53 protein-coding genes and 3 pseudogenes (1 of these 56 cut by a window edge) are annotated in these 57415 nt (G+C 49.6%); 21 read left to right on the forward strand and 35 right to left on the reverse strand.

Annotated features, from left to right (window positions below; all coding sequences use genetic code 11):
- Window positions 1-68: 68 nt before the first annotated feature.
- The 24 genes from NSCA4_RS0104515 to NSCA4_RS0104640 all read right to left on the reverse strand — a co-directional run bounded on the left by NSCA4_RS0104515 (window position 69) and on the right by NSCA4_RS0104640 (window position 24324).
- Window positions 69-494, reverse strand: coding sequence for a type II toxin-antitoxin system VapC family toxin (locus NSCA4_RS0104515; protein WP_016687027.1), 426 nt, complete (start codon window positions 492-494; stop codon window positions 69-71).
- Window positions 494-769, reverse strand: a complete 276-nt coding sequence (locus NSCA4_RS16340) for a FitA-like ribbon-helix-helix domain-containing protein (protein WP_438284943.1) — start codon at window positions 767-769, stop codon at window positions 494-496. The genes NSCA4_RS0104515 and NSCA4_RS16340 overlap by 1 nt, the downstream gene beginning before the upstream one ends.
- 142 nt (window positions 770-911) lie before the next feature.
- The gene (locus NSCA4_RS0104525) at window positions 912-2147 is read right to left on the reverse strand and encodes a relaxase family protein (protein ID WP_016687029.1); all 1236 of its coding nucleotides are present in this window, start codon (window positions 2145-2147) and stop codon (window positions 912-914) included.
- 11 nt (window positions 2148-2158) lie between these two features.
- On the reverse strand, window positions 2159-2671 hold the full coding sequence (locus NSCA4_RS0104530; protein ID WP_029609517.1) for a ribbon-helix-helix domain-containing protein: 513 nt from the start codon (window positions 2669-2671) through the stop codon (window positions 2159-2161).
- 61 nt (window positions 2672-2732) lie between these two features.
- Entirely contained in the window at window positions 2733-4229 is a 1497-nt protein-coding gene (locus NSCA4_RS14550) for a hypothetical protein (RefSeq protein WP_141565457.1), read from the reverse strand.
- Between the two features lie 71 nt (window positions 4230-4300).
- Window positions 4301-7096: an LPD7 domain-containing protein gene (locus NSCA4_RS0104540; protein ID WP_016687032.1), complete on the reverse strand. Its 2796-nt coding sequence runs from the start codon at window positions 7094-7096 to the stop codon at window positions 4301-4303.
- An 85-nt stretch (window positions 7097-7181) separates the two neighbouring features.
- On the reverse strand, window positions 7182-9233 hold the full coding sequence (locus NSCA4_RS0104545) for a type IV secretory system conjugative DNA transfer family protein (protein WP_029609519.1): 2052 nt from the start codon (window positions 9231-9233) through the stop codon (window positions 7182-7184).
- A 77-nt stretch (window positions 9234-9310) separates the two neighbouring features.
- Window positions 9311-9715, reverse strand: coding sequence for a single-stranded DNA-binding protein (locus NSCA4_RS0104550; protein WP_016687034.1), 405 nt, complete (start codon window positions 9713-9715; stop codon window positions 9311-9313).
- Between the two features lie 73 nt (window positions 9716-9788).
- Window positions 9789-10163 carry a hypothetical protein gene (locus NSCA4_RS0104555; RefSeq protein WP_029609521.1) on the reverse strand — a complete coding sequence of 125 codons (375 nt, stop codon included), beginning with the start codon at window positions 10161-10163 and terminating at the stop codon, window positions 9789-9791.
- A gap of 3 nt (window positions 10164-10166) precedes the next feature.
- A complete protein-coding gene (locus NSCA4_RS0104560; protein WP_176621471.1) occupies window positions 10167-10946 on the reverse strand; it encodes a hypothetical protein in 780 nt (259 codons plus the stop codon).
- A gap of 183 nt (window positions 10947-11129) precedes the next feature.
- Window positions 11130-12227 (reverse strand): ATPase, T2SS/T4P/T4SS family, encoded by a 1098-nt coding sequence (locus tag NSCA4_RS0104565; protein ID WP_016687037.1) that lies wholly within the window; start codon window positions 12225-12227, stop codon window positions 11130-11132.
- 94 nt (window positions 12228-12321) lie between these two features.
- Window positions 12322-13551: a type IV secretion system protein VirB10 gene (virB10, locus tag NSCA4_RS0104570; RefSeq protein WP_016687038.1), complete on the reverse strand. Its 1230-nt coding sequence runs from the start codon at window positions 13549-13551 to the stop codon at window positions 12322-12324.
- Complete coding sequence (locus NSCA4_RS0104575; protein ID WP_016687039.1) at window positions 13548-14387, reverse strand: TrbG/VirB9 family P-type conjugative transfer protein; 840 nt, start codon at window positions 14385-14387, stop codon at window positions 13548-13550. The genes virB10 and NSCA4_RS0104575 overlap by 4 nt, the downstream gene beginning before the upstream one ends.
- Window positions 14384-15124 (reverse strand): VirB8 family type IV secretion system protein, encoded by a 741-nt coding sequence (locus tag NSCA4_RS0104580; RefSeq protein ID WP_016687040.1) that lies wholly within the window; start codon window positions 15122-15124, stop codon window positions 14384-14386. The genes NSCA4_RS0104575 and NSCA4_RS0104580 overlap by 4 nt, the downstream gene beginning before the upstream one ends.
- 199 nt (window positions 15125-15323) lie before the next feature.
- The gene (locus NSCA4_RS0104590; RefSeq protein WP_036538095.1) at window positions 15324-15485 is read right to left on the reverse strand and encodes a hypothetical protein; all 162 of its coding nucleotides are present in this window, start codon (window positions 15483-15485) and stop codon (window positions 15324-15326) included.
- A gap of 18 nt (window positions 15486-15503) precedes the next feature.
- The gene (locus NSCA4_RS0104595) at window positions 15504-15965 is read right to left on the reverse strand and encodes a hypothetical protein (protein WP_016687042.1); all 462 of its coding nucleotides are present in this window, start codon (window positions 15963-15965) and stop codon (window positions 15504-15506) included.
- Window positions 15966-15988: 23 nt separating this feature from the next.
- Window positions 15989-16969, reverse strand: coding sequence for a TrbL/VirB6 family protein (locus NSCA4_RS0104600; RefSeq protein ID WP_016687043.1), 981 nt, complete (start codon window positions 16967-16969; stop codon window positions 15989-15991).
- 59 nt (window positions 16970-17028) lie between these two features.
- Complete coding sequence (locus tag NSCA4_RS0104605; protein ID WP_016687044.1) at window positions 17029-17235, reverse strand: hypothetical protein; 207 nt, start codon at window positions 17233-17235, stop codon at window positions 17029-17031.
- Window positions 17236-17255: 20 nt separating this feature from the next.
- Window positions 17256-17915, reverse strand: coding sequence for a TrbJ/VirB5 family protein (locus NSCA4_RS0104610; RefSeq protein ID WP_016687045.1), 660 nt, complete (start codon window positions 17913-17915; stop codon window positions 17256-17258).
- Between the two features lie 159 nt (window positions 17916-18074).
- Window positions 18075-20453 (reverse strand): VirB4 family type IV secretion/conjugal transfer ATPase, encoded by a 2379-nt coding sequence (locus NSCA4_RS0104615; RefSeq protein ID WP_029609525.1) that lies wholly within the window; start codon window positions 20451-20453, stop codon window positions 18075-18077.
- Window positions 20365-20796 carry a VirB3 family type IV secretion system protein gene (locus NSCA4_RS0104620; protein WP_016687047.1) on the reverse strand — a complete coding sequence of 144 codons (432 nt, stop codon included), beginning with the start codon at window positions 20794-20796 and terminating at the stop codon, window positions 20365-20367. The genes NSCA4_RS0104615 and NSCA4_RS0104620 overlap by 89 nt, the downstream gene beginning before the upstream one ends.
- 20 nt (window positions 20797-20816) lie before the next feature.
- Entirely contained in the window at window positions 20817-21134 is a 318-nt protein-coding gene (locus NSCA4_RS0104625; protein WP_003759653.1) for a hypothetical protein, read from the reverse strand.
- Between the two features lie 66 nt (window positions 21135-21200).
- Window positions 21201-21881, reverse strand: a complete 681-nt coding sequence (locus NSCA4_RS0104630; RefSeq protein ID WP_029609527.1) for a lytic transglycosylase domain-containing protein — start codon at window positions 21879-21881, stop codon at window positions 21201-21203.
- A gap of 1315 nt (window positions 21882-23196) precedes the next feature.
- On the reverse strand, window positions 23197-24324 hold the full coding sequence (locus tag NSCA4_RS0104640; protein ID WP_003742946.1) for a PilT/PilU family type 4a pilus ATPase: 1128 nt from the start codon (window positions 24322-24324) through the stop codon (window positions 23197-23199).
- 187 nt (window positions 24325-24511) lie between these two features.
- Between NSCA4_RS0104640 and NSCA4_RS0104645 the strand changes: the two genes are divergently transcribed.
- The 10 genes from NSCA4_RS0104645 (at window position 24512) to NSCA4_RS0104690 (ending at window position 35972) form a co-directional block, all read left to right on the forward strand.
- Window positions 24512-25213 carry a 5'-methylthioadenosine/adenosylhomocysteine nucleosidase gene (locus tag NSCA4_RS0104645; protein WP_016687050.1) on the forward strand — a complete coding sequence of 234 codons (702 nt, stop codon included), beginning with the start codon at window positions 24512-24514 and terminating at the stop codon, window positions 25211-25213.
- A gap of 141 nt (window positions 25214-25354) precedes the next feature.
- Complete coding sequence (lepA, locus tag NSCA4_RS0104650) at window positions 25355-27148, forward strand: translation elongation factor 4 (RefSeq protein ID WP_029609528.1); 1794 nt, start codon at window positions 25355-25357, stop codon at window positions 27146-27148.
- Window positions 27148-28167 carry a signal peptidase I gene (gene lepB, locus NSCA4_RS0104655; protein WP_016687052.1) on the forward strand — a complete coding sequence of 340 codons (1020 nt, stop codon included), beginning with the start codon at window positions 27148-27150 and terminating at the stop codon, window positions 28165-28167. The genes lepA and lepB overlap by 1 nt, the downstream gene beginning before the upstream one ends.
- Before the next feature lie 313 nt (window positions 28168-28480).
- Window positions 28481-29365, forward strand: coding sequence for a DMT family transporter (locus NSCA4_RS0104660; RefSeq protein WP_016687053.1), 885 nt, complete (start codon window positions 28481-28483; stop codon window positions 29363-29365).
- Between the two features lie 323 nt (window positions 29366-29688).
- Window positions 29689-30666 (forward strand): ABC transporter substrate-binding protein, encoded by a 978-nt coding sequence (locus NSCA4_RS0104665; RefSeq protein WP_016687054.1) that lies wholly within the window; start codon window positions 29689-29691, stop codon window positions 30664-30666.
- 418 nt (window positions 30667-31084) lie between these two features.
- The gene (locus NSCA4_RS0104670; RefSeq protein WP_016687055.1) at window positions 31085-32002 is read left to right on the forward strand and encodes a hypothetical protein; all 918 of its coding nucleotides are present in this window, start codon (window positions 31085-31087) and stop codon (window positions 32000-32002) included.
- Window positions 32003-32176: 174 nt separating this feature from the next.
- Complete coding sequence (locus NSCA4_RS0104675; protein ID WP_016687056.1) at window positions 32177-32974, forward strand: ABC transporter permease; 798 nt, start codon at window positions 32177-32179, stop codon at window positions 32972-32974.
- Window positions 32974-33666 (forward strand): ATP-binding cassette domain-containing protein, encoded by a 693-nt coding sequence (locus NSCA4_RS0104680; RefSeq protein WP_016687057.1) that lies wholly within the window; start codon window positions 32974-32976, stop codon window positions 33664-33666. The genes NSCA4_RS0104675 and NSCA4_RS0104680 overlap by 1 nt, the downstream gene beginning before the upstream one ends.
- A 298-nt stretch (window positions 33667-33964) precedes the next feature.
- The gene (locus tag NSCA4_RS0104685; protein WP_004519352.1) at window positions 33965-34579 is read left to right on the forward strand and encodes a CadD family cadmium resistance transporter; all 615 of its coding nucleotides are present in this window, start codon (window positions 33965-33967) and stop codon (window positions 34577-34579) included.
- Between the two features lie 295 nt (window positions 34580-34874).
- Window positions 34875-35972 carry an NnrS family protein gene (locus NSCA4_RS0104690; RefSeq protein ID WP_016687058.1) on the forward strand — a complete coding sequence of 366 codons (1098 nt, stop codon included), beginning with the start codon at window positions 34875-34877 and terminating at the stop codon, window positions 35970-35972.
- A 113-nt stretch (window positions 35973-36085) separates the two neighbouring features.
- Here the strand turns inward: NSCA4_RS0104690 and yciA are convergent, their stop codons facing one another.
- The 4 genes from yciA to rluD all read right to left on the reverse strand — a co-directional run bounded on the left by yciA (window position 36086) and on the right by rluD (window position 39231).
- The gene (yciA, locus tag NSCA4_RS0104695) at window positions 36086-36523 is read right to left on the reverse strand and encodes an acyl-CoA thioester hydrolase YciA (RefSeq protein ID WP_003742967.1); all 438 of its coding nucleotides are present in this window, start codon (window positions 36521-36523) and stop codon (window positions 36086-36088) included.
- A gap of 104 nt (window positions 36524-36627) precedes the next feature.
- The gene (pgeF, locus tag NSCA4_RS0104700; RefSeq protein ID WP_016687059.1) at window positions 36628-37401 is read right to left on the reverse strand and encodes a peptidoglycan editing factor PgeF; all 774 of its coding nucleotides are present in this window, start codon (window positions 37399-37401) and stop codon (window positions 36628-36630) included.
- A gap of 122 nt (window positions 37402-37523) precedes the next feature.
- Complete coding sequence (locus NSCA4_RS0104710) at window positions 37524-38105, reverse strand: hypothetical protein (protein ID WP_016687061.1); 582 nt, start codon at window positions 38103-38105, stop codon at window positions 37524-37526.
- 1 nt (window position 38106) lies between these two features.
- Complete coding sequence (rluD, locus tag NSCA4_RS0104715; protein WP_016687062.1) at window positions 38107-39231, reverse strand: 23S rRNA pseudouridine(1911/1915/1917) synthase RluD; 1125 nt, start codon at window positions 39229-39231, stop codon at window positions 38107-38109.
- On the opposite strand from rluD, the gene NSCA4_RS0104720 reads away from it, so the two are divergent.
- Window positions 39230-40036 (forward strand): outer membrane protein assembly factor BamD, encoded by an 807-nt coding sequence (locus NSCA4_RS0104720; protein WP_003742974.1) that lies wholly within the window; start codon window positions 39230-39232, stop codon window positions 40034-40036. The two genes, rluD and NSCA4_RS0104720, sit on opposite strands and share 2 nt — an antisense overlap.
- A gap of 112 nt (window positions 40037-40148) precedes the next feature.
- Here the strand turns inward: NSCA4_RS0104720 and ilvA are convergent.
- Window positions 40149-41674: pseudogene (gene ilvA / locus NSCA4_RS12820) on the reverse strand (threonine ammonia-lyase, biosynthetic).
- Between the two features lie 215 nt (window positions 41675-41889).
- Between ilvA and NSCA4_RS0104730 the strand changes: the two are divergent.
- Together NSCA4_RS0104730 and NSCA4_RS0104735 are read left to right on the forward strand one after the other, a co-directional pair.
- Entirely contained in the window at window positions 41890-43137 is a 1248-nt protein-coding gene (locus tag NSCA4_RS0104730) for a D-alanyl-D-alanine carboxypeptidase family protein (RefSeq protein WP_016687063.1), read from the forward strand.
- A gap of 90 nt (window positions 43138-43227) precedes the next feature.
- Window positions 43228-43890 carry a YecA family protein gene (locus NSCA4_RS0104735; protein WP_016687064.1) on the forward strand — a complete coding sequence of 221 codons (663 nt, stop codon included), beginning with the start codon at window positions 43228-43230 and terminating at the stop codon, window positions 43888-43890.
- Between the two features lie 71 nt (window positions 43891-43961).
- Here NSCA4_RS0104735 and NSCA4_RS0104740 read toward each other — a convergent pair whose 3' ends face one another.
- From NSCA4_RS0104740 to NSCA4_RS0104755, 4 genes are all read right to left on the reverse strand, one after another.
- A complete protein-coding gene (locus tag NSCA4_RS0104740) occupies window positions 43962-44450 on the reverse strand; it encodes a DUF456 domain-containing protein (RefSeq protein ID WP_016687065.1) in 489 nt (162 codons plus the stop codon).
- A 313-nt stretch (window positions 44451-44763) separates the two neighbouring features.
- Window positions 44764-45723: a tRNA 2-thiocytidine(32) synthetase TtcA gene (ttcA, locus tag NSCA4_RS0104745; protein WP_016687066.1), complete on the reverse strand. Its 960-nt coding sequence runs from the start codon at window positions 45721-45723 to the stop codon at window positions 44764-44766.
- Between the two features lie 145 nt (window positions 45724-45868).
- Window positions 45869-48034, reverse strand: coding sequence for a heavy metal translocating P-type ATPase (locus tag NSCA4_RS0104750; protein ID WP_016687067.1), 2166 nt, complete (start codon window positions 48032-48034; stop codon window positions 45869-45871).
- A 99-nt stretch (window positions 48035-48133) separates the two neighbouring features.
- On the reverse strand, window positions 48134-48343 hold the full coding sequence (locus NSCA4_RS0104755; protein WP_003674677.1) for a heavy-metal-associated domain-containing protein: 210 nt from the start codon (window positions 48341-48343) through the stop codon (window positions 48134-48136).
- Window positions 48344-48490: 147 nt separating this feature from the next.
- Here NSCA4_RS0104755 and cueR point away from each other — a divergent pair, with 147 nt between their 5' ends.
- The 6 genes and pseudogenes from cueR (at window position 48491) to NSCA4_RS0104800 (ending at window position 53854) form a co-directional block, all read left to right on the forward strand.
- Complete coding sequence (gene cueR, locus NSCA4_RS0104760) at window positions 48491-48883, forward strand: Cu(I)-responsive transcriptional regulator (RefSeq protein WP_016687068.1); 393 nt, start codon at window positions 48491-48493, stop codon at window positions 48881-48883.
- A gap of 140 nt (window positions 48884-49023) precedes the next feature.
- Window positions 49024-49353 carry an OsmC family protein gene (locus NSCA4_RS0104765; protein ID WP_016687069.1) on the forward strand — a complete coding sequence of 110 codons (330 nt, stop codon included), beginning with the start codon at window positions 49024-49026 and terminating at the stop codon, window positions 49351-49353.
- A 92-nt stretch (window positions 49354-49445) separates the two neighbouring features.
- The gene (locus NSCA4_RS0104770; protein WP_016687070.1) at window positions 49446-49781 is read left to right on the forward strand and encodes a thioredoxin family protein; all 336 of its coding nucleotides are present in this window, start codon (window positions 49446-49448) and stop codon (window positions 49779-49781) included.
- A gap of 266 nt (window positions 49782-50047) precedes the next feature.
- Complete coding sequence (locus NSCA4_RS0104780; protein WP_016687072.1) at window positions 50048-50359, forward strand: ArsR/SmtB family transcription factor; 312 nt, start codon at window positions 50048-50050, stop codon at window positions 50357-50359.
- 178 nt (window positions 50360-50537) lie between these two features.
- Window positions 50538-51748: pseudogene (locus NSCA4_RS12825) on the forward strand (NADH:flavin oxidoreductase/NADH oxidase family protein).
- 468 nt (window positions 51749-52216) lie between these two features.
- The gene (locus NSCA4_RS0104800) at window positions 52217-53854 is read left to right on the forward strand and encodes an NAD-dependent malic enzyme (RefSeq protein WP_016687075.1); all 1638 of its coding nucleotides are present in this window, start codon (window positions 52217-52219) and stop codon (window positions 53852-53854) included.
- A gap of 69 nt (window positions 53855-53923) precedes the next feature.
- On the opposite strand, the gene NSCA4_RS0104805 is transcribed toward NSCA4_RS0104800, so the two are convergent.
- Window positions 53924-54814 (reverse strand): LysR family transcriptional regulator, encoded by an 891-nt coding sequence (locus NSCA4_RS0104805; RefSeq protein ID WP_029609535.1) that lies wholly within the window; start codon window positions 54812-54814, stop codon window positions 53924-53926.
- A 128-nt stretch (window positions 54815-54942) separates the two neighbouring features.
- Here NSCA4_RS0104805 and NSCA4_RS12830 point away from each other — a divergent pair.
- Together NSCA4_RS12830 and ygiD are read left to right on the forward strand one after the other, a co-directional pair.
- Window positions 54943-55789: pseudogene (locus NSCA4_RS12830) on the forward strand (aldo/keto reductase).
- A 195-nt stretch (window positions 55790-55984) separates the two neighbouring features.
- Complete coding sequence (ygiD, locus tag NSCA4_RS0104815; RefSeq protein WP_016687077.1) at window positions 55985-56770, forward strand: 4,5-DOPA-extradiol-dioxygenase; 786 nt, start codon at window positions 55985-55987, stop codon at window positions 56768-56770.
- 256 nt (window positions 56771-57026) lie between these two features.
- Here ygiD and NSCA4_RS0104820 read toward each other — a convergent pair whose 3' ends face one another.
- Window positions 57027-57415 carry the 3' end of a dihydroorotate oxidase gene (locus NSCA4_RS0104820; protein WP_016687078.1) on the reverse strand. It continues 547 nt past the right edge of the window, so the window shows 389 of its 936 coding nt (coding positions 548-936); its start codon lies off the right edge, out of view — the gene reads right to left on this strand; its stop codon occupies window positions 57027-57029.

Consider the following 57415-nt stretch of genomic DNA (forward strand, 5'->3'; position numbering starts at 1 on the left):
GATGTCTGTATGGCCGCAGGGCTTTTTTGTTTATCAGTCGGTTGAGAGAGACTGTTGTTTGGTATGGACTATTTACCACCTAGAAACGGGTTGATGACTTTTAATCCGGCTGCGGTAAACGGGGTCGTATCTCGGGTAGCTACCGTCATATGGTGGTAACGGGCAATGGCCGCAATATAGCCGTCTGCCGCCGCAACGGTGAATCCTGCCGCCCGCGCTGTTGCACGGACTTTGGCATAAGCAGTGGCAGCTTCGATGTCAAAATCCAAAATTCGGTCTGAAAATACAGGTAATATTGTTTCTTCCAGTTTTTCCAACAACAGCCGTTTTTTCCCGCCTTCGGGAAGGATGGCGATGCCGAAACGCAGTTCCGCCACGGTAATGCTGGAAAGATATAGTGTTTCCACCGGTTGTCTGTCCAACCAAGCAATGACAGTAGAGTCAGGCTTGGGGCGGAGCGGTTCAGAAATGATATTGGTGTCCAGCAAAATCATTAGAACTGTACCTCAGTTTGCTCTTTCCGTTCTATGTCTAAATCCACACCTCCTGCTTCCCGACCGATATCGGATAACAGTGAACCAAGACGGACGCGTTGTTTGGGGCGTGCAGCTTGATCCAGTATCAGCCGTATTTCGGCTTCCGTACTCCGACCGGCGGCTAAGGCACGTGCTTTAAGGGCTCGATGGGTCTCTTCAGATAGGTTTCTGACTGTAATGGAAGGCATATCCATTCCTTTCGAGGGTGTTTGAATACTGTCAAATGCTATCATTTTTGTAAATTGATAGCAAGTGAGGTGGGTATTTTCTATAAACAAAAAAGCCCGGCCGCAGCACCGTTTCGAGTGCTGCGGCCGGGTTGTCGTTGCCGTATGGTTTCTGCAAATATGGTTTGTAGTATGTACGGGTTCAAAACTACCGTGTCAATCCGTCATCCCCGTGTTCATGATGCGGGGACGGTCTTTCTGCCGATTGGCTATTGCTGCGTTCAACTGATGTTTCTCCGACAATGGATCGACCGGCTGCCGCAACGGCAATATCCTGCATAAGCTTCGCTTCCGTTTTATGTCCGCTTTTCGACAATTTTCGTGCCAGATTACTGAATTGCTCGCTTTCATCAAGTTGATGCTTCAGGTTTTGGGTCAGTTTTTCAGCAGTCATGCCGTTGTTGACGGCTGTGTCAAACTGTTGCTGCGCCTTGGTATCACGCGGCTGAGCGGCGGTTTCTTTAGCTAACCGGCTGATGATACGTGCTTCGGTCTTATGTCCCATTTTGTACAGCTCTTTGGCTATTTTGCCGTACTCATCCACTATCAGTCCGCGGGTGTGCATTATTTTCTTCCAAGACTGATGTGTCGGTCGTTCGTTGTGTTTGACGGCTTCAATCAGTTCTTCAGCCTGTTGCCGGTAGCGGTTCGGTACTTGGCCGCGTGATTTTATGGCACGAAAGACGCTGTTTTCCGGTTTTTGCGTTATTCCCCGATGCTGTCGCCTAGTGGCGGCGCACTGTACACCTTCTTCCCGGAGTTTTTCGGCAAAGCGAACACGCCATTCGAACAGGTCATTTTTACGCGGATTGAGCCGATCACCGAACTGATTACGCACTAGTACGCACAGGTGGACGTGCGGATGCGGCGGCTCACCCTCTTTGTCAGACTCGTGGTGCAGTGCAAAGGCGTATTTGTGCCCCTCGAATTGCTCGGCAGCGAAGTTTCGGGCGGCATCCAGTACGGCTTGCGGCGGTGTACCTGGCGGCATCGACAGTACGATGTTCAATGCCTCTTTATGCTTGGTGTGTTCGGCAATACCCAATCGTTTCCAGTCCTCCACCAAGTCGCGTACCGCCCGTTTACCGTTTAAGCGTTCGCCGTCATTGGTTTCAACCTGTATCTTGCCGTTGCGTGATACATAGTCCAAATGGCCGCGTACTCCGGCAATCCCTTTTGAATTACTGCTGAGGCGGCGAGGTATTTTTACCATTACTTCGGGGTGCTTGAGAGCGGCGGCCTTAAGGTTGGTTAGGCCGCTGCCGGATTTCAACGGTTTTGACGGGCGGCGGCCGTGACCCAAATACAAGCCGCCCCGGTCTTTGGATCTGACGGCACGGGTTTTATAACCTAAAAACCAGTCGTCTATGGGATTGGTCGCCATAGTCTGCCTCCTTATTTTTTACGCCTTCGCTGGGTATGCAGTACCCGCCCGACGCGCTCGGTGTGGTTGTTGATGATTTCGCGCAGTTCGGCGATGTATTGTGATGTCAGAGAGACAGGTTCACCCGCATTGAGTTTGTGGGCAATTTGGTTGAGATTTCGCCCGATACTCAAAAGTTGGTAATTTGAATGGTGTAATTCGTCCAGTTCGACGGCGGAAAGGATGGGATGGCGGCTGATATGTGTCTGTATGATGTCGCGTATTGCATCGTTGATCGTGCCGCCACGCCGTTTAGCGGCCTCTTCCAAATACGCACGGTCTTTGTCGGGCAGGCGGATGGTAACGCGTTTGCTGCTTTTTGGGGGTGGAAGTCCGATCAATTCGGGTTCTTCCTTTTCTAGCTGCGCCTTCAAAAGCCGTTTTGCCATCCATGATACGCTGGCTTTACCATACCGTTGTTTTGCCAGTTGCGTAAGCTCTCTAATTTCTTCATGGGTTAAACCATAGACACTGATTTCAGACATGGTTCTTTTCCTTCAAAAACAAGGTCGTCTGAAACCATGTTTCAGACGACCTTTCTTATCGTTATCGCCCGTAAAACAGTTCCTGTTGCTCAGGAGGCTGCTCCGGTTCGTTTTTTACATCTATACGCCCGTATTGGGCTTGGTAGAAATTCAGACGCGCCTGCATCTGCGTCTGTTCGGGCAGACCTTGAATCAGGTTTTCCATGCCCGCCTCCAAAATTCGGTGCTTTTTCTGCCCGTCGGCATTCATATCAGACAACCGCTGGCTATACTGTTCTTTCGCTACCAGCAAACGTTCTTCCAAGGTTTGCACCGGTTGCCGTGCCTCCTTTTCAGGCGGCCTCTCTGTTTTTACAGATGGTGAGGCAGACTTGGGAGTGGGACTGTTTTCCCTTGCCGCCTGTTCCCGTTGTCCGACAACATCCACAACCGTGTCGGATTCCCGTACGGGGATTTTGAAGGATTCGGAATTGCCGCTCTGCCGTTCGGTTTGGGTAACGTGGGCTTCATTTTCGATAAACGAGACTTTGATGTCGTAGCGGCCTACGCTTTTATCCCAATAACCCGGTGTTGCGGAAACATAGGCATAGCCGCTTTCCTCCAGCCTGTCTGCAATCCAATTTTCGGACTTGGCGTTCTCCAGCATTTCCGTTACGTCATTTGCCGTAAAAGGAATTTTGGATACCACGCGTTCCGCAAACAGATTGAATACGGCAGCAGCCGTTTCGGGACGGGTATCGCGTGCGTCAATATCAAATGCCGTATCCCAACCGTTCTCCAAGGCGAGATAACGTCCGCTCCGATCGAGGCGGGCGTACATGGTCATATTGCCTTCGGGATTCAGCGAACCGCCTTCCTGTGCGCCCATATAGGTTTTTTCTGCTGTCATGCCGCCCTGTTTCGTCCAGCCGTGATATTCGGCCAGCCGGTCGATGACGTTTTCGGAATAGTGCTTTTCAGACGACCTTTCTTCTGCCTGCTGTGCCGGTTTTTCAGATTCGCGATTCTCAGGTGCAGGCTTTTCGGTTTCGGGCGTGGTCTTGCGCTCCTGTTCTTGGCGGTGCAGGGCGAGGATGTGGTTATAGGTGTCGCGGAATTTGGCGAACTGTTCGCCTTTCACGCCTTGCAGGTAGGCATAGCCGAACTGCTGCTTGTCCTTATCCCATATGATGCGCGCTTTCTCCACGCCGCTGACGAAAAAGCGGTTCGGGAATTTGCGCCATTGGGTAATTTCGCCGGACTCGATCATCGGTTTCAAAAATTCGGGGATGTCGGCATTGTTCACGCGGTCGATCGCTGCCTGTTCGCGTTCGATAGCACGCTGCGTTTTCTCAATTTCCTTGTCCGCCGCCCGCAAACCGTCGTTTTGGCGTTCCCAGCGGTTCAATGTTGCCTGTCCGTTGCGCTTGTCGTTGAGCGGTTGTCCGTTCGCACTGCGAACGTCGTCGAAATGGTTTTGCAGCCGTTGGTCGAACGCCGCCTGTTTCTTTGCCAGCGACTGTTGCAGGATTTTCATTCTTCTGCTGCCCGCAGGTTGCTTGTTTTCATTCTCTGCCATATTGCCTCCAAGAAAAAAACGGCCTGAAACCGCAAGGTTTCAGGCCGTAATGAAAGAATCGGATTAAAAACTCAGCGGCCGATTTCCACTTCCGGATCTTTCTCATGCTGCCGATCCCGGTCGTTCTGTTGCCGTGCCTGATCCAACGAATGCTGCGGGTTTGGTATCTGAACCGGTTTGGGCAAATCCAGCTTCGAACTCTTCATTTTCTCGGCGGTATGTTCGTAATAGTTGGTCAAGGCCAGTTTTCGTGCATCTCCTTTCACCCCCCGAATTGCATCCATAACGTTGCGTTCGTGGAATTGCAGGTGGGATTTGTTGGCTTTGGACAGCTTTCCGGCCTTGGTCATATAGACGGCTTTGGACGATTGCAGCCGGGTATCCAGCGCGTCAGATTTCATCTTGGCCGCGCGTACCGCCACTTCGGCAGGTATTTCACCCTGGCCTATACCCTGTAACGGCACGCCTGCTTGGATATCGGCGGTATGGGAAGTATTGATGGTGGCATCGGAAGGTGTTTTGCTCCGCGCCAGCATTTCGTCTGCCTTGGACAGGGCGGCGGTGTCAGGTTGCCGGACAGAGGTTTCATGCTCTTTCTGTTTTTCCTGTTCGTGTACGATTTCCATGTCAAACATGTTGCGGTATGCAGCCTTTGTTTCCATACCGGTAACTTTGCCGTTTTTGTCGTAAATCGGTACTTCCACCTCTACCGGCTGTCTGCCCAACGAATGAAGCCGGATGCGGTCGCCGACTTCCGCGCCGCTGCGTTCCATTGCGTCGGGAATGTCCACGCCCCATACCGTGCGCTCTTTACCGTCCCGTTCAAGTACGATATACGGACTTTCCTTATTTTGGGCATTATGAAGATAGGGGGCGCTGCCGACGGTAACGATACGCTCACCGTCGGCAGGTACGGATGACTGTCCGCGGGTTGGTTCTGCCTTTTCAGACGACATATCACGATTTTTGTTATGTTGAGGGGATGGAGAATTGCTTTCACCGGCTTTAACCGGTTCTCGCGTGTGCTGTTCTTCCACGCCGTTCAATGCCCGTCCCTCACGCAGGTGGTCGAGATAAGCCAAATCTTCTTTGGTCGGACGGTAGCCGGCGGTACGGATCCCCCGGCTTTCTGCTGCAAGAAACATTGCGCGCTTAAATTCTTTGCTGCCCGTCAGTTTGATGTTGTCCCAGCCTTTTTCTTTGACTACTTCCAACATATCATTGACGGTTTGCGTATCAGAACGGGCCGTGCTCAATTTGTTGCCTTTGTCGGTAAACATTACGGTCGTACCGTTTTCGGCAGACATGTATTTACCGTCTGAAACGATATACCGGTGGGCAATACTGTCGGGCGGGATATTGTAGTTCAGATCAAGAACGGCTTTTCTTCCCTCATTTTGCAAAGCCCGCAGCGGTTCGGTATCCGATTCCTGTTGTGGGGGTGGCTCGGCTCTATCTTGAGTGGAGGCATAACGTATATCTGTTCCGGTATCATTGTCGAAATGACTGCCGGTACGGCCGATACCGTATGGATGATCGGGATCAATCGGCTGATAAGGTTCGGTTGTCCGCTCACGCCGTTTTTCCGCGTATTCGATGCCGTTGACTTCTGCCTGACTTGAGGCTACAGCTTGCAATGTTTCGGTTTGTTGAATCATCTCTTCCTCTTTCTGTTTACCGGACTGTTCGGATGCAGGGCCTTCAGACGACCTGTCCGACGATTCCGCCGTATGACCACGCTCCGCTGCTTGCTGCCGTGCCTGCCATTCAGCAATCTCGTCGGCAATGGCCTGTTCCATATCTGTATCAAGCTGTATGCGGTGCTCGGACTCAGGAGCGGCCAGATTCCGACCTTCTGTCAAAGCCTTTCTGACGGCTTCGATGCCCGCCAACTGGTGCAGGTCGTTGTAGTCGCTCGGCAGTTTCGGTCTGCCTTGTCTATCCATTCCCGCCGTCTGTTGAAACTTCTGAATCTGCTGCATACTGAATTCCGGCTCGATGGCAATAGCTCGACCATTGAATAAGGCTGCCGCCTGCCGGGCAGAATGCAAACCTTTTCCCGATGCGTCGTTATCGACCGCAATCGTTACTTTGGTGTCGGATGGTAGATTTCGCGCCAGTGTTTCGGACACCTTGACCATATTGTCTGCATCGAAAGCGACGATAACAGGCTGTCCAGTCGCTTGATGGATACTGGCGGCGGTGGCGAAACCTTCGGCGATCACCACGCCGTTTGAAATTTTGGATGCATCGCCGACAACCGTATAGCCGCCGTCTTTTCGACCGTCTTTCAAAAAGCGTTTGTCGCCGGTGGGATCAATAGATTGCAGGTTGTACAGTTGACCGTCGTAGAAAACGGGGATTTGCAATCTCAGGCTGTTGTTGTATTCGTTTTGGCGGATACCTGAAACTACGGCGGGATCGGTTATGCCTTTGGCTGTAAGGTAGGGGTGTGCCAATGTGGCGGGCACACTCTGCGCCCATATTCTTTGCGCAGTCCCCTTTACACGTTCGTAGCCCTCTTGCCGCAACCGTTCTGCTTCAAGCCGTTTGGTTTCGGATTCTGCCTGCCGCCGGGCTTTTTCGGCATCGGAAAGCGGAACATAGGGTTTTTCAGGCCGCCAGCCGTTCTGCCAGGCATGATAAAACAATGTACCGATACTGATATGTCCAGGTTTGAACGACTTCCATGCGGCTTTTGCGTCGCGGGCATTGTAACTGCCGCTTGTCTGAGACCATTCATCCCACAGGTGGAAACCGTCTTCACCCATTTCGTCTTTGACGGCTGCACCCATACGTATCCACATATCGCGGTCGTCTGCACCGATATGATTTAAGGCTGCCCGAATTTCGTCATAATCTGCCATTTCTTACTCCTTGTTGAAAAAACAAAGACCACTATGAAATAGCGGTCTTACGGTTTCGTTCGCTTTCACATACACTCCTCAAAAATCAGGTGGCCTCTTCCAAATCTTCCGGATTGATTTCGATGCCGGATGAGGTTTTTAAAATCTCGGCAATAACAGACAGGCTGTTTTCACCCCAGTTGCGGGCAATATACGGCACCATCGTAGCGACATATTCCGGTGGGCTGCCGGCCGGAATAATCGCTTCCAGTACTGAACGAGCCAGTTCTTCAGCATTAACCGCGTCACGCCAGTTGAAACTTTCCATCTCCTCCGGCGAAACATATGCAGGTTTAGAAACCTCGACCGGTTTCTTTGCCTCAATATGTACATTCAACTCGGGAACATGTGGGATAGGCAGGAAAGCGCGATCTTCGAAGGCGGGATCTTTGTAATAAATAATCTTTTCTGCATAGATAGCGGACATCCCTGACATACTGATAATGCAGTCGGAATCCGGCATGACTTTGAGCTCGTCGGGGTTCATGACCGCACGTTTCTGATCGCTGATACTCACTCCGCTACTGCTGCTTTTACCTCGGGAACGGGACGTTCCTCTCGCCTTATAGGTATAAAAGCCGATCAACTTACTCAATTCTTCCGCATCGTTTTGCTCGCGAGGGGAGAAAACCATACGGACGGCAAAGTTGGAGAAGAACGTCTGTCGTGCCGTACTGCCATATACTTCTTCCACCTGCGAAGGAGTTTGGAAGACGAGAATAGGGCGGATACCGTAACCGGCCAGATAGCCCACCCCTTTTTCGATGGCAGGGATATTGCCCAGTGCGGTAAATTCGTCTAACAGCAACAGACACTGGTATTTCAATTTTGGGTTGTCAGACGACAGACCCTGCCGCACATTGACATCGCACAACTGGCTGAAAAACAGGTTCATCAGCGTGCCGTACACCTTCATTTCGTCGGGGGTAATGCCCAAATAAATCGTGGTCGGTTCGCGGCGCAGGTTGTGGAAAAAGAAATCATCGCCGCTCGTGGCCGCTTCAACGGCAGAATCAAGAAAAATTGCCAACGGTGCGGACATGGTGGATAAAATATCTCCGCTGGTCTTCGCATTACCGTTGGCAAACCCCATCAGCAGCGTTTCGCAGTTGCGGCTCAAGCGATATTCAGGGTTGGCCGCCCTAAGCTCGAACTCGTCACGTATCCAGTCCTGCAAGGTTTTGCCGTTGCTTGGGGTGGTCAGCCGGTAGAGGTTGGCCATCGTCGTCAGGTTTTGCGGCAGGCTCAGATCGCGCTCCTTTTCCGTTTCAATCAGATAAAGCAACAGTCCGGTAAACAGTTTGCGCGCTTCCTGTTGCCAAAAATTTGAGTTGCCGCTGTCGCCCTTTGCCGTAAGCGGATAAAAGATTGCCGAGACACCCAATGCGTCCTTATAGGTATAAACAGGTTCGCGGCGCACATAAGTCAGCGGATTCCATCGGTGGCTGATAAGCGGCGCGTCAGGTTCTTCGGTATGGTAAGGCATCGTTCCCGACGGATTGAAGAAAAATACCTTCTGCCCGTGTTTGGCGCGGAATCCGGCGGTAATCAGAAAGTTTTCCTTCTTTACATCGTTGACCACCATACTGTGTCGGTAGTGCAGGCAATTTGGAATAACAAAGCCTACACCCTTGCCGCCTCGGGTACGGGCAGCCAAGTAGAGAAAGCCATCGTTTGACCAACGCAGATATTTCCCTTTGTATTTGCCCAAAATCAGATCCGGCACATCCTTTCCCTTTTTGCGTTTCTTTGCTGACGGGTTGTCCAACAACCCTGATTTCCTGATTTCGCGCTCGCTCGCAAACCTTGAAGAGCCGTGCAATTCCTTTCTTTTTCCCCGCAGAACCGAGACCAGTAACATAATCAGTCCGACAACAGGGATGGCGGCCGCAACTGCCGTCGAAACCTTCAACGGAAAAACCATGCCTTGCGGCAACCGGTCGAAATGCTGCCAATAGGCATAAAGCAAAGATAACGACGGTGCAGTTTTAAGTCCCAGCCATTTCGTATAAACCACCGCTCCTAGATACAGACCGACACATAGGGTAGTAATAGCCAGTAGCAGTGATAGCAGAATGTCGGTTACGGGTTTTCTCATTACAAATACTCCAAAATAAAGCCCGCCAAAAGGCGGGCATAGAAAACTCAGTATGTGGCAGGTGGTTGTGTCAGTCGTTATTTCTGAACCGGCTGTCCGACGGAGGTTTTCATCATGTCGTGAATACCGCCGGAAACTTTTTCACGAGGGCCGGTTCGTATAATCTGCATCTCTTTGCCAATTACTTCGAACACGGTTTTTTCAGAGCCATCTCGCCCCTGAACCTGCCGAGACTGTACTTCCCCCCATACCTGCAGGCAGTCACCTTTTTCCATCAATCTGCATACGGTTTCTGCCTGTCCTCCGTACAATATGACGGAAAACCATTCGGTGCGCTCTTTCTGTTCGCGCGTCTCACGGTCATTCCACGTTTTTTGTACGGCTACCGACACGTTCGTAACAGCCCGACCGCCGGGCATATACCGTAATTCTGGATTACGCCCTAGGTTGCCCATAATTTCGATTTTATTGACATACGGCATTTACTATCCTTTCAAAATTGCTGGGTATAAAAAAGCCATCCTAAACTTGGACGGCTTTGAGTTTTGCGTGATATTACGGAGATTGTGTCTTTTCCTGTTGTCCGATTTGGGCAATGGTCTGCAATGCCAATCTCAAATCCAATTTGACATCTTCGGGGGAAACATATGTTGTAAGGGTGTAGTCTGCCTCGTTTCTGGCATTTCTCAGTTTTTCCATTTGTCTGCCGATGAGTTTCAAGTTTTTGCTGTCGCAAGATTTGAAAAAATCAATAAGCTGCTTGTGCATGGATTTCCCTGTTTCATAGGTAAATCCCAAGTGAGAGCGCGCAAAAATCAGACCGGTATGATAGACACTGTAATAAATACGGCTGACGGCATTCCGGTTGCCTATTTCAGATTCTCCAATCATTAATCTGCCACTGGTCATGAAATCCTGAGGCTCAATCATATCTCAACTACCTATTCCGTAACTGCGGTTATAAGGGCGGCAGGAGATGCTGAAATTAATTAAGTTTGCATCTGCCGACTCTTCCATATCGATCAATAACCGTGACAACATTTCATCCGCTTCTGCCATACGGTCAATATCACTGCCAAAGCACAGCATTTTCAATTCGATAAATATATCTGATTCAATCGAATAACCGAAAGAATAGGTAGGTATCTGAAACCCTATCTCTTTAAGCCGTTTTTTCGCAGCCAAAATTGCAGAGACCAAGACGACTTCATCAATTTCTGTATTTTTCAAAAGCAGGTGCAACTGCTCCAATTCGTCCTGTTGGTTCGTTTCAAGGGAATTCATTTTGTTTAGACGTTCGATAATCTGTCCCGGTCGCTCAATAAAACCATATAACATACTGATATGAGCCAACGGCTTCAAAAACAAAGGATCATCTGTTTTTTCGGAAGCAGCAAACATTTGTTTCAAATATACGGTTGCCTCTTCAAAGTATCCCATCCTGTTTAAACCGTTCAATCTGAAAAAATTGGTCATAGCCGGAATGTCCGATGCGGATATGACATCAAAGTGTTTATCGAAATCGTCCTTACGGTTATTGATTGCATCCAACATACCTAATATCAGATAACCGTAAGGTGCGTCCGGAGTGCCAAACAAAGATTTTGCATCCCGTTCCAATCCGGAAAGCAGCAGCGGGCGCGGATTTTCTTGTTCCAGTGCTTGTTTAAGCCTTTGAAACGCACTTGGTGCGACAGTTGCGGCAACAGCCATTTCAAACCTCTCTTTAATGTCTGACAATTTTATAGGATTTTTCATCTATAGACAAAATCGCATATACGATGATGTTTTGATGATGTCAGTCCCCAAGTCCCTCATCATCTATGTAAACAGACATATCCAAATCTTTTCACAAGGTAAAAAGGTCGTCTGAAAAAGTTTTCAGACGACTTTGTATTACTGTAAACGCCCTTGCATAGCGTAGTATTTTTCGACAGGGTCGAAGTAAAGTTCGGTCATGCGGGTTTTTTCAAAGTAACAGATCACATCAATAGTGGAACGGACAGTGTTAAGAATATAACCGGGATCCATGGTTTGGCCGGTAGCTGATTCTTTGGCCAACTGCATGATGCGGTAGTGAACATCACGAGCACTGTTTGCATGAACGGAAGTCAGTCCTCCCGGGTGTCCGGTATTAAGAGCGGCAAGATAGTCCCAAGCCTCATCTCCCCTTAATTCTGTCAAAAAAATCCGTCCCGGTTTAAGCCGCATACACGCCGCAATAATCATTTTGGCTGTGATGTGCCCACTGTAAAACAAATGTGCATGGTTAGGGTGCAAAGGTAGATCGAGTTCGTGAGTGTCTTCAATAGTAACCAGCCGTTCATGAGCGGGAATCATGTCGGCCAGTGTCTTGGTAAACGTAGTTTTACCCGACCCCGTACCGCCTACCATGCAAATATTCAACCTCTGTGCTATCGCAATTCTGAAAAATTCATTCAGTTCTCCGTTGGCTTTATGTTCCAACATTTTGTACTGCCAGTCGGTCAGTTTGACGTCAGACGGCAGCTTCATCCTGTCGGATACGTCACGGACCCAGCGGCTCTCTATTTCGATTTCCGACTCTGTACGACGTTCTGCCACGCCGTGCCCCGATACGTCGTTAAAACCATTCAGACGACCTGTATCAAGATAGTCCGACATTGTGAAACGGCTGTTCGAAGGTTTGCGGAAAGCAAAAACAACCGTTCCGTTTTCGCAACTGGGGGACATCATGATGTGGCCGCGCTCACCGTCGGGTAGCGTTACCGAATGAATGGGGGATTCGTATGAGATATGCTTTTTATTGTAAGTACATAGCGTATTTGCCAGTTTTTCCAATACGGGCAGGGGTAAATCAGGTCGTTCAATACGGCGGCAGCCGTCGGCATCTTCAAGAAACACTTCCCCAGGTCGGTTTATGAATACTTCGGTTACTCCAGGGGTATTGAGATATTCCGTCAGCTTCAACTTGTCCAGTAGATTGCGTGACGAAACAGAATTATCGTGAACCATTACATATTCCTTTGTTATTAACGGCTTGTTCTATAACTGCCAGTCCAGTGGCAGTTATAGAACAAGCCGCTCCTTTTAAGTGAGCGGCTTCGGGTCAATATCGGTTGGAGACCGTTACGTTTTCATATACCCCTGAAAAATCTACATCACGGGCAACAAAGACCATGATTTCCGTGCCTTGATTGACGTATCCGGTTGGTGGAATGTTGATGCTGTTCTTCAGAGCTTCGGTAGCCATTTCCTGCGCGGTATTACCCGTATTTTCATACGAAATGTGGTTGTTATTACCCGACGTGCGGTTCTGTCCGTTACTGAATCCGTTGCCTATGTCGCCAATCATGCTGATCATGATGGCACCGCCGAACCGCTGCCAAAAGTGATAATTCACTTTGGCAGGATGCCCTGATGCGCCGAGCGAATCGCCGCCGGGACTGTCCAGGGCCACACGGATGCCTTCCGGTGTCTCCAATGTATTCCACAAAACAAAAACTCGGGCCTGACCATGTGTCAGCGCGGAAGTCTGTTCGCCGATAATGGTAGAACCACGCTCAACCAGCAGCGTCTTGCCGTTGGCAGAATAGACGTCACGTGCCACTTGGCAACGGGCTAAACCGGGATGGGTTGTGACAATCTTTGTGTTAGTGACACAGGGAATACCCGTACCGCGATTCAACACATAGGTTAAGTCGCCGCGACTTTCAGCAACGGTAGGCTTATAATTTCCAGGGCTCAGTCTTGCGGTCAGCGGGTTGCCTGAAGAGATTGACGAACCTACATCCGTTTCTCCGACAACCGTACTGTCAGGGCGTATGTTAGTAAGTGTGGCTGCCGCAGCGCCTGAAACTGTTCCTCCATCCATGCCTTGAGGGGATAGATCCACATCAAAACGCTCGTCAGACGGAATTTCTGTTCTAACGCCCGTTTCAGGACCAGTTTCAGGGTCCGTTTCCGTAGGCTGTGGATTTGATGCAGGTCTTGCTTCACTCGCCGCGGCAGGCTCGGATGCTGCGGCTGGCGGAGTATCGGGAGCCATTTCTAAAATTTCATCTTGCTCTGCTTTAAAATTTTTACTGTCTGCCTTACCGTCAACCACTTCCTCTTCCGTTTTTTTCTCTACTTCGTCGGAACCTCCGGAATAATTGAACAGAGCGGCTGCGGAAACTCCGGCAACAGCCAATGCAGCAAACAGGAACATCATGTTTTTCATGGTGCTCCTGCTTTTAACATTTAGGTCGGTAGGCATGCCGCGTTCAATACTGTTGTCACCGATACGTTCTTGCAGGCTCGGTTGTTCATCATCGGGTCTGATTTCGTTTTGCTTCATTTTTTATCCTTTTTCATACGGACGGTTCGGCTTTGCGTACTGCCGGTCAGATTGAACTTACCTTGCGGGTTGTAACCGCGGTTCTCTATACCGAGAACTGCGTTATTCAGCCGCAAAACAAATTTTTCTGCCGTTTCATGGACAATCAACGTATCGCCTTCAACATGACTGTTTAAGGCAGCTTCAGAACCATCGGCCTTTACTCTGAATACGGCCGGCAAATCTTTAGCATTGTCATAACGGAAGTAGGTAAAACGACCGTCGTCGTAAATTTCGGTCGGTGCCAATGATTTTTTGCCGCGCCCCCAATAATTCCGGTTATAGTCGCCACCGCTGGGATTACGTGCTTCGTTGGCACGTAAAACAGCAGCAGCTTCAACCTGTTTCGACATTTCAGCCCGTTGCCGTTTGCGGACATCGTTCGGATAGAGAAATTCCAATACAAACGTAGGCGGATGATTTTGATCTGCCATTTTTAAATCAAGCGAATAACGGCGTTTTTTGTTGGATACCATCAATAAGTTGGTGGACGGTTGGGGTTTGGTTGGTTTGAAAAAAATGTTGTTTCCGCGAACCTTTACCCCCCAGGCTTTACCATATCCCGTTACCAAACCTTCATTCACGGGATTGGCGACATCAACCGTTTCTCCATCCTCCAACTGAAGCAAAGTTGCATATCCGACTTTTGCCCTTACAACCACAACATCATATGGATTATGGTTGATACTTTGAATCCTCTTATCATATGGTGAGCGGTTGGGATTGACTGCGGCCGGAGCCGTCTGAAAAGACAAACCGGCCACAAGGCCGGTTATCAGCAAGGTTTTTTTCATCATTGCGCAACCTCTTCGGTAACGTTGTAACTTAACACTTGAAAGCCCAGAGGATTAATATCTCGAACCGCCTCGGTCATTGGAGTTGTCTTAAACTCAAAGGCAATGGTGGCAATCATTTTTTGCGGCGGTGCCGGTTTGATTTCGGAATTACCCACAGGAACCAATCTTTTTTCAAACCGTACCTGCGCCATATCACCTACAAACGAGATATTGGTCACCTTTACAAGCACTTCGGCATTTTGTTTCAAAACCTTATGCGGTGCAGTTGGACTTTCGTAAAAAGCTCGGTATTTGGCTTGAACTTCGGGAGAATTGAAGAGTTTTGTCGTATCATAGGTCGCCTGAACCGTATTCCAGTTATAACCTTCGCGGAACATGACATATTGGCGCAGCCAGTGCCGGTTAATCACTTCATCGTAAGTCATCTGTTTATTTTTAATAGTAGTGACGATATTGGTCTCTCCCGTAGTCTTATCTACTTCGATAACAAAGGGAAAGGCCTCTTTTAAAGGCGTAAGACTGGTAACGGCAACAACAGACAAACCTGCAATAATTAGTCCGCCAATGCCGACGCGCTTCCAAGTGCTTGCATTTTGCTGTGCGATATCCACCAAGGTTTTTTCAAATCCCAGTGCCATCCGGATCATTTGATCTACTTCTTTGCCGATTCGCTTTTTTTGCTCTTTCTGCAACTGTTCTTCATTCTGCGGTTGTTTGGTTTTTTTACGGAAAAACATTATCGTGCTCCGGTATGTTGCTGAACGTTGATCGGAAATGCCTGCCCATAAGGTTGTTTGGGTGCGGAGGAGCAGGCGGCCAGAACGGCGGCAAGTGCAGCCAATAAAATCACTTTCATATCAGTTTCCTTTTTTTAAAATTAGAAAAAAGCCCGTACAGCGGATACTGTCGGGCTTTTAATCATCAGGTAGCAGACAATCAGTCGTCGTACCAATCACGGCGGCCTGAGCCGACCATCGCGACCAATGCGATAGGGAACACCAACATCATCATGATGGCGGGTCCGATATTGTTGTGGCGGTTCAGATAGGCAATAAATACCAAACCGAAAAAAATTCCTACCCCCAACAGCATTCTCATGACGGTCTCTCCTTCACTTTATCTGATGTTTACAAAAGCATAATCGTTGACGAACGCGCTCCAGTCGCGGCCGTTATGCAGGTTTTTGATGGTAACACTTCTGCCGTATCTGTCCAGCAGATAGATAGTATAACTGTGTGAAGCCCAACCGAAAACACCCTGCTGATACTGTGCCTGGTCAAAATTCTCCCAACGCACACCGTGAATGCCTTTCGACCACGGAAACAGGCCGCTGTAATACCATACACCGGTCTCGTCCACATAGGCACGGCAACAGGTAAGTTGGAACAGCATCCAACCGAACCCGACCAGATAAAGCAGCGTCAGACCGTACAATACCGTCTGTGCCGCTCCTTTACCCAATGCCAGGCCGAGCAGCCCCGAGATAACGGCAAAAGTGGAAGACACCACAAACAGATACAGCAGGATGCCTATAACAAAATACTGGATATACGCTACCCAAGACAGGCGTGCAGTCATCTTTGACTCCTATCGGTTATGGATTAAGACGGGCGTTTGTCAGGTGCGTGCGAAACATTACCGCCACTACGCCTGTTGGAGGCCGCACTGAGAGCGGCAGCTCCAGCTCGACCGGCCAAGCGGCCTGCCGCACCCAAACCGCCTGCCAGAGACATCATATGACGTGAAGCTCCCGACACAGCCGCACCACCCGTCAATGCTGAGGCAATACTCGGAATGTTGAAAACGACGACTAGGAAGATGATGGTTTGTAACAAAAACAGCGGTGGTAGTACTTCGGCGGCAGCGTAATCAGCAATACCGCCAGACATGGCCATGTTAATCGCCTTATCAAATGCCGCCATCTGAATTTTAACCAACAGGACAAACATCGTGCAGGTCAGAATATGGTTCAGACACTGGCCGATCCAGTTGATTGCGTACTGCCGCGTTGCTGGAAACAACAGGCAGCCGAGAAATACAGGTCCGATCATCAGAACCAAAGCCAAGGAAATTTTAGCGACCATGTAGAAGGCAAAAGACAGCCCGACAACCAATACTCCACAAATCGTGATAACTAGGCCGATCTTGATGACAAGTCCGAAATGTACGGCTATCTCATACCATTGATGTTGATCATGAAGTCCTGATATCTTATCAAGTAAATCCATTAACAATTTCCAACTGGCATCCATTGCCGACGCATCCACTTTGTAGCCGCCGGCAAAGATTCCGGCAATCTCGTCTGGCATTCCGTAAATGATATGGGCCAGTTTCATGTAAGTCGCCGGAGCCAACGAGAGTCCGATAATCAACATCCATCCGCAGCATTTTTTGATGAAATCCACTGCCATAACATCAAGACTTGAATTGTAATAATCCCAAATGACAAGCAGTACATAAAAAGAAAAACAGGCGACGAACAGCGGTGTAATCTGCCCAATAAAATCCCCGGTCTTATCCAGAAGGTTCTGCCCCAAATCCGCCCCAAGCGTTTTGGCCACGTCGGCAAAAAAGGTTGACATAAACGTCTCCAATAAGAAAACCACCGTCGGAACGGTGGTTTTAGCTAGATAATCAGTGTTTATTTTTCAGGACGCGGATATTTTTTATCACAATCAATATTCGTATTGTTAATCCGATTTTGACGGATACAACTGTTACGTTGTTTATTGATTTCAGATAATTCTCTATCCTTGTTCATCTGCTGATAAAACTTCTCTTCTTCAGATTGACCGCAGGCGGACAATAATAATGCCGCACAAAGCAGCCCCAACAGATGAAGTTTCATTTCAGATGTCCTTTCAGTTGTTAACTACAAGCCGTATTGGTGTTGTTAATCCGATTTTGACGAATACAACTATTGCGAGCCGCACGTTTTTTTACTTGGACTTTTTCATCCAGTGCCATAAACCGGTCCATCATATCCAGCTGTGTTTGGTTTTGCTGGATATAGGCATTTTCCAAGGCAATACGGTTTTCTAGGTCGGCGGCCGCTTTGGCATCTTGGGTAGTATTTACCTTATCCATCAACGCCTTAATGTTTTTGAAGCGTAGTTCCGAATCCTTGATGGCTTTCAGAGTCAGATCAAAATGTTTGATCAAACGCTCATTGTCTGCGTTTTGATTATAGCCTTTTGAACTCAACAGATTGTTAAAGTTCCCACCTTTTGTCTGCATGGCTGCATCATAAACCGATTTCCACTCATCGGGTAGTTGTTCGAGTGCTTCGGTTTTCAGAATGTTGCCTAAATTGCGGTTGCCGGTAAGGGCTTTGACTTGATTTTTCAGTTCGGTGATTTGCTTGATTTGGTTATCAATTTGCTGTCCCATTTTAACGACCTGTTCAACGGCTTTGGCAACCGCAGCACCGTCGTAAACCGGAATGGCCGCTATCGTTGGGGCGGCGGTAGCAACCATAAGACCAACGGCTAAAGCCGCCACTGTTTTTTTGACTTTACACAGTTTCATCGAAATCTCCTACGAATCATTATAAACGCCGCGTTGTGCGACGGATGGGTGAGGCCGTCCGTAAACGGCAGGAAGGTAAAAGGCCGTCTGAAAACAGTTTCAGACGGCCTATGTGTTTATATTTCAGTGAATATTTGCGTTCGGCTTTTCTCCTTCGAACTAAGTGGATGTTTTACCAGATACGGACTGATAAAGCAGTGGCAGCCAAACATCGGGGTCTTCGCTGCCGGTTTCTTCCATAATGCGGTGCATTAGGGCAACATTTTCCGATGTGCCTGAAAGTACGACCAATTCGTCATGAAAGTCGTGTAAATCAAGAGTGGCGAACGTACTCTGCTTACTTTGCTTAATCAGGAAAATACGGCTTTCAATCGGTAATTTGAGAAGTTCGGCGCATTCTTTATCGGAAAGGCCGCATTTCATGTAAGATTCTTTGCTGCCGTCAGGGTTAGGTAGGAAAATTTTGGTCGGCGTTTGCTGTACGATGGCAGCAAAATTGGGGGAGTTGGCGGCATCTTCCGGCGACTGGGAATCCAAAAGCAAAAACTCACCTGATTTACGGCCGGTTTTCAGTGTTTTAAGCATCAAATCGGCTGTAATATCAAACCGGTCGGCATACCAGAATTCGGCAATGACTGAAGCCATCAAACTGCCTTCAACTGCCACACGGTCTGCCATTATTTCTTTCAAATACAGCAGATAAGCCAATACCGGACCTGTCGGCTCGTAATCATCTTTCAAGATACAGGTTACGTCCAGACCGATACGGAAAAACGCTTCCGGATCAAAGCGGTTTGACAGGCTGTCCAAGCACCATGCAAATTCTCCGCCCTCGCTTCGGCACCACTTGGAGAGGCGCGTACGCAAAGAGTTTGGTGCGGTAGAGTAAGGCAAGTTGTCCAGCAGGGTGCTGAAATTACGCAGGTCAAACTCCAGTTCGTAGAGTGTATCGACAGCCAACTTGATTTGCCGTTCCTCCGAAGCGTCTGCGCCGCCGGCACATTGTTTGACCAAGCGGTACAGGAAACTACGGTGTTTCGGCTGATCGGGCAGTTGGAACGGGTTAAAGCCGTTGTCAACGCCTTCTTCGACCGCGTAGTAAGTTCCGCCTAATGCCCGAACGAAGATTTCCATCCCCCTATCTAAATCCAGAACAAACAGATAAGGATCAAACCGCGCCATAAAGGTCAGAATTGCGGTTTCCAGAGCGGTTTTACCCGTACCGGTTGCTCCGGTAATCAAAGTATGTCCCGCAATCCGTTTGCCGCGCATATTCATGTCTTTGCGGCTGTAATGCAGGTTCAGGTTAAACAGGGTGTTTGACAGCGTTTTCAGAGGCATCACCGGTGAACCGTCGCCAATCGGATTGCCCCAGCTTTTACCTTGGGAGTAGTTGTGCATTCCGAATACGGTGGCAAGATTGGTGGTTGTTTTCGGCATCATCCGCGGACGCTGTTTGTAACCCGGAATTTGGCTGAAAAAGGTTGAGGGCATTGAACCCGCTGCATGGACAAAACGGAATCCGTTTGCATTGAGGAACTCCGTCATCGCCGTCGAGCCGTTTTTACGGGCAGCTTTCGGGGTATCCCCATATACAACAAGGGAGGCGGAATAATCGCCGAACATAGTGCGCCCCGCAGACAGTTCGCCTTTTCCCAAAGTCAGTTCGTCTTGCTGATCTGTCGCTTCGTCTTTGGCACTTTTCAGTGCATTGCGCTGCTGGTTAATGGCCGACTGCATATCAGCATTTTCCGTATAGATAAAACTTTGCGTCAGCGAAAATTCACACGGAAGCGACAAGACCGGCAGCAAAGTCATAATTTTACTCCGGCCGAAGTCCTTCAAATCGTAGCAGGTAGCAAACTTTCGATGTTGTGCACTTCTGATCTCCAGAATATCCGTACCGAAATGCAGGTCGGCAGTAGGGATGACTTTATATGCCGCAGAAGGGGTTAGGGGAATATTTTCCCTTAATCCCCCATTGCAAAGTGTTCCAAAGAATTGATAGACATCTGAAAATACCACCCCGTTCTCGTTTTCATAAACGCCCAACGGTTCGGGATCAAATATGCTTAATCCTTTTACGATTAAATCCAACAACTCCGCCGTTTCTTCAACCCCATCTGAAAAATCATGGTATTTCAAGACGACTGATAAGTAGAACAAATTTTCAAAATAGTCTTTTTGGTTGAATTGTTCGATATAGTGGTCTGCAAACTGTCGGCAGAAGTTATTTTTGAAAATATAGTTTCTTTTCAAATCAATTTTCTGCCGTTGGAGCGTCGTCCATATGGCAAGCCGACTACCATATTGCTTGCCAGCGGCATTCAAAACCCTTTTGAGGGTTTCGTTTGCCGCTATCAAGTGCCCGTCATTTACGCCTTCAAAAGGAATACCGTCAAATTTAACGGTAAAGCCCAAGTAGCCGTTATCATAATGCACAATATGCTCAGCAACGTGCCGACTGACTTTCGGAAAAAAGTTTTGCTGCGGCGGCTGCCTCTTCAGTGTCTTCCTTAATAAATCGGATGTAATCATCGCGGTCTCTTCCAAATTTGGTTGCTGTAATGGTTAGGGTGTCACCGAAAAGATTTGACTTCCTCCGGATGAACCACCAGTAAATTTCCAAACCCAATATACGTAATGCCTGATCATCTCTTTTCGTGAACATTCTCAGGAAAAAGATACAGGGCAGGGCCAGCAGGAAAATCCCGAAAGCCTTCAAGCCGTAAACAGGCATAAGGAACATGGCGGTAGCCATAAATACCACTAAGATAATAAAGCCCGGAATAATAGGAACTCCGGCCAGCATGGCGACACGTGACAGTCCCTCATAAGAACTGTACTCTGTGTCAATATTGATTTCGGGTAATCCGTTCATCCGTATTCACCCTGTGTCAATTAGAAGTTAACGCTTTTCGCTGCTTTAATAATCCCTGCCGCCAACGCAGGTCCGCATCCGAACAGAAAAATCCAACCGCAAACCCGAAGAATGTCTCCAATAGTTTTTTCTTGAAAATAACCACCAACAGCAACCATGACAATTGCCACACCTGCAACAATCGCCAAAATGTTGTACCACTCTTGAAACCATTGTTTGACTGTACTCTCTCCGGTTGACAGGCCGCCGGCGGCCAAAGCCGTCTGAATACCACCCAACATTGCACTAAACAAAACCGCTTTTACCCATTGACGGGTGTTTTCACTCACATATTTCATTTTTGAAGCTCCAAAAAAAAGACCGCCAATATGGCGGATACAAAAAAACGACCATAAGGTCGTGTATTAAAAATCACCGAAAACATCCCAAGACTTAGGTTCTGGTTTTTGTAGAACAACTTGTTGATGTATTCCTCTTTCAATTCGGGCAGGTGTATCAGAGAAATTGGTTGGTTCTGAGAATACTGCCTTTCTGTATGGCGAATCCAAAGTTTTCTTATTGGCAACCGTTACCGGAACAGGTTGTATTGCAGCAGGATTTTTCCCACTTAAACGTGCGTAACGTGCTTTGACATTGCGCACATAGTGCTGGGTTTCCCGATATGGTGGAATACCACCATATTTACGAACTGCTCCTTCGCCGGCGTTGTATCCGGCGAGCACCAAATCAAGATTACAGCCGTGAATACTGGATTTGTCAGGGAAGTGGTTACATAAAAAGCGCAGGTAACGAGTACCTGCGATGATGTTTTGTTCCGGATCGTATAAATGTTTGGGATTGACCCCCATTCGTGCGGCCGTCGGCGGTATAACCTGTAACAGACCCTTGGCGTTTTTATTAGATATTGCGAAACGGTTTCCTGAGCTTTCTCTTCCCATAACAGCCCATACAATGTTTTTATCCAAACTTTGCAATGCGGCATACTTTTCAACCAAGGCCTCATATTGCGGGTATGGGGCGCCGGCAAAAGCTGACGTTTGGTAAAAAGCAAAGAGTGATGTTGTCAGTATCAATATTTTCTTCATGTTTTTTTCACATCCCATTTCTCGGCAGGGGACACCTGCCAATCATTTACATAACGAATACGGCCGCCCTCAATGGAATGATACCGTGTTCCAAAAACATACACCTTCAGACGACCGTCAGACATGGTTTTCAATACATTGCAGTACATCAAGTAATCAATCCGAGACCGGCTATTTAATGAATGCGTACATTTTAAAAAATGCGAACCGTTCCAATCTTTGGGCTGTTCATTGTGGATTGTTCTGTTCATCCGAATTATCTGATTAAGGGACATCTTGCACTCCTACTATATAAAAATGCCGCCTTTTAAGGCAGCATTACATAAGTTTCTTATAAGTAATCTTAATTATCTGTTTTTGAAGAAATAGCTCTGTCGTTAATGATCATATTATTCATTACAATGACTTGGTCCATAAGGTTAATCTGAACCTTTAACATATGAATTTCCATTTGTTGCTGTAACAACATATTTTCTTGTTTGGTAATATTTTCATGCTGAATGACAATTACAACTGTGTTAGTTATAAAAACTATCAATAGGAATAATAATTTGAATATTTTCATTGGCTACAATATTTCCATTTTGAAAAGAAAAAACGAAAATCTAAGCAAACTGAAAGTTAGAATGCTTCGATTTTCGTTCTTTGGGGTGTGTCCATTTTGTGACTGAAACACATTGAAATAAATAGTATATGACGGTATGTGCAGACTTCACTTCTATTTAAAAACAATGGGTTAGGTTTTACATAAAGGACTTAAAATCCGTCGGCCCTAAACCGGCCGTGCCGGTTCGATTCCGGCTCCGGGCACCACAACCGCTTTTAGAGCGGTTATTTTTTTATCTATTGTAATGTAATGCCTAAAACCAAAGCTAAGGTAGAAAAGGCTTTTAGTTGTTTTAAGTATCTATGATTTGTTTAATTCCATATACTATCGTCTGATTGAATCAATACTTTCAGAGGCTATAATCGGGGTATCCGAAAATACCTTGCATTCAAATGCCAAGGAAATTTCTATCGGCAGAATTAAAGTTGGTTCATAAAAGGAAGTTATGGAGATTCAAAGCCCGGCTTAGAACAGCTTGGCGAATGCTGCGATGTATCAAGGCATTTTTGATGATGCAATACTGATAAGGCTGTGTAGAAAATACCCCTATAATTCTGTTGGCTGGATTAGTTAAAGCTGTTTGATATGGTTAGGAACTAAAAGGCCTATGGAAGCTGTTATGCAGTGAACTATGTAATTTAGTTAGTTGTTTAAAAAGGTCGTCTGAAAAGTGGTTTTCAGACGACCTTTGTTCATTTTTGACAACTTTTAAATCAGTTCCAAATCTGGGCCGGCGTTTTGGGCGCGGCGGCTGCGCAGTTGGATATCCAAACGCAGGTCGTGGGCGGAGTCGGCATTTTTAATGGCGTCTTGGAAGCTGATGTCGCCGCGTTCGTACAGCTCGTAGAGCGCTTGGTCGAAGGTTTGCATGCCCATGGCGGTCGATTTTTTCATCATTTCTTTGATGCCGTGGATTTCGCCTTTTTGAATCATCTCGGAAATGATCGGCGAATTGAGCAGGATTTCCACTGCGGCTACGCGGCCCTTGCCGCCTTCGCGGGGAATCAGGCGTTGCGAGATGAAGGCTTGCAGGTTAAGCGACAAGTCGGTCAAAAGCTGGGTGCGGCGCTCTTCTGGGAAGAAGTTGATGATACGGTCGAGCGCCTGGTTGGAGTTGTTGGCGTGCAGCGTGGCGAGACAGAGGTGGCCTGTTTCGGCGAACGCCAAGGCGTAGTCCATGGTTTCGCGGTCGCGAATCTCACCAATCAGGATGACGTCTGGCGCCTGACGCAGGGTGTTTTTCAGCGCGGCAAACCAGTTTTCGGTATCCACGCCGACTTCGCGCTGGGTAATGATGCTTTTTTTGTGTTGATGGACGAACTCAATCGGGTCTTCGATGGTGATGATGTGGTCTTGGCAATTCTCGTTGCGGTGGTCAACCATCGCGGCGAGCGAGGTCGATTTGCCCGAGCCGGTACCGCCGACGAAAATCACAAGGCCGCGTTTTTTCATCACCACGTCTTTCAAGACGGGCGGCAGATTGAGGCTGTCGAAATTCGGGATTTTGCTGGTAATAGAGCGGAACACCAACGCCGTCGCTCCGCGCTGCACCATCGCATTGACACGGAAGCGGCTGGTGTCGGGCAGGCTGATGGCGAAGTTGCATTCGTTGGTGGAGGAAAACTCTTCGATTTGTTTGGTGGACATAATCGAAAAAGCGATTTCCATACATTTTTCGGAGGTCAGCGGCTCGTCGGTAATCGGCGTAATTTTGCCGTCCACTTTCATAGCAGGCGGAAAATTGGTAGTGATAAAGAGGTCGGAGCCTTTGTATTTGTTCATATGGCGCAGCCAAGTGAACAATTCGTCTTTTGCGCTGGGAGGGTTGGTCATCATGATATTGGATAATTTCGGTGGTTATTTTATTGAAATGGATTATATCAAATAAATCATGATACATAAAAATGGCACGATTACCGTATCGAATAATAAGACAGGCGGGCAATATGGCGGATTCAATACGGGTATGGAATGCCGTCGCTGCTGTTATAATACCGCCCACAATTTCATGGAAAGGTAAAAAATGTCTGTACAAACAGTAGCGGTCATCGGCGCAATGGAACAGGAAATCGAGCTTTTGCGCGATGCAATGGATAACGTCAAAAGCGTGTCTTTCGGTAAGTTTACCGCCTATGAAGGCGAGATGGCGGGCAAACGCATGGTGTTGGTATTGAGCGGAATCGGCAAGGTCAACGCAGCGGTTTCAACAGCTTGGGTTATCCATCAATTCGCGCCGGACTGCGTCATCAATACCGGCAGCGCGGGCGGTGTAGGCAAAGGTATGAAAGTCGGCGACGTAGTGGTCGGCACGGAAATCGCGCACCATGATGTCGATGTAACAGCGTTCGGCTATGTTTGGGGACAAGTACCGCAACTGCCCGCCGTATTCGTTTCAGACGACCTCTTAGTCGGCAAGGCAAAACAGGCGGCGGAAGTGTTTGAAGGCGCGGCGGTAGAGCAAGGCTTGATTGTCAGCGGCGACCGCTTTGTCCACAGCAGCGAAGGCGTAGCGGAAATCCGCAGCCATTTCCCCGAAGTCAAAGCGGTGGAAATGGAAGCGGCGGCGATTGCGCAGGCCTGCCACCAGTTGAACACGCCTTTTGTCGTGATCCGCGCCATGTCCGACTCGGCGGACGAAAAAGCGGACATCAGCTTTGAAGAGTTTTTGAAAACGGCGGCCGCAAGCTCGGCGAAAATGGTGGAAAAGATTGTCGCGTCGCTGTAAAACACGTATAAAATCATGCGGAAACAGTAAATTTCCGCTAGAATGTCAGGCTATTTCACTTTACCTGAAGGTCGTCTGAACGGTCTATTTGATTTTCAGACGACCTTTTCAGAATCACTGCTTATCTTTCAAAATAACAATATGAAAAATATCCGAAATTTCTCCATCATTGCCCACATCGACCACGGCAAATCAACGCTTGCCGACCGCTTCATCCAATACTGCGGCGGCCTGGATTTGCGCGAAATGAGTACGCAGGTGCTCGATTCCATGGACATCGAAAAAGAGCGCGGCATCACCATCAAAGCGCAAACCGCCGCGCTCAACTACAAAGCACGCGACGGGCAGGTGTATCAGCTCAACCTGATTGACACGCCGGGACACGTCGACTTCTCTTACGAAGTCTCCCGCTCGCTGTCCGCCTGTGAAGGCGCGCTTTTGGTCGTTGACGCGTCGCAAGGCGTGGAAGCGCAAACCGTGGCGAACTGCTATACCGCGATTGATTTGGGCGTGGAAGTCGTGCCTGTTTTGAACAAAATCGACCTGCCTGCCGCCGACCCCGACCGCGTGGAACAGGAAATCGAGGACATTATCGGCATCGATGCCGTCGGCGCGGTGCAATGTTCCGCCAAAAGCGGCATCGGCGTGGAAGACGTTTTGGAAGAAATCGTTGCCAAAATCCCCGCACCGACCGGCGATGAAAACGCACCGCTACAAGCCGTTATCGTCGATTCGTGGTTTGACAACTACGTTGGCGTGGTCATGCTGATTCGAGTGAAAAACGGCACCATCAAGCTGAAAGACAAAGTGCGCTTTATGAGCACCAAAGCGGAAACGCAGGTTGAGCAGCTAGGCGTATTCACACCGAAATCGGTTCAAAAACAAGAACTCAAAGCCGGAGAAGTGGGCTTTTTGATTACCGGCGTGAAAGAATTGGGACAGGCAAAAGTCGGCGATACGGTTACATTGGTTGCCAACCCCGCCTCAGAGCCGCTGCCCGGCTTCCAAGAAGTGCAAAGTCAAGTATTCGCGGGTCTCTACCCCGTAGAAAGCCACGATTACGAAGCCTTGCGCGACGCTTTGGAAAAATTGCAGCTTAACGACGCTTCGTTGAAATTCGAACCTGAAGTTTCTCAGGCATTAGGCTTCGGCTTCCGCTGCGGCTTCTTGGGTCTGCTGCACTTGGAAATCGTACAAGAACGCTTGGAGCGCGAGTTCGACATGGATTTGATTACTACCGCGCCGACGGTGGTTTACGAAGTCGTGTTGAAAAGCGGCGAGAAAATCGAAGTCGAAAACCCGTCCAAACTGCCCGACATCGGCAGCATCGAAACCATTCTCGAGCCGATTATTACCGCGACCATCCTCGTGCCGCAGGAATACGTCGGCAACGTCATGACTTTGTGTAACCAAAAGCGCGGCGTGCAAGTCAATATGCAATACATGGGCCGTCAAGTCATGCTGACTTACGATTTGCCCATGAACGAAGTCGTGATGGACTTTTTCGATAAACTCAAATCCACTTCGCGCGGCTATGCCTCGTTGGACTACCATTTTAAAGAGTTCCAACCGTCTGATTTGATTAAGCTCGACATCATGGTCAACGGCGAAAAAGTCGATGCCTTAAGCCTGATTGTGCACCGTCAAAGCGCGGTTCACCGAGGCCGCGAGCTGGCATCGAAAATGCGTGAACTGATTCCGCGCCAAATGTTCGACATCGCCGTCCAAGCCGCCATCGGCAGCCAGATTATCGCCCGCGAGAACGTCAAAGCCCTGCGTAAAAACGTCTTAGCGAAATGTTACGGCGGCGATATTACCCGTAAGAAAAAACTTCTCGAAAAACAAAAAGCAGGCAAACGCCGCATGAAACAAGTGGGCAACGTGGAAATCCCGCAAAGCGCTTTCTTGGCGATTCTGCAAGTGAGCGACAAATAATGAGCACAAATTTAATCTACGGCGCGATTGCCGCCATCGTTATCGGCATTTTCCTTTATTTCAAAAGCAGCAAAGAGCGCCAAGAAAACGGAGAATGGAGCTCCGGCCTGCAATGGGCGTATCTTTTGTGCATGATCGGCGTTTTCGGCATTCTGTCTTTTTACATGAGCTTTACCGCCGTATTGCTGATATTTGTCGTATTCACCGGCATCGTTTGGGTAATCCACAAAGGTCGTCTGAAAAAAGACCCGTCGCATCAGGACAAAGCCCACTTTACCGACTACATGAGCGGCTTTTTCCCGATCATCCTCGTCGTCTTCATCCTGCGAACCTTTATCGCCGAGCCTTTCCAAATCCCGTCCAGCTCCATGCGTCCCGGCTTGGTTAAAGGCGACTTCATCCTCGTGAACAAATTCGCCTACGGCATCAGAACCCCGATTATCAACAATGTGCTGTTTCCGACCGGACAAATCGAGCGCGGCGACGTCGTTGTGTTCAACTACCCCGTCCAGCCTGAAATGAACTACATCAAGCGCATCGTCGGACTGCCGGGCGATACCGTCGAATACCGCGACAAAGTCCTGACCGTCAACGGACAAGCCACCCCCGACCAACCGAACGGCACCTACTCCTACCCTGACGATACCGAGCCGTCCGCGATTCATAGCCCCGAACTTTTTCAGACGACCCTCAACGGAAAAAGCTTCAACATCCTGAAAGAACCCGGACAGCCCACCATATCGATCCCTGCACTCGATAAATACCGTATGGAAATCATGCCTGAAAACGGTTATTCCGTAGAGCAAAGCGGTTTGGAACACTGTCAATACGCCGAAGACGGCAGCGGCTTTACCTGCAAAGTGCCCGAAGGCCGTTACTTCGCCATGGGCGACAACCGCGACAACAGTGCCGACTCCCGCTACTGGGGCTTTGTAGACGACAAACTTATCGTCGGAAAAGCCTTCTTCGTGTGGATGAACTTCGGCGATTACAGCCGTATCGGCAGCAGTATCCACTAAGTTGCCCGTTTCATTTCGTTAAAGACAAAGGTCGTCTGAAAGCTGATTTTCAGACGACCTTTGTCTTTTCGGCGGAATAAATTGAAAGCAGGTTCCCATCATTGCCAATTTATAGTTATCTATGCGGGAAGCGGCTTTATTTTGAAACCTGACCTGTATGGTTAAGTTTCTGAAGCGTACTGATTTTCCTCAGGAGAAGCCGGAAGGGAAATAAGATATTGCACCTACTTATTATTCTTTCGGATTCGCGTTACCATGCACAATCCTTTTCATCACTTTAAATCCTCATGCCAATCCGTTGCGGAGTAAGTTCATGAATATCCGTTCCGACTCTTATGCAGCACCATTCCTCATCTTCGGCTGCGTCTTATTCGGGCTGGGAAGCCTGATTGTCAGATTCGTCCCCGTAGGCCCGTATGCAGTTGCATTTTGGCGGCTGCTGATTGCGGCGGGCGTGTTTTGGCTGCTCTGCCGTTTTTTCGGGCAAAAGCTGCCTAAAAGCAGAAGGGCGGTCAAATATGCCATGTTGTCCGGCATATTTCTGGCGTTTGATTTGTCATTGTGGCATGAAAGCGTATATGCGGTTGGGCCCGGGATTTCCACATTGCTCAACAGCTTGCAGATATTTTTTCTGTCCGCCATCGGATTTTTCTTTTTTCAAGAACGCTTGAACAGCCTGCAAGTTGTGAGTCTGATATTGGCGGTTGGCGGGGTTTTCCTAATCGGCAGTCCCGAGTTCAACCACAATGCCCACGCCTTATGGGGCTTTGTCAGCGGAATTGCGTCGGGCGGGCTTTTGGCATTGTCTATGGTGTTCGTCCGCAAAACGCATGAAGTTGAAAGGGTGGCGCTTTTTCCATTGATGATGGTTTTGAGTTTCGGCGGCGCGTTGTCCCTGATTGTTCCTGCGCTGATTTTCGACAGCAACGCCCTATACCCGACGCAATGGCGCGATATAGGCTTAGTCTTGATATACGGCGTAGTCATGCAATGTTTGGCATGGGGGATGATTGCCTATGCAATTCCGCTGCTGTCCCTGTCTTTAACCGGTTTGCTGCTGCTTTCCGAACCCGTTGCCGCTTTGCTGATTGATTATTTTTGGTTGGACAAGCCGATTAACACTTTGCAGTGGTTTGGTGTTGTTTTGACTTTGTCGGCGATTTATCTTGGTTCTTTAAAACCGAAAAACGCAAATTAAGCCGTATTGGGGAACAAAAGGTCGTCTGAAAACCGTTTTCAGACGACCTTTTATTTCAATATTATTAATAGGCGTAATGCCGAAAAAGATTTGCGTTTCTATATATAAACGGATGTCGGGACAATCGTGCCTTTACTTCCATTTTCTTTAATAGCATAATGAATAAAAATTATTATCAAAATATGGATGGTAAAACAGAGTTGCGGATCTAGATAGGCTCTGGTGTGTCCATTCCTATGTCTGGCGCAGCTCAAACCCATCTTAGAGGGATTCTGTTAAACAGCCGGGCTGAAGTCCGCGCTACCTAACCAGGAGATTGGAAAATGGAACTGAAAAGACGTGATTTCTTAAAAATGACCGCCGCGCTGGCAGCGGCAGGCGTTTCGCCTTCGCTGTTGGCGGCGGGGAAAGAGCAGTTTACCGTGTACGGCGCGCCGGCGATGCCCAGCGTAACCATTGCCGTAGCGGCGTTGCAGGGCAAGCTGGCGAAGCAGGCGGATGTGTCGCTCAAGGTTTGGCGATCGCCCGACCAGCTTCGCGCGGGCGTGGCGAGCGGGCAATTTAAAGTGATGATGAGTCCGAGCAATGTCGGCGTAAACCTGCGCAACCAAGGGCAGAAAGTCGGTATGGTGAATATTTTGACCAACGGCATCACGCAGTTGGTCTGCAAAGGCAGCGCGATTGCCTCGCCGCAGGATTTAGTCGGCAAAAAAATCCTGGTGCCGTTTAAAAACGACATGCCCGACATCGTGCTGCAAGCCTTGTTGAAAAAACTGAAAATCGACGCGCATAAAGTCGGCATCACTTACACCGCCACGCCGCCCGAAGCGGTGGGGCTGTTTTTAAGCAAGGACTACCACGCCGCCATCCTGCCCGAACCGATGGCAAGCGCCAGCATGCTCAAAGGCAAAACCATGGGCGTAAACGTCGTGCGCGGCTTTGACTTAGTGAAAGCATGGGGGCAGGCGTTTGACACCAAGCCGCTGATTCCGATGGCAGGCATCATCGCTAACGAGGAATATTTCCACGCACACAAAGCGCAGTTCGACCTCTTCCATCAAGATTTGAAAAACGCCCTCAACTGGATACTCGCCAATCGCCAAAACGCGGCGAAAATCGGCAAAAACTACCTCCCCGCCCCCGAACCCGCCCTAGTCATGGGCTTGGACGGCGCACGGCTGACGGTAACCAAAGGCAGCGAAGTGAAGAACGAGATTTTGAAGTTTTACGAAATTCTGATGCAGTTCAACCCGAAACTCTTGGGCGGCAAGTTGCCGGATAACGGATTCTTCTTGGCTTAAAGGGGGAAGAGGTCGTCTGAAAAGGGCAGGGTAGTTGTGAATACCTGATTTATCATTTTTCAGACGACCTGTCAGTACATTATCAGCAGCGTAGGTCGGATTCTTGAATCCGACGTTTCGGCTAAACGGGGCTGTCGGATACGAGTATCCAACCTACTTTTTTCAGACGACCTATCAGATAATAGTTAGAACAGTACACAAAAAGCCGTTATTCCCGCGCAGGCGGGAATCCAGTCCTCGATATTGCAGGAATGTTTTAAAATTGCAGCGACGTCAAACTTCTGGATTCCCGCCTGCGCGGGAATGACGGCGGGTGGTTAGCCATTTGGGCTTGACGGAGAAGCCAGTATCTACATTTGCTATAAAAGAATGGGTATGTTTAGGGGTTGTTTGATTTAATAAATATTGGAGAACATATATGTCTAAATATGAAATAAAAAGTAATTTATCTGAAAAACAAATTGAAGCAGATGTGGCAGCTTATTTTGGGTGGTGTTCTCAGGGTATGCCTTTTAGACTTTTAGATACTGATGAATTAGAAACGGGTGCAGATAAAGAATATCACCCCAAATATGGTGGAGTAATCTACATGCAATTTAAGAAATCCGGAGGGTTAGAGCCCATTTCTAAAGTCCCATTATCTGGAAGAAAAAACATGAGTAAAAAAGAAGAAATAAGAAAATTCAGAGATGAAAATAAGTTAGATGATGACCCTACTTTATATTTTAAATTAAGAGATAAAGCAAAAACAGCAATTGATTTTCAACATAATATTTTAAAAAAACACCATAGCCCTCCTAATTCATATGCTATTTATGTTGCTCCATTGATTTTAGACAAAGGAGTATATTATCAATCGCTATTTGATAGTTGTTATGAATATGGCAGATACCTATTAGATCCATTTTACTGGCAATTAAAGTGTATTCCATTTTTAAGAAATCATGTATCAATAGTCCCACATGTGGATGTTTTTGACTCTAATCATTATTATGCATATTCTCAAGCAGGAACAGATATAAGTTGGCATTCCCCATCTATATTAGAGCATGAACCAAGAAGGTTATCTGATTTTATATACAATTTATTTGAAGATAAAAAGCGTGAAGAAGGTTATATAATTCAACAAATTGTTAATAATATAATTGAAATTGCTAAAAATTATCAAGTTGAATTACCTTTTAGGGATTTTCCTTTTAGAGATTTTCCTCTTAGGGATTTTCCTTTTAATGAATATGAAGGAGAACCGATTTTACTTATTAAAAAATATGGCGAGTGGCTTAAATTTAATTACAATATAAAGCAATTTTTAATTGTTCGAAATCAAAACTATTAACCACAGACATATATCAATAAAACACCGAAATCCCAAGCCAAAGGTCGTCTGAAAAACACTATTTGGGAAAACCAAGCCGTTTCGTTGGGTTACGGCGTTCCGTCTAACCCAATCAACCATTTTTTCAGACGACTTACCGTTCCCAAACCATCCCTATCAACCAACACCCAAAACATGATTAAAACCGACAAAATCCGCAAACCGCAGCCTGCGGTGTTTTACATCATCGACTACCTTTGGAGCGGCTTTGCCGGTCTGAGCGTGGCGATGGTGGTGGTGGCGTTGTGGGCGTGGGGCAGTGCCGTGTTTGGTGAGTTTATGCTGCCCGCGCCGGTGGAGGTGTTTCAAAAGTCGTTTGATTTATTGAAACATTTTCAGGAAAACGAAATCGGGATTTCGCTGTGGCGGTCGGTGGTGGGTATTTCTGTTGCGCTGGCGGCGGGATTGGCGGCGGGGCTGGTGGCGGGCAGTTTTAAGACGGCGATGGCGTTGCTCAAGCCTGTGATTACGATTTTGTTGGCGATGCCGCCGATTATTTGGGTGGTAATGGCTCTGTTTTGGTTCGGTTTCGGCAATCCGAGCGTGCTGTTTACCATTATTGTGTTGGTTGCGCCGCTGACGTTTGCGAGTGCGGCGGTCGGAATGGCGAGCGTGAACAAACAGCATGAGGAATTGTTTGATGCTTATAAATTAGGCCGTCTGAAAAAAATCCGTTATCTGTATATCCCGCATCTGACGGGCTATGTGATTTTCAGCATCGGCGTGGCGGTGGCGATGGGGGTGAAGGTGGTGATTATGGCGGAACTCTTGGGCGCGAGCGAAGGCGTCGGCGCGCGGATTGCGGATGCAAGGGCGATGCTGGAAACTTCGACGGTGATGGCTTATGTGGTGTTGGTCATCGTGTTTGTATCGCTGTTTGAATACCTGATTACCAAGCCTTTGGAAATTTTGTTTATGCCGTGGAGGAGATGATGCTCTGTCTTGAAAACGTGCGTTTTGAAATTCTCCGCGACCCCATCGTGCGCGATTTCAGTTTGAACCTGCAACATGGCGAAGTGAAGGCTTTATTCGGGCCGAGCGGCTGCGGCAAGACGACGGTTTTGCGGCTGATTGCGGGCTTGGAAACGCCGAAATCGGGCTCGATACGCAATACTTTCCGCAAAACGGGTTTTCTGTTTCAGGAAAACCGCCTGCCGGGAAACTTGACCGCGATGCAGAATATCGCTATTTTTATGGACAAACCCGATGAAGGCGAAATCATCGCGCTGGCGGCGAAAGTCGGGCTGACTGCGGGCGATTTGAACAAATATCCGACCGAATTGTCCGGCGGCATGGCGAAACGGGTAGCATTTTTGCGCCTGCTGCTGTGCGGCTGCGACCTTGCCCTGCTGGACGAGCCGTTTGTCGGTTTGGATCGCGATTTGCGCGATATTTTGGTTGCCATGCTGGTGGAAAAAATCGAGCGGCAGGGCATGGCGTGTATGCTGGTAACGCACGACCGCTTCGAAGCCGCGCGCCTGAGCCATGAAATCATGCTGCTTTCCACTAAGGGCATGAACGTGCAAAATGTGATTACCCTGCCCACGCCGTTGTCCGAACGCGATTCGGCTTTTGAAGAAGCCGTGGTAGCAAGTAAGTTTCAGGGGATTCATTATTATGAGTGATGGGGGGATTTGAGTGTCTGACGAACCTTGCGGTTCGCTGCCCTCTCCCTAACCCTCTCCCACGGGGAGAGGGGATCAGGTTGCTGAAAATTAGAGGGTGCAGGATTGGGAATCGGATAGCAGGTAAACCTGAGAATGCTCGGGTTTGGCAGCTTAATCCCCTCTCCCCGTGGGAGAGGGTAAGCAAGCCGCAGGCTTGCCTCTTTAGCGAAAGATACGAATCTGTTATCCGAACGCGATTCGGTTTTTGAAAAAGCCGTGGTGCCAAGGGGGCAGGGGATTCATTATGAGGTGCTTTATGTTTTCGACTGTGATTACTGCTGCTGTTTTATATATTGCTACAGCAGTAGATTTGTTGGTAATACTATTAATATTTTTTGCTAGAGCAAATACTAGAAAAGAATATCGAGATATTTATATCGGACAATATTTAGGTTCTGTAATTTTAATATTAGTTAGTTTATTTCTAGCTTTTGTTTTGCATTATGTTCCGGAAAAATGGGTGTTGGGTTTATTAGGTTTAATACCGATTTACTTAGGTATTAAAGTTGCTATTTACGACGATTGTGAGGGCGAAAAAAGAGCTAAAAAAGAATTGGATGAAAAAGGGTTGTCAAAATTAGTCGGTATTGTTGCTTTGGTTACAGTTGCTAGTTGTGGTGCAGATAATATTGGACTTTTTGTTCCTTACTTTGTGACTTTAGATCTTGTCGACTTATTAGTTACTCTTCTTGTATTTTTAATATTGATTTTTGTTTTAGTATATACAGCACAAAGATTGGCTAATATTTCAGGTATTGGTGAAATTGTAGAGAAGTTTAGTCGTTGGATAATGGCTGTTATTTATATTGGTTTAGGATTATTTATTATTATTGAAAATAATACAATTCAAACAATAATATCAATAATATGAATGATACGGGCATTTGAGTATCTGACAAACCTTGCGGTTCGTTACCCTCTCCCTAACCCTCTCCCACGGGGCGAGGGGAACAGGTTGCTGAAAATCAGAGAGCGCAGGATTGAAAATCAGATGGCAGGTAAACCTGAAAATGCTCGGGCTCGACAGCCTAATCCCCTCTCCCCGTGGGAGAGGGCTAGGGAGAGGGTAAGCAAGCCGCAGGCTTGCCTCTTTGGCAAAAGATACGGCCCTGTCCGCCCAATAAATCCGTATCCGAAAGCATCTTCATGCAGAATTAAGCCAAGCCATGAATAAATTTTTCACCCACCCCATGCGGCCGTTTTTTGTCGGCGCGGCGGTGCTTGCCATACTTGGCGCGTTGGTGTTTTTCATCAGTCCCGCCGCCATCGTCCTGCACCGCCAAATCTTCTTAGAACTCATGCTGCCTGCGGCATACGGCGGTTTTCTGACTGCCGCCATGCTCGAATGGACGGGTTATAAAGGTCGTCTGAAACCCGTTGCCACCGTCTTGGCGGCGCTGTTGCTTGCCGCATCCGTCCTGCTGCCGTTTTCGCCGCAAACCGCTTCGTTTTTCGTCGCTGCTTATTGGCTGGTGTTGCTGCTGTTCTGCACCTGGCTGATTTGGCTCGACCGCAACACCGACAATTTCGCCCTGCTGATGCTGCTTGCCGCGTTCACCGTTTTTCAGACGGCCTATGCCGTCAGCGGCGATTTGAACCTGTTGCGCGCGCAAGTGCATTGGAACATGGCGGCGGTCATGTTTGTATCCGTCCGCGTCAGTGTCCTTTTGGGCGCGGAAGCCCTTAAAGAATGCCGTCTGAAAGACCCCGTATTCATCCCCAACGTCGTCTATAAAAACATCGCCATCACCTTCCTGCTGCTGCACACCGCCGCTGAACTTTGGCTGCCCACGCAGACCGCCGGTTTTACCGCATTCGCCGTCGGTTTCATCCTGCTCGCCAAGCTGCGCGAACTGCACCATCACGAACTCCTGCGCAAACACTACGTCCGCACTTATTACCTGCTCCAACTCTTTGCCGCCGCAGGTTATCTGTGGACAGGCGTGGCGAGACTGCAAAACCTGCCCGCCTCCGCGCCCCTGCACCTGATTACCCTCGGCGGCATGATGGGCGGCGTGATGATGGTGTGGCTGACTGCCGGACTGTGGCACAGCGGTTTTACCAAACTCGACTACCCGAAACTCTGCCGCATCGCCGTCCCCATCCTCTTCGCCGCCGCCGTCTCGCGTGCTGTTTTAATGAACGTGAACCCGATATTCTTCATCACCGTCCCCGCGATTCTGATCGCCGCCGTGTTCGTGCTTTATCTGTTGACATTCGTACCGATTTTTCGGGCGAATGCGTTTACGGACGATCCGGAGTGAGAGTTTCTGCTTCATCCTGTCAGTCAATAGCAAATCCTGTATCGCCTTAAGTCAAAAGGTCGTCTGAAAATCTCCAATATGGGTTTTCAGACGACCTTTGCTTAAATCAGGGTTTAAATCAGACCTTGCAGTTTCGGGTTGCCTTCTTTTGGAATAGGGCGCGTGTTGCCTTCGCTGTCGATGGCGACGTAGGTGAAGACGGCTTCGGTAACGAGTTGGCGGTCTTCAGTCAGGTGGTCGTTCATCAGCGTTTTCACCCAAACTTCGATTTTCAGTTGCAGCGAAGTATTGCCCACGCGCACGCAGCGTCCGTAGCAGCAAACCACGTTGCCCACTTTAACGGGGCGGATGAAGTTCATTTCCTGAACGGCGACGGTAACGATGCGGCCTTGCGCGATTTCCGCTGCCAAAATGCCGCCGCCCAAATCCATTTGCGACATAATCCAGCCGCCGAAAATATCTTGGTTGGGATTGGTGTCTTGCGGCATGGCGACGGTGCGCAGCAAAAGCTCGCCTTGAGGGTGGGAACGGTGTTCGTTTTTTTGAGTCATGAGAATATCCTTTTGAGCGGTGCAGATTGGGGTGGATTTGAATGTTGGCGGATTGTGTCTTACAAAGGTCGTCTGAAAGAGGATAGGGCGTTTCAGACGACCTTTTATGCCTGTTCCAACCAAATCAGGCTGACCATGCGGCCGGTTTGTCCGTCGCGGCGGTAAGAGAAGAAAGTGTCGCGTTCCAAGACGGTGCAGTGTGTGCCGCCGTAAATCATATCCACCCCTTCGCGGCGCAGAACCAAACGTGCCAGCGCGTAGATGTCGGCAAGATACTTACCGCCGCCGATGTCTTCGAATGCGTCCGTCGCTTCGGGCATGGGCGTACAAAATGCCTCGAACACATCTTGTCCGACTTCAAATGCGTCTGCGCCGATGGCAGGACCGAGATATGCCATGATTTCGACGGGCGCAACATTCATCGCGGCAATGGTGTTTTGCAACACGCCGCCCGCCAAACCGCGCCAGCCCGCGTGTGCGGCAGCGACGACCGTACCGGCTTTATCGCAGAACAAGACAGGCAGGCAGTCGGCAGTCATCGCGGCGCAGGCGGCTTTACCCGTGTTGTCCACCGAAGCGTCGGCGTCGGGCGCGTTACCCAATGCGTCGGCAGCGTTGACGACGATGGTGCTGTGGATTTGATTAAGGTAGGCTACGGGCAGCCCGACCTGTTCCTGCACGATTTCACGGTTGCGACGTACGGCATCGGAATCGTCGCCGACGTGCGAACCGAGGTTCAAACTTTGATACACGCCTTGGCTGACACCGCCGTTGCGTGTGGTAATCAGGGTTTTCACGTTGGCGGGCGCAGGCCAGTCGGCAGTCAGGAAATTTTTGCCTTGCGGGGCGAGGTTTAAGGTTTCTGTGATGGTTTTCATGTTTTATCTGAGTAAGGAAAGGTTTGAAAAGAATGCGTCTATCAGTCTCGACACGCCACATTGTACTTTTTCAGACGACCTTTTCATCTACTGCGTGAAAGCTATTTGAACATTCGATCAGGCTAGTTGTACAAGCCGTTTTCATCCAAGGGCAGATTCATCTGCTTGGCAATATTTTGCGCAGCAGCCGCGAAATCTTTTTTGTCTGACGGCTTGCTATAAATAAAAGTCAAAATTCGAACGTATGGTGCGGGATATGGACGGCGATATTCCAGCGTAAAAAATTCTCCATAGAGATCGCCTCTCCATCTGATTGCCGATAAGTGGTCATTTTCAGAAAGAGGATATTCCATAACGATCTCGCTGCCTTCCCAATGCGTCAGGATTCGTTTGACAGGGTCGTATTGCCAAGACTTATCCTGTAATTTTTCCAATGCTCTTTTTTTGGATGATAGAGACACATACGGGAAGGACAAAATCATTATCAAAAGAAATGACAGCATGAAGACACCGGAGCCTATGTTCAGAATCTCCATATCTTCCATGTTCCGCGTACCCAACCATACGGGCAGCGCAATCATGTAAACGATGGCAGCTTTAGTGGGAAGTCGATATGTTTTTTCAGATGTCAAATTGCCGTAACCCGCCAGCCACTGCATTTTGCCGTCCATTTGTGCAAGTGTGACCAAATCTGAAGAAGACATCTTAATCCCTCACATAAACCACTTCGACATCGTAGTCGTCTTCGTTCCAATCATCGTCGTCATCCGTGCCGAGTTTGTCCTGCCATTCTTCTTCGTTGTTCAAAGACGAATCCAAGCCTGCTTCGAGGCGCAGGACGGAGAGCAAGTGGTAGATATCGTCGGGAATCGGGGCTTCAAAAGAGACGGTTTCGCTGGTTTTCGGATGGACGAAACTTAAGCGGTAGGCGTGCAACGCCTGACGCGCGCCCAGACTTTTAATCGCTTCTTTTACCGGTTCGCTGCACGGATGGCGCAGGTTGCCGTAAACGGGGTCGGCGGCAAGCGGGTGATTGGCTTCGCGCATATGGACGCGGATTTGGTGCGTCCTGCCTGTTTCGAGCGAGCATTCGATGTAGCTATGCGCAAGATAGCGTTCCAACACTTTGACGTGGGTCACGGCAGGTTTGCCGCCAAATTTGACGACTGCCATTTTCAGGCGGTTGTGCGGATCGCGTCCGATTTGGGTTTCGATTTTGCCGTCAAAGGGAACGATGCCGTTGGCGACGGCGCGGTAAATGCGTTTGACTGTGCGTTCTTGAAGCTGTTGCACGAGGGAATTTTGTGCAGGCAGGGTTTTGGCGACCACCATCAACCCGCTGGTTTCCTTGTCGAGCCTGTGGACGATGCCCGCGCGCGGAATCTGGCTCAATTCGGGACAATGCGCCAGCAGTCCGTTGAGCAGCGTCCCCGTCCAGTTGCCTGCGGCGGGGTGGACGACCAGTCCGGCGGGTTTGTTGACGACGATGACGGTATCGTCTTCGTACACAATATCCAAATCCATCGCTTCGGGTTTGAACGCGAGATTCTCTTCGCTCGGACGTACCGTTACGCTGACGGATTCTCCGCCTATCATTTTGTCTTTGGGTTGGGCAGGCTTATCGTTTACAATAACCGCGCCTTCTTTAATCCACGATGTCAGGCGGCTGCGCGAATAATCAGGCATAAGCTTTGCCAACACAGCATCCAGCCGCCCGCCCGCAAGCTCCAGCGGAACAGTCAAATTAACACAACTTTCTGCTTCGGGGGCTGACGTAAAGTCTAAATCGTCGTTATAATCGGCTTCATTATCAAAGGAAGTATTCTGCATGAAAAAAATTCTTTTAGTAGTTTCGTTAAGTCTGGCACTCGGTGCCTGTGCAAGCAATAAAGGTACGGTCGATAAAGACGCGCAAATCACACAAGATTGGAACGTGGAAAAACTCTATGCCGAAGCGCATGACGAGTTGAACAGCAGCAATTATACGCGAGCCATCAAGTTATACGAAATTTTAGAATCCCGCTTCCCCAACGGCCGCTACGCACAACAGGCGCAACTGGATACCGCATACGCCTATTACAAAGACGACGAGCCTGAAAAAGCCCTCGCCGCCATCGACCGCTTCCAGCGCCATCACCCGCAACATCCGAATATGGATTACGCGCTTTATCTCAAAGGCTTGGTTTTGTTCAACGAAGACCAATCCTTCCTCAACAAACTCGCCTCGCAAGACTGGTCCGACCGCGACCCTAAAGCCAACCGCAGCGCATATCAAGCATTTGCCGAATTGGTACAACGCTATCCGGAGAGCAAATACGCCGCCGACGCAACCGAGCGCATGGCGAAGCTGGTGGACGCATTGGGCGGTAACGAAATCTCCGTTGCCCGCTACTACATGAAACGCGGCGCCTACCTCGCCGCCGTCAACCGCGCCCAAAAAATCGTCGAGCGTTACCAAAATACCCGCTACGTCGAAGAAGCCCTCGCCATGATGGAACTGGCTTACAAAAAACTGGACAAACCCCAACTCGCCGCCGATACCCGCCGCGTCTTGGAAACCAACTTCCCGCAAAGCCCGTTCCTGCAACACCAATGGCAGCCGAACGACATGCCTTGGTGGCGCTACTGGCGTTAAGGACATTAAATTCAGGATAGTTGATACGGATTCGTGTCGGTTGTCCAAAAGATGAAAGGTCGTCTGAAAACCATAAAAAGGTTTTCAGACGACCTTTTGTTTTGCCTTCCTATCAAGCGAGGAAGAGGCGGTATGCGGCGTTTTGGGTTTCGTCCTGATAGCTGTAACCGAGGCTTTCGAGGAAGTCTTCGAATGCTTCATCGTCAGTGGACGGGACGTCGATGCCGACGAGGATGCGGCCGTAGTCGGCACCGTGGTTGCGGTAGTGGAAGAGGGTGATGTTCCAGCCGCCCTGCATATGGTTGAGGAAGCGGGCGAGTGCGCCGGGGCGTTCGGGGAACTCGAAGCTGATTAAGCGTTCGTGGGCAACTTTGGCTGTACGTCCGCCGACCATGTAGCGGATGTGGATTTTGGAGATTTCGTCGTCGGTCAAATCGACATTGGGCAGTCCGGCTTCGGTCAGTTGGCGGCTGATGACGGCAAGGTCTTGGGAACCTGCGGTTTGCAGGCCGACGAAGATGTGGGCTTTTTTGTCGTCGCCGTAGCGGTAGTTGAACTCGGTGATGTTGCGGCTGCCGAGCAGGTTGACGAACTTGAGGAAGCTGCCGCGCTCTTCAGGGATGGTTACGGCGAAAATGCCTTCGTTGCCTTCGCCCAATTCGCTGCGTTCGGAAACGTGGCGCAGGCGGTGGAAATTCATGTTGGCGCCGCTGGTGACGGCGACGAGGGGTTGGTTTTGGATGCGGTTGCGGGCGGCATAGGTTTTCAAGCCGGCAAGGGCGAGCGCGCCTGCGGGTTCGGTGATGCTGCGGGTGTCGTCGAAAATGTCTTTGATGGCGCCGCAGATGGCGTCGGTATCAACGGTGATGATGTCGTCCAAGAGGTCGCGGCAGAGGCGGAAGGTTTCTTCGCCGACGACTTTGACGGCGGTACCGTCGGAGAAGAGGCCGACGTCTTTGAGACTGACGACTTTTCCGGCTTCGACGGATTGTTTCATGCAGCAGGAGTCGTGTGTTTGCACGCCGATGACTTTGATGCTCGGGCGTACTTGTTTGACGAACGCGGCAACACCCGCCGCCAGTCCGCCGCCGCCGATGGGGACGAAGATGGCGTAGATGTCGTCGGGACGTTGGCGCACGATTTCCATGCCGACTGTGCCTTGTCCGGCGATAACGTCGGGGTCGTCAAACGGGGCGATGTAGGTCAGTTTTTCTTTTCTGCCAATTCCATCGCGTAATCATAGGCATCGTTGTAGGAAATGCCTTTGAGGACGACTTCACCGCCGCGGCTTTTGACGGCGTCGATTTTGATTTGGGGCGTGGTTTCGGGCATAACGATGACGGCGCGGCAGCCTAGACGCTGTGCCGAAAGTGCGACGCCTTGTGCGTGGTTGCCCGCGCTGGCGGCGATCACGCCGCAGGCGAGCGCTTCTTTGGGCAGCTTCGCCATTTTGTTGTACGCGCCGCGGATTTTGAAGGAAAACACGGGTTGCAGGTCTTCGCGTTTGAGCAGGACGTTGTTGTTCAGACGACCCGACAGCCCGATGGCGGGTTCGAGCGGGGTTTCGACGGCAACGTCGTAAACGGAGGCGGTCAGGATGCGGATGAGGTAATCGGAATAAGATGGGCGGTTGTTCATGGTTTTGTGTGCCGGAGGAATATTTTCGAAAGGAGTGTCCGCCGTCCGCGTCAAACTTTGTCAACAAAACGGCGGAAAGGTAAAACCATACCTGCGAGGTCGTCTGAAATCAAGAAAAATCTTAGCAAAGCGAAGATGCGGCGGTATAATGACTGCCTTTTGCGCCAAACCGCACGACGCGGTTGTTTTTATTTCTATTTCCGCACCACATTCCAATGAAAAAAACATTATCCGTATTGATCGCGGCGATGATGATTACCGCCGCGCAAGCCGCGCCGCAAGCGGCCAAAAACAACGCAGCTCCCGCAGTTGCGGCTTCCGAGCTGGCTCCTGCCGCCGCATCCCAGCCCGAAGCCATGATGCCAAGCATCAACAGTCCCGATGCGCCGCCTGCCATTGCCGCTGCCGCCTACATCGTTACCGATTTGCACAGCCATCAAGTGCTTGCCTCCGGCAATATCGACACGCAGATCGAACCCGCTTCGCTGACCAAAATGATGACCGCCTACCTCACGTTCAAGGCTTTGGAAAACGGCACATTGCGCGCCGACCAAATGCTGACCGTGTCCGATGCAGGCTGGAAAATCGAAGGCTCGCGGATGTTCCTCAATCCCAAAGTCCCCGCCAGCGTGAGCGATCTGATTAAAGGCATGATTGTCCAATCCGGCAACGATGCCGCCACCACGCTTGCCGAAGCCATGGGAGGAGGCTCGGTGGACGTGTTCGTCCAACAAATGAACGAAGAAGCCAAGCGTTTGGGCATGACCAAAACCCACTTTAAAAACCCGACCGGATTGGCCGCCGAAGGCCATGTTTCCACCGTCGGCGATTTAGCCATTTTGTCCGCCGCGCTGATACACGATTATCCGAAATACTATCCCGTATTTTCGATTAAATCCTTCAAATACAACAATGTCGAGCAGCCAAACCGCAACCTCCTGCTCTACCGCGACTCCAGCGTGGACGGCTTGAAGACAGGGCATACCGAAAGCGCAGGCTACAACCTTGCCGCTTCCAGCAAACGCAACGGAAGACGCATTGTTTCCATCGTTGTGGGTACCGATTCCACCGAAGCCCGCGCGTCCGAAAGCGGCAAATTACTCAACTGGGCATTGCAGGCATTCGACACGCCCAAGCTCTACAACGGCGGCGAAATCATTTCTAAGGTCAAAGTTTATAAAGGCAGCAGCAAATCGGTGAACGTCGGCTTCCTCGAAGACGTGTACATCACGATTCCCCATGATGCCGGACAAAACATCAAACCGATTTTAGAAACCGTTCAGCCCGTTGTCGCCCCGATCCGCAAAGGTCAAAGCTTGGGCAAACTCAAAATCGTCAAAGACGGCAAAGTCATTACCGAGAAAAACGTCGTCGCCCTCCATTCCGTTGAAGAAGGCAGCTGGTTCAGACGGATGTGGGATGATATTGTGTTGTGGTTTAAAGGCTTGTTCGGCAGCAGTTAGAAATAGGCCGGGTTGATGAAAAGGTCGTCTGAAAATGGTTTCAGACGACCTTTCAGATAACGGATACATCATTAAAAATAAGGAAAAACCATGCAATTACAAGCATTTGACGAGGCATCTCGCGTGCGCCTGATGCAGCTGCTCGATGCCAAATCGGAACAACACAACACCATGCGCTGCGATGAGGTACAGGCGTTTATGATGGCTTTGTTGAGTGGTCCCGATGCCTTAAATCCGAACGATTGGCTGCCTGAAGTTTTGGGTGAAGAATCATTGTTTGACGCGAAAGAGCGTACCGAAATCGAGCGTTTGGTGATGGCGCTGGCGGCTGATTTGCGTATCAAGCTCGGCAGTAAAATGTTGCCCGATTTGTGGCTTTATGAAGATGCAGCGGGCAATCCCGACGTGTACACTTGGTGTAACGCCTATCTGTATGCCTTGGATGTCGTGCCGACCGATTGGTTTGAAGCGGTCGATCAGGAGGAGTTTGAAGACTTGTTCTATCCGATCATGGCTTTGGGCGGCATTTACGACGAAGAGCAAAACGCCGAAATCATTTTGCACCTGACTGAAAAAGAACTCTCACAGCTCGAATCCGACCTGCCGCACGTCCTGCTGGATATTTACTGGTATTGGCAGGCCATCATCAACAAACCGCAAACCGTACGTCGCGAAGGTGAAAAAATCGGGCGAAACGATTCTTGTCCTTGCGGGAGCGGTAAAAAATACAAAGCCTGTTGCGGCAAGGGATAACTTTCCGATCAGGTAAAAAATCAAAAGGTCGTCTGAAAACCATTTTCAGACGACCTTTTGCAATGATCAGGTTAAAACCAGCTTGCCGCCCACATAACGAGCAGGGTCATCACAATCGTCAAGGCACAACCGATTTTGGCGACCGTACCGATGATGAAGCCGATAAACGTCCCCAGTCCGACTTTGCCCGCCTGCCACATATCGCGGCGAGCCAAGAATTCTCCGACGCCCGCGCCGATGAGCGGGCCGAACAACAACCCGGGGATGGAGAAAAATGCGCCGATAATGCCGCCGATCAACGCCCCCCAGACTGCTTTTTTACTGGCTCCCGTATATTTTGCCCCTAATGCGCCTGCAACAAAATCCATTGCCGTGCCGATGGCGGCGACAACGGCAAGAAAAATTAAGGTGTTTGTACCGTAAATCTGATAATCGCCGGCATAGGCAAGCAGCCATGCGCCGCCGAACATCAATCCCAATCCGGGAATGGCGGGATAAACCGTGCCGAGCAGTCCGATACAGATGGCGATTAAACCGAGCAGGATAAAAATGGCAGTCATAACAGTCCTTGTTTGATGGAAGGGAAAAGCGTGTGTGAACTCCGCTTGCATGTTTTGCGGCGGATTAAAATGGAACGGTTTGTATCGTCTTTCACGTATAGTGGATTAAATTTAAATCAGGACAAGGCGACGAAGCCGCAGACAGTACAGATAGTACGGCAAGGCGAGGCAACGCCGTACTGGTTTAAAGTTAATCCACTATAAAATCTCAGTTTTCAGACAACTCACCGTATTATGGTTGCACATCCTGATGATTCAAGGCAGGTTTGTGCAAAGAAATAAAAAATCCGGACAAGGCATCCGGATTTTTGTTTTATGCGCCGCAAGTTTTCGGCTTGTTCGCCAGAATATTGATGACCTTTCGTTGAGGTTTGGACGGGGTGATTTTGATTTCGCTTTCGTCTTCTTCGCTGCCGTCGGAGTAGCGTTCGGGCATTTTTTCGCTGTCAAACGCCAAGTCGCCGCCGTGTTTCAAGGTTTGACCGCGTTCCAAACCGACGAAGTCGAAAAGCTCGGGATCGGCGAGATGGGAGGGGACGACGTTTTGCAGGGCGGAGAACATGGATTCGATGCGGCCGGGAAAGCGTTTGTCCCAATCGCGCAGCATATCGCCGATGACTTGGCGTTGCAGGTTGGGCTGCGAGCCGCAGAGGTTGCACGGGATAATCGGGAATTGTTTCAGCTCGGCGTATTTAATCAAATCTTTTTCTTTCACATACGCCAGCGGGCGGATGACGATGTGTTCGCCGTTGTCGCTCACCAGCTTGGGCGGCATGGCTTTGAGTTTGCCGCCGTAAAACATATTTAAAAACATGGTGGCGAGTATGTCGTCGCGGTGGTGTCCCAAGGCGATTTTGGTGCAGCCCAATTCTTTTGCGGTACGGTAGAGAATGCCGCGGCGCAGGCGGCTGCACAGAGAACAAGTCGTTTTGCCTTCGTCCAAGACGCGTTTGACGGTGGAATAGGTGTCTTCTTCAACGATTTTGTACGGTACACCTATGCTTTCAAGATAGGTGGGCAACACTTCTTCGGGAAAGCCCGGCTGCTTTTGGTCGAGATTGACGGCAACCAGCTCAAAATCAATCGGCGCGCTGGCTTGGAGCTGACGCAGGATGTCTAATAGGGCGTAGCTGTCTTTGCCGCCGGAGAGACAAACCATGATTTTGTCGCCCGGCTCGATCATGTTGAAATCGTTAATCGCGTCGCCGACGGCGTGGCGCAGGCGTTTGTTGAGTTTGTTATTCTCTAATTCTTGCTTGGTTTTTTTGGACATGGCGGTTTGCGCTTTGAAATAAGGAAAAATTTAAGGGCGGTATTGTACCGCAAAAAGCGTTTGGAAACCGCATATTAGAAAAGAAAGGTCGTCTGAAAGAGGGGAGGGGGTTTCAGACGACCTTCGCTTTATATTACGCAAAATATTACTCAATCTTCACCCGTTTCAAGCGCAGCGCATTGCTCAACACCGAAACCGAGCTTGCCGCCATTGCCGCGCCTGCGATGACGGGGTTTAAGAAGCCGAGTGCGGCGAGCGGGATACCTAAAATATTGTAGAAGAAGGCGAAAAACAGGTTTTGTTTGATGTTTTTCAAAGTGGCTTGCGATACCAGCAGGGCATCGGCGAGCTGGTTGACCGAATGTTGCATCAGCGTGGCGGATGCGGTGTGTTCGGCAACGTCCGCGCCGCCTTTCATGGCGAAGCTGACGTTGGCGGCGGCGAGTGCGGGCGCGTCGTTGATGCCGTCGCCGACCATCGCCACGGTTTTGCCGGCGGCTTTGAGTTTCTGCACTTCGGCGGCTTTGTCGCGCGGACTCATGTTGCCGAAGGCGTGTGCGATGCCCAGTTGTTTGGCGACGTATTCAACCGTACCTTGGTTGTCGCCGCTCATGATGTAAACATCGATGCCGTGTTTTTTCAGACGGCCTATGGCTTCGGCGGTATCGGCTTTCAGCGCGTCGGCGAGTGCGAATGCGCCGATGGGTTTGCCGTTGGCGGAAACGGCGACGATGCTTGCGATACGCCAGACGTCGTCTGAAAGGTTTTCAGGTAGCTTTAATTCGGCAAAATCAAGTTTGCCCGCTTTCACCAAACCCACGCCTTCGACTTCGGCGGTAATGCCTGCGCCGACAACGGTTTGCGCGTTTTGTGCAGTGGGGATTTCCAAACCACGCACTTGGGCGGCGGAGACGATGGCGCGCGCGAGCGGGTGGGCGGCGTTTTGTTCGACGGCGGCAGCGATGCGGTACAAAGCGTCTTCGTCAAAGCCGCTGTCGGGAACGCAATAAACGGCAGCAACCTGCGGTCTGCCTTCGGTCAGCGTACCGGTTTTGTCCAACACGACGGCATCGACGTGGGCGGCTTCTTCCATCGCCGCCGCGTCTTTGAACCAAATGCCGTGTTTCACCGCCTTGCCCATGCCGACCATAATCCCGGCGGGCGTCGCCAGACCGAGTGCGCACGGGCAGGCAATTACCAAAACGGCAACGGCGTGCATCAGCGCAACCGTCCAATCGCCTTTAACCAGCCAAGTGGCGATAAAGGTCAAAAGCGCGATGCCCACGACGGCAGGCACGAACACCGCCGCCGCCTTGTCCGCCACGCGCGCAATCGGCGCTTTGCTGCCTTGTGCTTCAGACAGCGCGTTCATCATGTCGCCGAGCAGGGTTTGGCTGCCGAGCTGCGTGGCGCGATACACCACGCTGCCTTCGGTCATCAGTGCGCCCGCCAACACTTTGCCACCCGCCTTTTTCTCTTCGGGATTGGATTCGCCGGTGAGGTGGCTCTCGTCCGCCCAGCCGCTGCCGCTTTCAATAATGCCGTCGGCAGCAATGCGTTCGCCGTGGTTGGCGCGGATTATGTCGCCAATTTGCACTTGGTCGATGGGCAGTTGTTTCCATTCGCCATTGTGCTGCACGTTGACTTGGGTCGGCGTGAGTTTCAGCAGCAGGCCCAAGCTGTTCAGGCTGGATTTTTTGGTGCGGTGTTCCAAAAACTTGCCCAGCGACACAAAACCAATCACCATCACGCCCGCTTCAAAATACACATGCGCCATGCCGTGTGCCGCGTGCGGGCTGAAAAACAGCATATAGACGGAATACAGGTAAATCGACACCGTGCCGATGGTAACGAGCACGTCCATATTCGCCAGCCCGCCTTTAATACTCGCCCACGCGCTTTTGTAAAACGGGATTGCCAGCCAAAGCTGCACCACACTTGCCAGTGCAAACTGCCACAACGGCGGAATCATCCAATCGTGCCGACCAATCATCATTCCCGCCATGCCGATAAGGAACGGGATATTGATTGCCAGCAAAAGCCACAGCCGCCAGCTTACATGCGTTGTTTCTTCGGGTTGCGGCAGCGCGTCTTCCGTTTTTTCTTTTGCACCGTAACCGGTTTTCTCGATGATTTTGGCGATGTCGGCGGCGGAGGTTTGGCTGTCGTCAAACACCACCTGCGCCTCTTCGCTGGCGAAGTTCACCCCCGCTTCGGCGACAAAGTCTTTTTTGTTCAACACCTTCTCAATGCGCGAAGCGCAGGCCTGACAGGTCATGCCTTCGATTTGGAAACGGACTTTTTGTTGCATGGTTTCTTCCTTCTGAATGTGGTTGGGCTACCTGAAAAAAGCGGAGCAGGGTTTTCAGGTAGCCTTTGGGGTGTTGCAGTCGATTTGTTGCGATTCGATTTACAAAGCCGCATCAAAGCCGCCGTCTTCCACCGCTTCTATCAGCGCGGCGGGGTTGGTTTGGGCGGGGTCGAATTCCACGACGGCGTTCTTGTTTTCCAGGCTCACTTCGGCCTTGTCCACGCCGTTTACGCCTTCGAGGATGCTGGTAACGCTTTTCACGCAGCCGCCGCAGGTCATGCCCTCGATGTTTAATGTGATGGTTTGCATAGGGTTTCCTTTCTGTTGGAATGAGACTGAGGTTTTAAAGCCCGTTGCAGCCAAAGCTTTCAGGTAGCCTGAAATGATGGGTCTGCTCTTGCTTTTCCGCTAAGTGCCGCCACTATAAAGCTTCACCCGAAGTAAAGGTCAAGCATCATGATGAACATCAGCCAGGCCGCAGCCGAGAGCGGCCTTTCCGCCAAACAAATCCGCGACTACGAAAAGCACGGACTAATCGCCCCGGCCACGCGCAGCGAAGCGGGCTACCGCCGCTACGGACAGGCCGACCTTGCCCGGCTGCGCTTTATACGCCATGCGCGGGAAGTGGGCTTTTCGCTGCCGCAGATCGGGCAGCTTTTGAGCCTGCAACACAACCCGCAGCGCACCAGCCGCGAAGTGAAAACGCTCACCGCGCGGCACATCGCCGAGCTGGAAGCCAAAATCGAACGCTTGCAGGGCATGGTGGCCGAGCTGCAACGCTGGCACGATGCCTGCGCGGGAGACGACTGCCCGGATTGTGCGATTTTGGCCGGGCTGGAGGAGCGTTAGGCGGCTTGGGCAGAATAGAAACAGGCTGAGATCTTTGCAAAAAAGCCCTTCCTTCGACAGCCGAAACCCAAAAACAGGTTTTCGGCTGTTGAGGGAACAGGTGAAGAAGGGTATTTTGCAAAGGTCTCGAACCGAAAAACATGGGCGGTGAAAACGCCGCCCCAAGTCCGATGGAATACCTGATCGGCGCTGCTGCAGGCTGCTCCTCCATAGGTTTCGAGTTGCAGGCAGCACAGGCAGGCGTGAAACTGGAACAGTTTGAAATATCCGCAAGGGGCGGTATTGACATGGCCAAACTGTTCGGCATGGAAGATGGCTACGGCGGACTGGATAATCTGGTGCTAACCGTAAAAGTAAAAGCCGACGCCGACCTTCCTACCCTGCAAAATTTCGCCGACCGCTCCGCCGCCAACTCGCCAGTGTTGGACAGCCTGAAAGTGCGGGCAAAAGTGGTTGTGGAAAAAATCTAGACGACTCAAACCGTTTTCTTGTTTTCATTTCGTTGAAAGCCCCTTTTCTGGACAACTAGAAAAGGGCTTAATCGCTCAAAGGAGTACATGACATGCAACAACTGCACACTCTGAAAGACATCGAACAGGCCATCGCCACACACCCTTTAGTATCACTGTACATCAAAGCCCCAATCTGCGGTGTTTGTACGGTCGTGGCCGCCCAGCTTGACTCAGCTTTGGCTGTGAAAGGAAATGTGTATGCCGTAAAAGCCGATATTGCTGAAATACCCGAAATGGCTGGACGTTTCCACGTGCTGACCGCACCTGCATGGCTGCTGTTTTATCAAGGCAAGGAAGTAGAACGGATGGCCCGCTTCATCCCTCAGGCACAGATGAAGCAGACATTGGCAAAATGGACAAAAGTAGCAGAAAGCGGACATCAGTAAACCGGTCATCAATGTTTCAGACGGCTGCGGTCTTGATAATGATGCAAGCGGTCAAATTTTTAAGATGATTTGCAAAACACTTAAAAATTTGACCGCTCTTTATTACGAAAAGGTCGTCTGAAACGGCTTGCAGACTGAGATAATGATTGATGAAACGCTGTGATTTGTACACTAAAACCATCTTCTGAAAACTCCCTTTGACATTCCCCATCTTTCCCAATAAAATAAGTTCAAGTTTTTAAACATATAAACTCAATAGGTCGAATATGCCGCAACAAACTATGAATTTAATGCATGAGTGCATTCCCATTTTTACTGTGTTGAGCGATGAAAACCGCCATCAAATCCTGCGCGTGCTGTGGGAACACGGCAAGATGAATGTCAATGAGCTGACCGAACATCTGCATCTGTCGCGTCCTGCGGTGTCGCATCATTTGAAAATCATGCTGCAAGCCGGTGCGGTGGCGGTGGAGCAGGTCGGCAAGGAGCGGTTTTACAGTATTGCCATGGCGGATGCGGTGGCGAGATTGAAACAGCTTGCTGATTTGATGGCTCAAAATTGCCCGCTTTCAAAATAGGGTTATCCGTTAACCCTTTATTTTTATAGTGGATTAACTTTAAACCAGTACGGCGTTGCCTCGCCTTGCCGTACTATCTGTACTGTCTGCGGCTTCGTCGCCTTGTCCTGATTTAAATTTAATCCACTATACTCAAATAAGTTTACATTTTTAAACTTATCAACTTAAAGGAACGATTATGTTATTTACTCCATTCACTTTTCAAAACGGCAAAACCGCCAAAAACCGTATCTTCAAATCCGCCATGGAAGAGCAACTTGCCCAAAACGACCAGCCGTCTGAAAAGCTTGTCCGCCTGTACGGCACTTGGGCGCAAGGCGGTGCAGGCGTGTTGGTTACAGGCAATGTGATGGTCGCCGAAAGCGGCAAAGGTTCGATAAACGATGTGGTGATTTCAGACGGACGCAGCCTTGAGATGCTGAAAAAATGGGCGAAAGCCGGCACGCAAAACGACACGCTGCTCATCATGCAAATCAATCATGCGGGCAAACAGTCGCCTGCGGTGGTCAATAAAACGCCGCTTGCGCCGAGCACCGTGCCGTTGGTGGGCATGGACGGCTTTATCAATCCGCCGCGCGAATTGACTGCTGACGAAATCAACGGGCTGATTCAGCAATTTGTGCAAACCGCGAAAATTGCCGAACAGGCAGGCTTTTCAGGCATACAAATTCACGCCGCACACGGCTATCTCATCAGCCAATTCCTCTCGCCGCACCACAACCGCCGCCAAGACCCATGGGGCGGCAGTTTGGAAAACCGTATGCGCTTCCTTTTGGAAACCTACACCGCCATCCGCGCCGCCGTGGGCAAAGATTTCTTGGTTGGTGTAAAACTCAATTCGACAGATTTCCAAAAGGCGGATTTGAAGAAAGCGAGTCGGTGCAAGTGGTACAAAAACTGTCGGAAATGGGCATTGATTTTATTGAAGTTTCCGGTGGCAACTACGAAAGCCCGCAAATGCTCGCCGCCAAAGACAGCACCCGCAAACGCGAAGCCTTCTTCATCGATTACGCCGAAAAAGCCCGTGCAGTCAGCCAAGCCCCGCTGATTATCACCGGCGGCTTCCGTTCGCAAACCGCCATGGAAGACGCCTTATCCAGCGGCCATTTGGATTTGGTCGGTGTCGCCCGCCCGTTTGCCTTAGTGCCTGATTTGGCGAACAAAATGCAAAACGGCACTTACCAAACCGTACAGACCGACCGCATCCAAACGGGCGTGGCGGTGGTTGATAAAAAAGCGGGCGCGATGCTGGAGATGAACTGGTATATGACGCAAATGGACTTGATCGGACAAGGCAAACAGCCCAATCCTAAATTGTCGGCGTGGAAAGTTTTACTGAAAACCTTGTGGGAAAACGGCAAAGCTGGGTTAAGCACAGGCAGGGCTTGATGATGAAAGCGGTTGGGTTTGAAAGAGGGTTTGCAAAAACTTTTGAAAATCTGACCGCTCTTTGTTATGAAAAAAAACCGTCTGAAAAACAGGATGGGGGTGCAGCATCGTAGGCACGCATTCAAAAAATCAGACCGATGGCAGCCTGCACTGTTTCAGGTAGCCTGAAAAGGTTACCTGAAAACTGAAAACCACGTGCGTGTGTACCACACCCTACCCAAGTAGGCTACGCTTGCTTGGCGATATTTAGCAATGGCCTTGCTGATACGTTTGTTAATTTCGCCGTGGTTTAGATTCAGTTTCATTGTGATACGTCCGTTATTAGTCTGTAAAAGGCTAATCATCAACTTTTAAGGACTTTCTAGGTTGTTAAATTAACTTTTAATCCGTATTTTTTTAAGTACAATATAACAGTATAACAGTCCATTTTTCGGACGAGCTTTTCCTAACCTTCACAGGAGACACAATATGAGCAACACCCCCACCATCCTACAGAACCCTCTCACCAACAAAGATACAGCGTTCACGTTGGAAGAGCGAGCAAAATATGGCCTGACCGGCCGCCTACCTGTCGTTGTGGAAACGCTCGAACAACAGGCCACGCGTGCTTACCGCCAGTTTTCATCCTATGAAAAAGACATTGAAAAATATATCTTTCTCGATCAACTGCACAACCGCAACGAAGTGCTGTACTACAAACTCCTGATTGACCATTTGGCCGAAATGCTACCCGTCGTTTACGACCCCACTGTCGGCGAAGCGATTAAAAAATGGAGCCGCGACTACCGCCGTTCGCGCGCTGTCTATCTGGATGTAAACCATCCTGAAAACATCCGCGCATCGTTTGAAACGCTGGGCTTGGGAGCAGATGATGTAGATTTGATTGTGGTTTCCGATGCGGAAGAGATTTTGGGTATCGGCGACTGGGGCGTGAACGGCACGGATATTTCCGTCGGCAAATTGGCAGTTTATACTGCTGCTGCGGGCATTCATCCCGGCCGTGCCATTGCTGTGAATCTAGACGTGGGTACAGATAATGAAGCCCTGCTCAATGATCCCGCTTATTTGGGCAATCGCCATGCCCGCGTGCGTGGCGAACGCTACGACGCATTGATTACAAGCTACCTGAAAACTGCTGCTGAAATGTTCCCCAATGCGCTTTTGCACTTTGAAGACTTCGGTCCGTCCAATGCCCGCCGCATTTTGGTGGAGAACCGCCGACAATACCGTATTTTCAACGACGATATGCAGGGAACGGGCGCGATTGTGATGGCTGCCGTATTCTCTGGCCTGAAAGTGACCAAACAGACCTTTGCCGAACAGCGGTTGGTGGTGTACGGCGCAGGCACGGCAGGTACAGGTATGGCCGACCAAATCAGTGCAGCGATGGAGCGCGAAGGTCTGAGTCGCGAAGAAGCGAAACAACGCGTATGGCTGATTGACATCAACGGACTGGTTACTGACGACATGGACGGCTTGCCCGATTACCAGCAGGAATATGCACGTCCCGCCGCCGAAGTTGCCGATTGGGCGAAAACGGACGGTAAAATCGGCTTGCTCGAAGTTGTAAAACAAGTAAAACCGACTATCTTGATTGGCACATCCACCGATCACGGCGCATTCACTGAAGACGTAGTCAAAGCCCTATGTGCGGGCGTAGAGCACCCAATTCTGCTGCCGTTATCTAACCCGACCGAGAAAATCGAAGTGATGCCGAGTGAGGCTATAAAATGGTCGGATGGCAAAGCGCTCATTTCTGTCGGCATCCCCGTGCCACCCGTGCCGTATAAAGGCGTGAACTACGAAATCGGTCAAGCTAACAACGCCATGCTTTACCCGGGGTTGGGGTTGGGGGTTATCGTTTCCGGTGCGGAACACGTTACTGACGGGATGCTGTTGGCTGCAGCTGAAGCAGTCGCCTCGCAAGTCAATCCGCAGGACGAAGGCGCGTCGCTCCTGCCATCGGTGAATAACCTGCGTGCATCGTCTGCTACTGTTGCTGTTGCCGTTGCCAAACAAGCGGTCAAGGACGGTGTAGCGACCAAGCAGCCTGAAAACTGGGTACAGGCGGTGCAGGACGCAATGTGGCAGGCGGTATATGAATAGCTATAAGGCTACCTGAAAGCAAAAAGCAGTCTGAAATCCATGCAAAGAAGTCAGGCTGCTTTTGCATTTTCAGACGACCTCCACCCGCAGCGCATCCACAATCAGCTTAAACACATTCGAATGCCCGCGGCGGCTGGGGTAATAGAGGTAAAGCGGATCGTAAGTGATGGCGTACTCGGGCAACAGCTCGACCAACTGCCCTGAATGGAGTGCGTCTGCGGCGATGATATGCGGCAGCCAAGTGATGCCGAGGCCGTCTGAAACGGCTTGCAGGCGCAGATGATTATTGATGGAAAACTGCGATTTGGGCGTGAACGTAATCAGCTCTTTTTTGTATTTGAATTCCCACTGCATCTCCGCGCCGTGTTCGGCGGAGAGCTTTGCGCCGATAAGGCGGTGCTGCTGCAAATCGTCAATATTTTTCGGCGAACCGTATTGCGCCAAATAATCGGGCGAGCCAACCAACGCCATTTTAAGTGGTGCGGAAATCGGCACCGCAACCATCTCTTTTGCCACATCGTTGCCCAGCCGCACGCCCATATCAAATCCCTCTTTCACAATGTCCGCCCAACGGTCGTCCACCACGATTTCCAAGCGGATTTTCGGGTATTGGTTCAAAATCGGCTTTAATTTTGGATACAACACGGCTTCCGCTGCCATCGCCGGGGCGTTGATGCGAATCAATCCCGATGGCGTATTCAAAAAATCATTTAATGCATCGACTTCTTGGTTTATGGCTTGATAAAGTGGGAAAAGTTGGTCGAAAAGCTGTTGCCCAGCTTCGGTCAGCGACACATTGCGTGTAGTGCGGTTGAACAGACGCAGGTTCAGCCGCGTTTCTAAATTTTTCATGCTATGGCTCAACGCCGAAGAAGAAATCCTCAAAAGTTGCCCCGCTTTCACAAAACTCTGCGTTTGTGCGAGTGTCAAAAAATAATTCAGCTCGTTAAAGTTCTGCATTTTCCTGCCCCGCTTGGGCTAATTAGTGAATTTAATTCACGACATCATAAAACCAAACCCAATTTATCTCAATAAAAATACGGACTAAAATAACCGCACTTTCATGAGAATAAACAGGAGACAATATCATACAAAACATCACATTAAACAACGGCGTAAAAATTCCTGTTCTCGGTTTCGGCGTATTTCAAATTCCACCCGAAGAAACCGAGCAAGCCGTGATTGCTGCCATCAAAGTAGGATACCGCCACATCGACACCGCACAGATTTATATGAATGAAACCGAAGTCGGTTTGGGGATTAAAAACAGCGGAGTGGCGCGCGAAGAATTGTTCGTTACCACCAAAATTTGGGTGGAAAATTTCGGCTACGAAGCTGCCAAAGCGTCGCTGGATCGTTCATTGGGTCGTCTGAATTTGGATTACATCGATATGGTGCTGATTCATCAGCCTTACGGCGACAGCTACGGCACATGGCGCGCTGGAAGAATATCAGGCAGCAGGCAAAATCCGCGCCATCGGCGTGAGCAATTTTTCGCCCGTACGCGCGGTGGATTTGGGGCTGTTTAATAAGGTCATGCCGCAAGCCAATCAGATTGAAATCAATCCATTCCAACAAAAAACCGAAGCTGTTGCCGCTTTGCAGGCCGAAGGCATCACCGTGGAAGCGTGGGCGCCGTTTGCCGAAGGTAAAAACGATATTTTCCACAACCCCGTGTTAAGCAAAATCGGCGCGAAATACGGCAAATCCGTGGCGCAGGTGATTACCCGCTGGCTGGTGGAACGCGATATTGTGGTATTGGCAAAATCCACCAAACCCGATCGCATGGCGGAAAACTTGAACGTGTTTGACTTTGCGCTTAGTAATGAAGACAAAGCCGAAATCGCCAAACTGGACAGCATGTTCGCTGCTATCGTCAATCACGACACGGTGGATAATTTGAAACGCATCTCCGCGTGGAAAATGGGTGTGTAACCGTTAAACAAGGTGTGCTCCGGCACACCTTACTTTTTCTCTAAACATTTCAGACGACCTATTTTTGAATTTTTTAACAAAACCGAAGAATATTTCATCATTTCCTATTTGGAAAATATGTTGTTCGTAAATTGAGATTTATTGCTTAATCATCTATCCGTACAATCCGCCTCATCAGATAATAAGGAGGCAACAATGAAAAAAATGCCTGTATTGTTTGTTGGGCATGGCAGTCCGATGAATGTGTTGGATAAGGAAAATCCTTTCAACCAAAATCTCAGCCTGATTACGCAAAAGTTTGCCAAACCGAAAGCGATTTTGATGATTTCGGCGCATTGGTACAGCAGCGGTTTGCAGGTTTCATCGGGCGAACAGCCTGAAATGATTTATGATTTTTACGGATTTCCTGAAGCACTCAGTCAGGTGCGGTATCCGGCGCCCGGTTCGCTTGAGTTGGCGGAGCAAGTGCGCTCGTTATTGCAACCGGAAAATGTGGAGTTGAACCCGACGCGCGGTTTTGATCATGGCACTTGGGCAGTGTTGAAATTTCTGTATCCCGATGCCGATATTCCCGTGGTGCAGCTTAGTCTTAACCGTTTGCAGTCGGCGGAGTGGCATTTCAATTTGGCGAAAAAATTATCCGCTTTGCGCGAACAGGGTGTGTTGATCGTCGGCAGCGGCAATATTATCCATAATCTGGGCGTGATGAGCAGGGCGCATATCAATCAAATCGGCGCGGGCTATGATTGGGCGTTTGCTTTCCGCGAAGCGGTCAATCAGGCGATTGTTGAACGGGATGACGACACGTTGATTCATTACGAACGGCTGGGTGAAAAGGCGATGCTTTCCGTGCCGACGCCGGAACATTACCTGCCTTTTCTTTGCATTATGGCATTACGCGAACCAGATGATTCCATTACATTTTTCAACGAAAACCTTGCCGCCGGTTCGCTCAGTATGACTTCGCTTTTAGTGGGGTAAAAGAAAAATATGGCAGCGAAAAAGATTCTTATTGGTTTGTTTCGCTTTCGTAGATGGTGTTGATCCGCTTACTGTTCTTGGGAATGGGATGTCAATCAAAAAAGCGCAGAAAAGCTTTGCATGTAAAGAAAATGGTTGTTTAGCAAGTTACCCGGGTTCGGGAGATAAAGAGCATTTCTGAATGCGTAAATACTAAGGTCGTCTGAAAGCCCGATTTAGGTTTTCAGACGACCTTTTCCCCTTCATCTGAGCAGACTTACCCCAGATATTTCAGTTTGCCTTTGAAGTCTTCGAGCGTCTCGTAGCCTTTTTGCACCATGATGGCTTTCAAACCAAGCGAAACGCGTTCGAAAACTTCGACGCCTTGCTGATGCAGCGCCGTGCCGATTTGCACCATGCTCGCGCCGCACAAGATATGTTCAAACGCATCGCGACCGGTATAAACGCCGCCTGTACCGATGATTTGGATGGACGGATTCAATCTTTGGTAGAACGCATGGACGTTGGCGAGCGCGGTCGGTTTGATGTATTCGCCGCCTATGCCGCCAAAACCGTTTTTAGGCCGGATAACAACGGATTCGTCTTCGATATACATGCCGTTGCCGATTGAATTGACGCAGTTGACGAATTTCAGCGGATGGCGGT

It is taken from the genome of Neisseria sicca 4320, from assembly GCF_000193735.1.
GTDB classification, from domain to species: Bacteria; Pseudomonadota; Gammaproteobacteria; order Burkholderiales; family Neisseriaceae; genus Neisseria; species Neisseria sicca_E.

What these genes read in the sequence shown, in the direction of transcription:
- NSCA4_RS0104690 (WP_016687058.1), top strand. Translation starts at nt 34,875, where the DNA reads ATGAATAAATTTTTCACCCACCCCATGCGGCCGTTTTTTGTCGGCGCG.
- NSCA4_RS0104765 (WP_016687069.1), top strand. Translation starts at nt 49,024, where the DNA reads ATGGGCGGTGAAAACGCCGCCCCAAGTCCGATGGAATACCTGATCGGC.
- NSCA4_RS0104730 (WP_016687063.1), top strand. Translation starts at nt 41,890, where the DNA reads ATGAAAAAAACATTATCCGTATTGATCGCGGCGATGATGATTACCGCC.
- NSCA4_RS0104755 (WP_003674677.1), bottom strand. Translation starts at nt 48,343, where the DNA reads ATGCAAACCATCACATTAAACATCGAGGGCATGACCTGCGGCGGCTGC.
- NSCA4_RS0104780 (WP_016687072.1), top strand. Translation starts at nt 50,048, where the DNA reads ATGCCGCAACAAACTATGAATTTAATGCATGAGTGCATTCCCATTTTT.
- NSCA4_RS0104660 (WP_016687053.1), top strand. Translation starts at nt 28,481, where the DNA reads ATGAATATCCGTTCCGACTCTTATGCAGCACCATTCCTCATCTTCGGC.
- yciA (WP_003742967.1), bottom strand. Translation starts at nt 36,523, where the DNA reads ATGACTCAAAAAAACGAACACCGTTCCCACCCTCAAGGCGAGCTTTTG.
- NSCA4_RS0104525 (WP_016687029.1), bottom strand. Translation starts at nt 2,147, where the DNA reads ATGGCGACCAATCCCATAGACGACTGGTTTTTAGGTTATAAAACCCGT.
- NSCA4_RS0104750 (WP_016687067.1), bottom strand. Translation starts at nt 48,034, where the DNA reads ATGCAACAAAAAGTCCGTTTCCAAATCGAAGGCATGACCTGTCAGGCC.
- NSCA4_RS0104740 (WP_016687065.1), bottom strand. Translation starts at nt 44,450, where the DNA reads ATGACTGCCATTTTTATCCTGCTCGGTTTAATCGCCATCTGTATCGGA.
- NSCA4_RS0104530 (WP_029609517.1), bottom strand. Translation starts at nt 2,671, where the DNA reads ATGTCTGAAATCAGTGTCTATGGTTTAACCCATGAAGAAATTAGAGAG.
- NSCA4_RS0104595 (WP_016687042.1), bottom strand. Translation starts at nt 15,965, where the DNA reads ATGACTGCACGCCTGTCTTGGGTAGCGTATATCCAGTATTTTGTTATA.
- NSCA4_RS0104685 (WP_004519352.1), top strand. Translation starts at nt 33,965, where the DNA reads ATGTTTTCGACTGTGATTACTGCTGCTGTTTTATATATTGCTACAGCA.
- NSCA4_RS0104610 (WP_016687045.1), bottom strand. Translation starts at nt 17,915, where the DNA reads ATGAAACTGTGTAAAGTCAAAAAAACAGTGGCGGCTTTAGCCGTTGGT.
- cueR (WP_016687068.1), top strand. Translation starts at nt 48,491, where the DNA reads ATGATGAACATCAGCCAGGCCGCAGCCGAGAGCGGCCTTTCCGCCAAA.
- ygiD (WP_016687077.1), top strand. Translation starts at nt 55,985, where the DNA reads ATGAAAAAAATGCCTGTATTGTTTGTTGGGCATGGCAGTCCGATGAAT.
- NSCA4_RS0104555 (WP_029609521.1), bottom strand. Translation starts at nt 10,163, where the DNA reads ATGATTGAGCCTCAGGATTTCATGACCAGTGGCAGATTAATGATTGGA.
- pgeF (WP_016687059.1), bottom strand. Translation starts at nt 37,401, where the DNA reads ATGAAAACCATCACAGAAACCTTAAACCTCGCCCCGCAAGGCAAAAAT.
- NSCA4_RS0104580 (WP_016687040.1), bottom strand. Translation starts at nt 15,124, where the DNA reads ATGTTTTTCCGTAAAAAAACCAAACAACCGCAGAATGAAGAACAGTTG.
- NSCA4_RS0104630 (WP_029609527.1), bottom strand. Translation starts at nt 21,881, where the DNA reads ATGAAGAAAATATTGATACTGACAACATCACTCTTTGCTTTTTACCAA.
- NSCA4_RS0104575 (WP_016687039.1), bottom strand. Translation starts at nt 14,387, where the DNA reads ATGATGAAAAAAACCTTGCTGATAACCGGCCTTGTGGCCGGTTTGTCT.
- NSCA4_RS14550 (WP_141565457.1), bottom strand. Translation starts at nt 4,229, where the DNA reads ATGGCAGAGAATGAAAACAAGCAACCTGCGGGCAGCAGAAGAATGAAA.
- virB10 (WP_016687038.1), bottom strand. Translation starts at nt 13,551, where the DNA reads ATGAAGCAAAACGAAATCAGACCCGATGATGAACAACCGAGCCTGCAA.
- NSCA4_RS0104620 (WP_016687047.1), bottom strand. Translation starts at nt 20,796, where the DNA reads ATGAACGGATTACCCGAAATCAATATTGACACAGAGTACAGTTCTTAT.
- NSCA4_RS0104590 (WP_036538095.1), bottom strand. Translation starts at nt 15,485, where the DNA reads ATGAGAATGCTGTTGGGGGTAGGAATTTTTTTCGGTTTGGTATTTATT.
- NSCA4_RS0104640 (WP_003742946.1), bottom strand. Translation starts at nt 24,324, where the DNA reads ATGATGACCAACCCTCCCAGCGCAAAAGACGAATTGTTCACTTGGCTG.
- NSCA4_RS0104675 (WP_016687056.1), top strand. Translation starts at nt 32,177, where the DNA reads ATGATTAAAACCGACAAAATCCGCAAACCGCAGCCTGCGGTGTTTTAC.
- NSCA4_RS0104560 (WP_176621471.1), bottom strand. Translation starts at nt 10,946, where the DNA reads ATGGCTGTTGCCGCAACTGTCGCACCAAGTGCGTTTCAAAGGCTTAAA.
- NSCA4_RS0104545 (WP_029609519.1), bottom strand. Translation starts at nt 9,233, where the DNA reads ATGAGAAAACCCGTAACCGACATTCTGCTATCACTGCTACTGGCTATT.
- ttcA (WP_016687066.1), bottom strand. Translation starts at nt 45,723, where the DNA reads ATGTCCAAAAAAACCAAGCAAGAATTAGAGAATAACAAACTCAACAAA.
- lepB (WP_016687052.1), top strand. Translation starts at nt 27,148, where the DNA reads ATGAGCACAAATTTAATCTACGGCGCGATTGCCGCCATCGTTATCGGC.
- NSCA4_RS0104605 (WP_016687044.1), bottom strand. Translation starts at nt 17,235, where the DNA reads ATGAAACTTCATCTGTTGGGGCTGCTTTGTGCGGCATTATTATTGTCC.
- NSCA4_RS0104645 (WP_016687050.1), top strand. Translation starts at nt 24,512, where the DNA reads ATGTCTGTACAAACAGTAGCGGTCATCGGCGCAATGGAACAGGAAATC.
- NSCA4_RS0104680 (WP_016687057.1), top strand. Translation starts at nt 32,974, where the DNA reads ATGCTCTGTCTTGAAAACGTGCGTTTTGAAATTCTCCGCGACCCCATC.
- NSCA4_RS0104710 (WP_016687061.1), bottom strand. Translation starts at nt 38,105, where the DNA reads ATGTCTTCTTCAGATTTGGTCACACTTGCACAAATGGACGGCAAAATG.
- NSCA4_RS0104625 (WP_003759653.1), bottom strand. Translation starts at nt 21,134, where the DNA reads ATGAAATATGTGAGTGAAAACACCCGTCAATGGGTAAAAGCGGTTTTG.
- NSCA4_RS0104735 (WP_016687064.1), top strand. Translation starts at nt 43,228, where the DNA reads ATGCAATTACAAGCATTTGACGAGGCATCTCGCGTGCGCCTGATGCAG.
- NSCA4_RS0104800 (WP_016687075.1), top strand. Translation starts at nt 52,217, where the DNA reads ATGAGCAACACCCCCACCATCCTACAGAACCCTCTCACCAACAAAGAT.
- NSCA4_RS0104670 (WP_016687055.1), top strand. Translation starts at nt 31,085, where the DNA reads ATGTCTAAATATGAAATAAAAAGTAATTTATCTGAAAAACAAATTGAA.
- rluD (WP_016687062.1), bottom strand. Translation starts at nt 39,231, where the DNA reads ATGCAGAATACTTCCTTTGATAATGAAGCCGATTATAACGACGATTTA.
- NSCA4_RS0104805 (WP_029609535.1), bottom strand. Translation starts at nt 54,814, where the DNA reads ATGCAGAACTTTAACGAGCTGAATTATTTTTTGACACTCGCACAAACG.
- NSCA4_RS0104615 (WP_029609525.1), bottom strand. Translation starts at nt 20,453, where the DNA reads ATGATTACATCCGATTTATTAAGGAAGACACTGAAGAGGCAGCCGCCG.
- NSCA4_RS0104540 (WP_016687032.1), bottom strand. Translation starts at nt 7,096, where the DNA reads ATGGCAGATTATGACGAAATTCGGGCAGCCTTAAATCATATCGGTGCA.
- NSCA4_RS0104565 (WP_016687037.1), bottom strand. Translation starts at nt 12,227, where the DNA reads ATGGTTCACGATAATTCTGTTTCGTCACGCAATCTACTGGACAAGTTG.
- NSCA4_RS0104665 (WP_016687054.1), top strand. Translation starts at nt 29,689, where the DNA reads ATGGAACTGAAAAGACGTGATTTCTTAAAAATGACCGCCGCGCTGGCA.
- NSCA4_RS0104515 (WP_016687027.1), bottom strand. Translation starts at nt 494, where the DNA reads ATGATTTTGCTGGACACCAATATCATTTCTGAACCGCTCCGCCCCAAG.
- NSCA4_RS0104600 (WP_016687043.1), bottom strand. Translation starts at nt 16,969, where the DNA reads ATGTCAACCTTTTTTGCCGACGTGGCCAAAACGCTTGGGGCGGATTTG.
- NSCA4_RS0104770 (WP_016687070.1), top strand. Translation starts at nt 49,446, where the DNA reads ATGCAACAACTGCACACTCTGAAAGACATCGAACAGGCCATCGCCACA.
- lepA (WP_029609528.1), top strand. Translation starts at nt 25,355, where the DNA reads ATGAAAAATATCCGAAATTTCTCCATCATTGCCCACATCGACCACGGC.
- NSCA4_RS0104720 (WP_003742974.1), top strand. Translation starts at nt 39,230, where the DNA reads ATGAAAAAAATTCTTTTAGTAGTTTCGTTAAGTCTGGCACTCGGTGCC.
- NSCA4_RS0104550 (WP_016687034.1), bottom strand. Translation starts at nt 9,715, where the DNA reads ATGCCGTATGTCAATAAAATCGAAATTATGGGCAACCTAGGGCGTAAT.
- NSCA4_RS16340 (WP_438284943.1), bottom strand. Translation starts at nt 769, where the DNA reads ATGATAGCATTTGACAGTATTCAAACACCCTCGAAAGGAATGGATATG.